This window comes from Pseudomonas sp. PA15(2017) (assembly GCF_001945395.1).
In the GTDB taxonomy this organism is placed as follows: domain Bacteria; phylum Pseudomonadota; class Gammaproteobacteria; order Pseudomonadales; family Pseudomonadaceae; genus Aquipseudomonas.
In genome coordinates this window covers 109,044-166,714 of the sequence record NZ_MSXV01000055.1, presented here as the reverse complement: position 1 = coordinate 166,714, position 57,671 = coordinate 109,044, and the positions used below count along the sequence as shown (strand labels likewise).

At 63.9% G+C, this 57,671-nt stretch carries 46 protein-coding genes, 2 tRNA genes and 2 pseudogenes (1 of these 50 only partly in view); 28 read left to right on the top strand and 22 right to left on the bottom strand.

Annotated features, from left to right (window positions below; translation table 11 throughout):
* The 11 genes and pseudogenes from BVH03_RS20490 to BVH03_RS27310 form a co-directional block, all read left to right on the top strand.
* On the top strand, positions 1-432 hold the final stretch of the coding sequence (locus tag BVH03_RS20490) for an N-acetylmuramoyl-L-alanine amidase (RefSeq protein ID WP_218189557.1). 999 nt of this gene lie to the left of the window's left edge; 432 of the gene's 1,431 nt are visible here — the last part of the coding sequence; its start codon lies off the left edge, out of view; its stop codon occupies positions 430-432.
* Complete coding sequence (gene mutL / locus BVH03_RS20485) at positions 429-2,303, top strand: DNA mismatch repair endonuclease MutL (protein ID WP_168175650.1); 1,875 nt, start codon at positions 429-431, stop codon at positions 2,301-2,303. The genes BVH03_RS20490 and mutL overlap by 4 nt, the downstream gene beginning before the upstream one ends.
* Positions 2,304-2,518: 215 nt before the next feature.
* The gene (gene miaA, locus BVH03_RS20480) at positions 2,519-3,475 is read left to right on the top strand and encodes a tRNA (adenosine(37)-N6)-dimethylallyltransferase MiaA (protein WP_075962890.1); all 957 of its coding nucleotides are present in this window, start codon (positions 2,519-2,521) and stop codon (positions 3,473-3,475) included.
* Positions 3,476-3,586: 111 nt separating this feature from the next.
* Positions 3,587-3,847: an RNA chaperone Hfq gene (hfq, locus tag BVH03_RS20475; protein WP_013793183.1), complete on the top strand. Its 261-nt coding sequence runs from the start codon at positions 3,587-3,589 to the stop codon at positions 3,845-3,847.
* 14 nt (positions 3,848-3,861) lie between these two features.
* The gene (hflX, locus tag BVH03_RS20470) at positions 3,862-5,163 is read left to right on the top strand and encodes a ribosome rescue GTPase HflX (protein ID WP_075962889.1); all 1,302 of its coding nucleotides are present in this window, start codon (positions 3,862-3,864) and stop codon (positions 5,161-5,163) included.
* Positions 5,164-5,260: 97 nt separating this feature from the next.
* Positions 5,261-6,457 carry an FtsH protease activity modulator HflK gene (hflK, locus tag BVH03_RS20465; RefSeq protein WP_075962888.1) on the top strand — a complete coding sequence of 399 codons (1,197 nt, stop codon included), beginning with the start codon at positions 5,261-5,263 and terminating at the stop codon, positions 6,455-6,457.
* The gene (gene hflC / locus BVH03_RS20460) at positions 6,457-7,326 is read left to right on the top strand and encodes a protease modulator HflC (protein ID WP_075962887.1); all 870 of its coding nucleotides are present in this window, start codon (positions 6,457-6,459) and stop codon (positions 7,324-7,326) included. Before hflK ends, hflC begins: the two co-directional genes overlap by 1 nt.
* Before the next feature lie 347 nt (positions 7,327-7,673).
* Positions 7,674-8,858, top strand: a complete 1,185-nt coding sequence (locus BVH03_RS20455; RefSeq protein WP_075962886.1) for an ATP phosphoribosyltransferase regulatory subunit — start codon at positions 7,674-7,676, stop codon at positions 8,856-8,858.
* Between the two features lie 79 nt (positions 8,859-8,937).
* The gene (locus tag BVH03_RS20450; RefSeq protein WP_075962885.1) at positions 8,938-10,230 is read left to right on the top strand and encodes an adenylosuccinate synthase; all 1,293 of its coding nucleotides are present in this window, start codon (positions 8,938-8,940) and stop codon (positions 10,228-10,230) included.
* A gap of 750 nt (positions 10,231-10,980) precedes the next feature.
* Positions 10,981-11,685 (top strand): annotated as a pseudogene (locus BVH03_RS27315) (HAMP domain-containing protein); the annotation flags it as partial.
* On the top strand, positions 11,659-12,543 hold the full coding sequence (locus tag BVH03_RS27310; protein ID WP_371915380.1) for a methyl-accepting chemotaxis protein: 885 nt from the start codon (positions 11,659-11,661) through the stop codon (positions 12,541-12,543). The pseudogene BVH03_RS27315 and the gene BVH03_RS27310, both read left to right, overlap by 27 nt.
* A gap of 95 nt (positions 12,544-12,638) precedes the next feature.
* Here the strand turns inward: BVH03_RS27310 and BVH03_RS20440 are convergent.
* Positions 12,639-12,725, bottom strand: a tRNA-Leu gene (locus BVH03_RS20440).
* Positions 12,726-12,808: 83 nt separating this feature from the next.
* Positions 12,809-12,895 (bottom strand) — tRNA-Leu (locus BVH03_RS20435).
* Between the two features lie 202 nt (positions 12,896-13,097).
* Here BVH03_RS20435 and rnr point away from each other — a divergent pair.
* The 7 genes from rnr to dnaB all read left to right on the top strand — a co-directional run bounded on the left by rnr (position 13,098) and on the right by dnaB (position 20,170).
* A complete protein-coding gene (gene rnr / locus BVH03_RS20430; protein ID WP_075962883.1) occupies positions 13,098-15,590 on the top strand; it encodes a ribonuclease R in 2,493 nt (830 codons plus the stop codon).
* A complete protein-coding gene (gene rlmB, locus BVH03_RS20425; protein ID WP_075962882.1) occupies positions 15,587-16,354 on the top strand; it encodes a 23S rRNA (guanosine(2251)-2'-O)-methyltransferase RlmB in 768 nt (255 codons plus the stop codon). The genes rnr and rlmB overlap by 4 nt, the downstream gene beginning before the upstream one ends.
* A gap of 220 nt (positions 16,355-16,574) precedes the next feature.
* Positions 16,575-16,997 (top strand): 30S ribosomal protein S6, encoded by a 423-nt coding sequence (rpsF, locus tag BVH03_RS20420; protein WP_042553836.1) that lies wholly within the window; start codon positions 16,575-16,577, stop codon positions 16,995-16,997.
* 28 nt (positions 16,998-17,025) lie between these two features.
* Entirely contained in the window at positions 17,026-17,256 is a 231-nt protein-coding gene (gene rpsR / locus BVH03_RS20415; protein WP_003246847.1) for a 30S ribosomal protein S18, read from the top strand.
* Positions 17,257-17,292: 36 nt separating this feature from the next.
* Entirely contained in the window at positions 17,293-18,186 is an 894-nt protein-coding gene (locus tag BVH03_RS20410) for a hypothetical protein (RefSeq protein ID WP_075962881.1), read from the top strand.
* A gap of 21 nt (positions 18,187-18,207) precedes the next feature.
* On the top strand, positions 18,208-18,654 hold the full coding sequence (gene rplI / locus BVH03_RS20405) for a 50S ribosomal protein L9 (RefSeq protein ID WP_075962880.1): 447 nt from the start codon (positions 18,208-18,210) through the stop codon (positions 18,652-18,654).
* Between the two features lie 121 nt (positions 18,655-18,775).
* Positions 18,776-20,170, top strand: a complete 1,395-nt coding sequence (gene dnaB / locus BVH03_RS20400; protein WP_075962879.1) for a replicative DNA helicase — start codon at positions 18,776-18,778, stop codon at positions 20,168-20,170.
* Positions 20,171-20,174: 4 nt separating this feature from the next.
* Here dnaB and BVH03_RS20395 read toward each other — a convergent pair whose 3' ends face one another.
* Entirely contained in the window at positions 20,175-22,025 is a 1,851-nt protein-coding gene (locus BVH03_RS20395) for a diguanylate cyclase domain-containing protein (RefSeq protein WP_075962878.1), read from the bottom strand.
* 198 nt (positions 22,026-22,223) lie between these two features.
* Here BVH03_RS20395 and BVH03_RS20390 point away from each other — a divergent pair, with 198 nt between their 5' ends.
* Entirely contained in the window at positions 22,224-24,542 is a 2,319-nt protein-coding gene (locus tag BVH03_RS20390) for a YgiQ family radical SAM protein (protein ID WP_075962877.1), read from the top strand.
* Positions 24,543-24,697: 155 nt separating this feature from the next.
* Here BVH03_RS20390 and BVH03_RS20385 read toward each other — a convergent pair whose 3' ends face one another.
* The 5 genes from BVH03_RS20385 to BVH03_RS20365 form a co-directional block, all read right to left on the bottom strand.
* Positions 24,698-25,423, bottom strand: a complete 726-nt coding sequence (locus BVH03_RS20385) for a bifunctional 2-polyprenyl-6-hydroxyphenol methylase/3-demethylubiquinol 3-O-methyltransferase UbiG (RefSeq protein ID WP_075962996.1) — start codon at positions 25,421-25,423, stop codon at positions 24,698-24,700.
* A gap of 80 nt (positions 25,424-25,503) precedes the next feature.
* Positions 25,504-26,769, bottom strand: a complete 1,266-nt coding sequence (locus BVH03_RS20380) for an Hsp70 family protein (protein ID WP_075962876.1) — start codon at positions 26,767-26,769, stop codon at positions 25,504-25,506.
* Positions 26,770-26,836: 67 nt separating this feature from the next.
* Positions 26,837-27,808, bottom strand: a complete 972-nt coding sequence (locus tag BVH03_RS20375; RefSeq protein ID WP_075962875.1) for a YbhN family protein — start codon at positions 27,806-27,808, stop codon at positions 26,837-26,839.
* A 189-nt stretch (positions 27,809-27,997) separates the two neighbouring features.
* Entirely contained in the window at positions 27,998-28,438 is a 441-nt protein-coding gene (locus tag BVH03_RS20370; protein WP_075962874.1) for a YqaA family protein, read from the bottom strand.
* A 12-nt stretch (positions 28,439-28,450) separates the two neighbouring features.
* The gene (locus BVH03_RS20365) at positions 28,451-29,179 is read right to left on the bottom strand and encodes a VC0807 family protein (protein WP_075962873.1); all 729 of its coding nucleotides are present in this window, start codon (positions 29,177-29,179) and stop codon (positions 28,451-28,453) included.
* Between the two features lie 265 nt (positions 29,180-29,444).
* Between BVH03_RS20365 and BVH03_RS20360 the strand changes: the two genes are divergently transcribed.
* The 3 genes from BVH03_RS20360 (at position 29,445) to BVH03_RS20350 (ending at position 31,649) form a co-directional block, all read left to right on the top strand.
* Positions 29,445-30,203, top strand: coding sequence for an ABC transporter substrate-binding protein (locus BVH03_RS20360; protein WP_075962872.1), 759 nt, complete (start codon positions 29,445-29,447; stop codon positions 30,201-30,203).
* A gap of 185 nt (positions 30,204-30,388) precedes the next feature.
* Positions 30,389-31,252: an oxaloacetate decarboxylase gene (locus BVH03_RS20355; RefSeq protein WP_075962994.1), complete on the top strand. Its 864-nt coding sequence runs from the start codon at positions 30,389-30,391 to the stop codon at positions 31,250-31,252.
* A 130-nt stretch (positions 31,253-31,382) separates the two neighbouring features.
* On the top strand, positions 31,383-31,649 hold the full coding sequence (locus BVH03_RS20350; RefSeq protein WP_075962871.1) for a DksA/TraR family C4-type zinc finger protein: 267 nt from the start codon (positions 31,383-31,385) through the stop codon (positions 31,647-31,649).
* Here BVH03_RS20350 and BVH03_RS20345 read toward each other — a convergent pair whose 3' ends face one another.
* A complete protein-coding gene (locus BVH03_RS20345) occupies positions 31,650-32,180 on the bottom strand; it encodes a GNAT family N-acetyltransferase (protein WP_075962870.1) in 531 nt (176 codons plus the stop codon). It abuts the gene before it with no gap.
* Complete coding sequence (locus tag BVH03_RS20340; protein WP_075962869.1) at positions 32,177-32,695, bottom strand: GNAT family N-acetyltransferase; 519 nt, start codon at positions 32,693-32,695, stop codon at positions 32,177-32,179. Before BVH03_RS20340 ends, BVH03_RS20345 begins: the two co-directional genes overlap by 4 nt.
* Before the next feature lie 194 nt (positions 32,696-32,889).
* Here BVH03_RS20340 and BVH03_RS27305 point away from each other — a divergent pair.
* Positions 32,890-34,032, top strand: a pseudogene (locus BVH03_RS27305) (cache and HAMP domain-containing protein); the annotation flags it as partial.
* A 12-nt stretch (positions 34,033-34,044) separates the two neighbouring features.
* Positions 34,045-34,884 (top strand): methyl-accepting chemotaxis protein, encoded by an 840-nt coding sequence (locus BVH03_RS27300; protein ID WP_371915379.1) that lies wholly within the window; start codon positions 34,045-34,047, stop codon positions 34,882-34,884.
* A gap of 24 nt (positions 34,885-34,908) precedes the next feature.
* Here BVH03_RS27300 and BVH03_RS20330 read toward each other — a convergent pair whose 3' ends face one another.
* The 10 genes from BVH03_RS20330 to yrfG form a co-directional block, all read right to left on the bottom strand.
* On the bottom strand, positions 34,909-35,670 hold the full coding sequence (locus BVH03_RS20330) for an SDR family NAD(P)-dependent oxidoreductase (protein ID WP_075962867.1): 762 nt from the start codon (positions 35,668-35,670) through the stop codon (positions 34,909-34,911).
* Between the two features lie 209 nt (positions 35,671-35,879).
* The gene (gene urtE / locus BVH03_RS20325; RefSeq protein WP_075962866.1) at positions 35,880-36,578 is read right to left on the bottom strand and encodes an urea ABC transporter ATP-binding subunit UrtE; all 699 of its coding nucleotides are present in this window, start codon (positions 36,576-36,578) and stop codon (positions 35,880-35,882) included.
* An 82-nt stretch (positions 36,579-36,660) separates the two neighbouring features.
* Complete coding sequence (gene urtD, locus BVH03_RS20320; protein ID WP_075962865.1) at positions 36,661-37,512, bottom strand: urea ABC transporter ATP-binding protein UrtD; 852 nt, start codon at positions 37,510-37,512, stop codon at positions 36,661-36,663.
* A complete protein-coding gene (urtC, locus tag BVH03_RS20315) occupies positions 37,509-38,597 on the bottom strand; it encodes an urea ABC transporter permease subunit UrtC (protein ID WP_075962864.1) in 1,089 nt (362 codons plus the stop codon). The genes urtD and urtC overlap by 4 nt, the downstream gene beginning before the upstream one ends.
* Before the next feature lie 211 nt (positions 38,598-38,808).
* Positions 38,809-40,380, bottom strand: a complete 1,572-nt coding sequence (gene urtB, locus BVH03_RS20310) for an urea ABC transporter permease subunit UrtB (RefSeq protein WP_075962863.1) — start codon at positions 40,378-40,380, stop codon at positions 38,809-38,811.
* Positions 40,381-40,448: 68 nt separating this feature from the next.
* Complete coding sequence (gene urtA, locus BVH03_RS20305) at positions 40,449-41,714, bottom strand: urea ABC transporter substrate-binding protein (RefSeq protein WP_075962862.1); 1,266 nt, start codon at positions 41,712-41,714, stop codon at positions 40,449-40,451.
* Positions 41,715-41,775: 61 nt separating this feature from the next.
* Positions 41,776-42,498 (bottom strand): GntR family transcriptional regulator, encoded by a 723-nt coding sequence (locus tag BVH03_RS20300; protein WP_075962861.1) that lies wholly within the window; start codon positions 42,496-42,498, stop codon positions 41,776-41,778.
* A gap of 1 nt (position 42,499) precedes the next feature.
* The gene (uca, locus tag BVH03_RS20295; protein ID WP_075962860.1) at positions 42,500-46,129 is read right to left on the bottom strand and encodes an urea carboxylase; all 3,630 of its coding nucleotides are present in this window, start codon (positions 46,127-46,129) and stop codon (positions 42,500-42,502) included.
* Between the two features lie 72 nt (positions 46,130-46,201).
* On the bottom strand, positions 46,202-47,998 hold the full coding sequence (gene atzF, locus BVH03_RS20290) for an allophanate hydrolase (protein ID WP_256574768.1): 1,797 nt from the start codon (positions 47,996-47,998) through the stop codon (positions 46,202-46,204).
* 286 nt (positions 47,999-48,284) lie between these two features.
* Positions 48,285-48,944, bottom strand: coding sequence for a GMP/IMP nucleotidase (gene yrfG, locus BVH03_RS20285; RefSeq protein ID WP_075962858.1), 660 nt, complete (start codon positions 48,942-48,944; stop codon positions 48,285-48,287).
* A 134-nt stretch (positions 48,945-49,078) separates the two neighbouring features.
* Between yrfG and nudE the strand changes: the two genes are divergently transcribed.
* Both nudE and cysQ read left to right on the top strand, forming a co-directional pair.
* Positions 49,079-49,645 (top strand): ADP compounds hydrolase NudE, encoded by a 567-nt coding sequence (gene nudE / locus BVH03_RS20280; RefSeq protein WP_075962857.1) that lies wholly within the window; start codon positions 49,079-49,081, stop codon positions 49,643-49,645.
* Positions 49,642-50,472 (top strand): 3'(2'),5'-bisphosphate nucleotidase CysQ, encoded by an 831-nt coding sequence (gene cysQ / locus BVH03_RS20275; RefSeq protein WP_075962856.1) that lies wholly within the window; start codon positions 49,642-49,644, stop codon positions 50,470-50,472. Before nudE ends, cysQ begins: the two co-directional genes overlap by 4 nt.
* An 85-nt stretch (positions 50,473-50,557) precedes the next feature.
* Here the strand turns inward: cysQ and BVH03_RS20270 are convergent, their stop codons facing one another.
* The gene (locus BVH03_RS20270; protein WP_075962855.1) at positions 50,558-53,488 is read right to left on the bottom strand and encodes a TonB-dependent receptor; all 2,931 of its coding nucleotides are present in this window, start codon (positions 53,486-53,488) and stop codon (positions 50,558-50,560) included.
* A 169-nt stretch (positions 53,489-53,657) separates the two neighbouring features.
* Between BVH03_RS20270 and BVH03_RS20265 the strand changes: the two genes are divergently transcribed.
* Both BVH03_RS20265 and BVH03_RS20260 read left to right on the top strand, forming a co-directional pair.
* The gene (locus tag BVH03_RS20265; protein WP_075962854.1) at positions 53,658-54,188 is read left to right on the top strand and encodes a sigma-70 family RNA polymerase sigma factor; all 531 of its coding nucleotides are present in this window, start codon (positions 53,658-53,660) and stop codon (positions 54,186-54,188) included.
* Positions 54,181-55,119 carry a FecR domain-containing protein gene (locus BVH03_RS20260; RefSeq protein ID WP_075962853.1) on the top strand — a complete coding sequence of 313 codons (939 nt, stop codon included), beginning with the start codon at positions 54,181-54,183 and terminating at the stop codon, positions 55,117-55,119. Before BVH03_RS20265 ends, BVH03_RS20260 begins: the two co-directional genes overlap by 8 nt.
* 298 nt (positions 55,120-55,417) lie before the next feature.
* On the opposite strand, the gene BVH03_RS20255 is transcribed toward BVH03_RS20260, so the two are convergent.
* Entirely contained in the window at positions 55,418-57,334 is a 1,917-nt protein-coding gene (locus BVH03_RS20255; protein ID WP_075962852.1) for a beta-ketoacyl synthase, read from the bottom strand.
* Positions 57,335-57,671 lie beyond the last annotated feature (337 nt).

Here is a 57,671-nt window from a genome sequence, read left to right as displayed (position 1 = left end):
GGCCAGATGGGCCAGGTCACGCCGTTGCACAAGCGTCGCGTCGAACAGGCCGGCTTCATGGTGCTGAAGTCGCCGGACATTCCTTCGATCCTGGTGGAGACCGGCTTCATCTCCAACCCCAGCGAAGCGCGCAAGCTGCATTCGGCCAGCCATCAGCAGAGCCTGTCACGCTCCATCGTCACCGGCGTGAAGCAGTTCTTCGAGCAGAACCCGCCGCCCGGCACTTACATCGCCTGGCTGCGTGACAATGGCAAGATTGCCCAGGGGCCACGCGAGCACCGGGTCGCCTCCGGAGAAAGCCTGGCGCTGATCGCCCAGCGCTACCAGGTCAGCCTGGCCGGCCTGCGTACTGCCAATTCGCTGAAGTCCGATGTCATCAAGGTCGGCCAGACGCTGCACATCCCGGCGACCTCGCTGGCTGCCCAGCCATGAGTGAAATGGCACGTATCCAGCTGCTCAGCCCGCGGCTGGCGAACCAGATTGCCGCCGGTGAGGTGGTCGAGCGCCCGGCCTCGGTGGCCAAGGAGTTGCTGGAGAACAGCCTGGACTCCGGCGCCAAACGTATCGAGGTGGATGTCGAGCAAGGCGGCGTAAAGCTCCTACGCGTGCGTGACGACGGCCGCGGCATTGCCGCCGATGACCTGCCTCTGGCCCTGGCGCGCCACGCCACCAGCAAGATTCGCGAGCTCGAAGACCTCGAGCAGGTGATGAGCATGGGCTTCAGGGGTGAGGCGTTGGCATCGATCAGTTCGGTGGCCCGGTTGACGCTGACCTCGCGCACCGCCGATGCCGAGCAGGCCTGGCAGGTTGAAACCGAAGGCCGCGACATGCAGCCGCGCGTGCAGCCGGCTGCTCACCCGGTCGGCACTTCGGTGGAAGTACGCGACCTGTTCTTCAATACGCCGGCGCGACGCAAGTTCCTCAAGGCCGAGAAGACCGAATTCGACCACCTGCAGGAAGTCATCAGGCGCCTGGCGCTGGCGCGTTTCGACGTGGCCTTTCATCTGCGTCACAACGGTAAGAGCGTGCTGACCCTGCACGAAGCCAACGATGACGTCAGTCGCGCCCGGCGTGTCGCCTCCGTGTGCAGTGCCGGGTTTCTGGAGCAGGCGCTGCCGATCGATATTGAGCGCAACGGTCTGCACCTGTGGGGCTGGGTGGGCTTGCCGACCTTCTCGCGCAGCCAGGCGGATCTGCAGTATTTCTACGTGAACGGCCGCATGGTGCGCGACAAACTGGTCGCCCACGCGGTACGCCAGGCGTATCGCGACGTGCTGTTCAACGGTCGCCACCCGACCTTCGTGCTGTTCCTGGAAATCGACCCGACCGCCGTCGACGTCAACGTGCACCCGACCAAGCATGAAGTGCGCTTCCGCGAGGGGCGCACGGTGCATGACTTCCTGTATGGCACCCTGCATCGCGCGCTTGGTGAGGTACGTCCCGAGGACCAACTGGCCACCCCGGCTGCCGCCGAGACGGTGCTGCGGCCTACCGGCCTGGCTGCTGGCGAGTTCGGCCCCCAGGGCGAGATGGGCCTTTCCGCCAGTGTGCTGGAGCGCCCGGCGGAATCCGTCTGGCGGTCGCCGGGCGCCGGTTACCAGGCGCCGCGCAGTGAGTCCCAGCTGCCGGCCGCCGAGGCGCAGGGCGTGTATCGCGAGTTCTACGCGCCGCTGGCCATGGGCGGCACACCTGCCGCGCTGCCCCAGACTCAGGGCGATATCCCGCCGCTGGGTTACGCCATCGCCCAGCTCAAGGGCATCTACATTCTTGCCGAGAGTGCTCACGGGCTGGTGGTCGTGGACATGCACGCAGCCCATGAGCGCATCACCTACGAGCGCCTCAAGGTGGCGATGGCCAGTGAAGGCCTGCGTGGCCAGCCCCTGCTGGTGCCCGAGTCCATCGCCGTGAGCCAGCGCGAAGCGGATTGCGCCGAAGAGCATGGCCAGTGGTTCCAGAAGCTCGGCTTCGAGCTGCAGCGCCTGGGGCCGGAAACCCTGGCGATCCGCCAGATTCCGGCGCTGCTCAAGCAGGCCGAGGCGACGCGCCTGGTCGGTGACGTGCTCTCGGACCTGCTCGAGTACGGCACCAGCGACCGTATCCAGGCGCACCTCAACGAGTTGCTGGCGACCATGGCTTGCCATGGCGCCGTGCGCGCGAACCGCCGTCTGACCCTGCCGGAAATGAACGCCCTGCTGCGTGATATGGAGCAGACCGAGCGCAGTGGCCAGTGCAACCATGGTCGGCCGACCTGGACGCAGATGAGTCTCGACCAACTGGATAAGTTGTTCCTGCGTGGCCAGTAACAGATCGTGAAAAACTATCTGCGTTGGCATACAGGGTTAAAACCGGCCCAAAGAAGCTATTTACAACGCGTAAACTGCGCTTTTTCGGCCGTTTTTGCCTTATCTTGTCTTGCCCGCCTCGCCTAGGTTTTCCGATGGCCTGCTAACCCGGCACCGCGCTTGCAGCATGCGGCCCTTGTCCGGAAAATGGGCCGCCGTTCATTCGAGTCGTGCCGATGTCCTCCTTTCCTCCCGCCATCTTTCTGATGGGCCCGACCGCGTCCGGCAAGACCGACCTGGCCCTGGCCCTGGCACGTGTGCTGCCCTGCGAGTTGATCAGCGTGGATTCGGCGCTGGTCTATCGCGGCATGGACATCGGCACGGCCAAGCCGGACCGCGCCACCCTCGAAGCCTTTCCCCATCACCTGGTGGATATTCGCGACCCAGCCGAAGCCTACTCGGCGGCCGATTTCCGCCGTGATGCCCTGACGGCCATGGCGGATATCACCGCGCGCGGGCGTATTCCGCTACTGGTGGGCGGCACCATGCTGTATTACAAGGCGCTGCTCGAGGGGCTGGCCGATATGCCCGGCGCCGATGCCGAGGTACGCGCCGAGCTCGAAGCGCGCGCCGAGCGCGACGGCCTGGCGGCGCTGCACGCCGAACTGCAGGCGGTGGATCCGCAGTCGGCTGCGCGCATCCACCCGAATGATCCCCAGCGTCTGGTTCGGGCCCTGGAGGTGTTTCGGGTCAGTGGCGTGACCATGACGCAATTGCGTGTGCAGCAGAGCGAAACGGCCTCTCAGGACGGCAGCTTGCCCTATACTGTCGTGCAATTGGCGATAGCGCCGGCGCAGCGGCAGGTTCTCCACGAGCGAATTGCCAAACGTTTTGATCTGATGCTGGAACAGGGCTTCGTCGCCGAGGTCGAACGCCTGCATCGGCGAGGTGACTTGCATGGCGAAATGCCGTCTATTAGGGCGGTGGGGTACCGGCAAGTGTGGGATCATCTGGAGGGGCGACTCAACGCTGCGCAGATGCGCGAGCGCGGCATCATCGCCACTCGCCAGTTGGCCAAGCGGCAATTCACCTGGCTGCGCAGTTGGGAAAATGTGCACTGGCTCGATAGTCTCGATTGCGACAATCTGCCACGTGCCTTGAAATACATGGCGACGGTCTCCATATTGAGCTGAGACCTTGCCGCGGGCCGTCTATCCTAGGGGAAAGGCGTGCCAAAGCCGTTCACAGGCTTAGCAAATCGTTCAAAAACTATTCAATTATCGATTCATTTAGGAGTGCGGCACATGTCAAAAGGGCATTCGCTACAAGACCCTTACCTCAATACCCTGCGTAAGGAGCGCGTCCCGGTTTCCATCTACCTGGTCAACGGCATCAAGTTGCAGGGCCAGATCGAATCCTTCGACCAGTTCGTCATCCTGCTGAAGAACACCGTCAGCCAGATGGTCTACAAGCACGCGATCTCCACTGTAGTGCCGAGCCGTCCGGTTCGCCTGCCAAGCGCGTCCGAGTCCGATCAGGCTGAATCCGAGCCCGGCAACGTCTAAACCAGGGGGTCGCATTGTTCTTCGAGCGCCATGAAGGAGGTGAACGGGCCATCCTGGTTCATCTGGATAGCCAGAACACCGAGGCGAGCGAGGATCCCCAGGAGTTTCAGGAGCTGGCACTTTCCGCCGGTGCCGATACCGTGGCGTTTTTCAGTGTGCCCAATAGCCGGCCCACGGCGAAATTCCTCATCGGCAGCGGCAAGGTGGAAGAGCTGCGTGACCAGGTCAAGGCTCACGAGGCCGACCTGGTCATTTTCAATCACGTCCTCACGCCCAGTCAGGAGCGTAACCTCGAGCGCATGTTCGAGTGTCGCGTCCTGGATCGTACCGGGCTGATTCTCGATATCTTCGCCCAGCGCGCCCGTACTCACGAAGGCAAGTTGCAGGTCGAGCTGGCTCAGCTCGATCACATGAGCACGCGCCTGGTGCGTGGCTGGACTCACCTCGAACGGCAGAAAGGCGGTATCGGTCTGCGCGGGCCGGGTGAAACCCAGCTGGAAACCGATCGCCGCCTGTTGCGCGTGCGCATTCGCCAGATCAAGCAGAAGCTGGAAAAGGTGCGTAGCCAGCGTGAGCAGGCGCGCCGTGGTCGAAAGCGTGCGGATATCCCGTCCGTGTCGCTGGTCGGCTACACCAACGCCGGCAAATCCACGTTGTTCAATGCCCTGACCGAATCCGAGGTCTATGCGGCGGATCAACTGTTCGCCACCCTCGATCCGACCTTGCGCCGTCTGCAGCTGGACGACCTGGGGCCGGTGGTATTGGCCGACACCGTGGGGTTCATCCGTCACCTGCCGCACAAGCTGGTCGAGGCGTTTCGTGCCACCCTCGAGGAATCGAGCAATTCTGACCTGCTGCTGCACGTGATCGACTCCCACGAGCCGGAGCGTGACGCACAGATCGAACAGGTGCTCGAGGTGCTTGGCGAAATCGGCGCTCAGGATCTGCCGGTGCTCGAGGTCTACAACAAGCTCGACCTGCTCGAAGGCGTAGAACCGCAGATTCAGCGCAATGCCGATGGACGCCCCGAGCGAGTCTGGTTGTCGGCGCGCGATGGTCGTGGCTTGCCCCTGCTCAAACAGGCGGTTGCCGAGCTGCTCGGTGACGACCTGTTCGTCGCCACGCTGCAGTTGCCGCAGCGCCTGGCGCGCTTGCGGGCGCAATTCTTTGAACTGGGTGCCGTATTGCAGGAGTCCTACACGGAGGACGGCAGCAGCCTGTTGCAGGTGCGCATTCCGCGGGTCGAGCTCAACCGTCTGGTAAGCCGCGAAGGCCTGCAGCCACTCGAGTTCATCGAGCAACACACTTTGCAATAAAGCCCGCAACGGTGATTTTGCCGCTGGAAGCAGGCATTCTGTAGCATTGGTGGGCGCGCCGTTGGCGCGTCTTTGCTTTATCAGTATGGAGAGCGCTATGGCTTGGAATGAGCCGGGTGGCAACTCGAATAATCAGGATCCCTGGGGTGGCGGCGGCCGTCGTGGTAACGGCGGCGGTGGCGGCGGCGACCGCAAGGGACCACCGGATCTTGACGAAGCCTTCCGCAAGCTGCAGGACAACCTCAATGGGTTGTTCGGTGGCAAGAAACGCGGCAGTGATGGTAGCGGCTCCAATAGCGGCAAGGGCGGCGGTTTCGGCCTGCTGTTCGTTGCGCTGGCCGTGGTCGGCGCCTTTTGGCTCTACAACGCCATTTACGTGGTGGACGAGCAGGAGCAGGCCGTCGTGCTGCGTTTCGGCAAGTACCACGAGACGGTCGGGCCGGGCCTGAACATCTACTTCCCGCCGATCGATCGCAAGTTTCAGGAAAACGTCACCCGCGAGCGTGCTTACAGCAAGCAGGGACAGATGTTGACCGAAGACGAGAACATCATCGAAGTACCACTGACCGTTCAGTACAAGATCAGCAACCTGCAGGACTTCGTACTCAACGTCGACATGCCTGAAACCAGCCTGCAGCATGCCACCGATAGCGCTGTGCGCCACGTGGTGGGCTCCACCGAGATGGACCAGGTGCTGACCGAAGGTCGTGAGCAGATGGCTGGCGATGTGCGTGAGCGTCTGCAGCGTTTCCTCGACACCTATCGCACCGGTATCACCGTGACCCAGGTGAACCTGCAGAGCGCTGCGGCGCCGCGTGAAGTGCAGGAAGCGTTCGATGACGTGATTCGTGCCCGTGAAGACGAGCAGCGTGAGAAGAACCAGGCGGAAACCTACGCCAACGGCGTGGTACCGGAAGCTCGTGGTCAGGCCCAGCGCCTGATCGAGGATGCCAGCGGTTACCGCGACGAGGTGATCTCGCGCGCCCAGGGTGAGGCGGATCGTTTCACCGCGCTGGTGGCCGAGTACCGCAAGGCTCCGGAAGTCACTCGTGAGCGTCTGTATCTGGACACCATGCAGCAGATGATGAGCAACACCAGCAAGGTGCTGGTCACCGGCGACAAGGGGCAGAACAACCTGCTCTATCTGCCGCTGGACAAGATGATCGATAGCCGTGGCGGCAGCAGCAACACGTCTTCGGGCATTGGCGCTGCCGGTGCCGGCGCGGCCGATCTCGGCGCACGCGTTGGTAACAACGTCGGGCAGTCCGATGTGCGTACAAGGGAGAGCCGTTGATGAGCAATAAATCACTGGTGACCCTGATCGCGGGCGTCGTGCTGGCCCTGGTGGTCTGGAGCAGCTTCTACATCGTGGCGCAGACCGAACGGGCGGTATTGCTGCAGTTCGGTCGTATTGTCGAGGCGGACGTGCAGCCGGGTCTTCATATGAAGATTCCTTACGTCAACCAGGTGCGCAAGTTCGATGCTCGCCTGCTGACGCTGGATACCGTCAACTCGCGCTTCCTGACCCTCGAGAAGAAAGCGCTGATGGTCGACGCCTACGCCAAGTGGCGTGTGCTGGATGCCGAGCGTTACTACACCGCGACTTCGGGCGTGAAGCAGATCGCCGACGAGCGTCTGTCGCGTCGTCTCGAAGCATCGCTGCGTGACCAGTTCGGTAAGCGCACCCTGCACGAGTCGGTGTCCGGCGAGCGCGATGCGCTGATGGCTGACGTGACGGCTTCGCTCAACCGTGCGGCGCAGCGTGAGCTGGGTATCGAGGTGGTGGACGTTCGCGTCAAGGCCATCGACCTGCCCAAGGAGGTCAACCGCAGCGTTTTCGACCGCATGAGTTCGGAGCGTGAGCGCGAGGCCCGTGAGCACCGTGCCAAAGGTAAGGAGCTTGCAGAAGGTATTCGTGCCGACGCCGATCGTCAGCAGCGCGTGATTCTCGCCGAGGCTTATCGCCAGGCCGAGGAACTGCGTGGTGAGGGTGACGCCCAGGCCGCTGCCATCTACTCCAAGGCTTATGGTCAGGACCAGGAGTTCTACTCGTTCTATCGCAGCCTGAACGCTTATCGCGAGAGCTTCGCCGACAAGCGTGACGTGCTGGTGCTGGATCCGAGCAGCGATTTTTTCCGCTACCTGGAAAAGTCCAAGCCATAACTGCGGCCCTGAGCCGCAGGCCAAACGCTACAAGCCGATGCCGTGTGCTCGCTTGTCGCGTGAAGCTTGCGGCTTGAGGCTTTCGACGTGGTATGATGCGGCAGCCGGGAAAATCCCGGCTTTTTTACGCCTGTGGGAATCATGCGGCACGAACTGAGCGTTACGTTCTGTCTTCCAAGGTCCCTGACCTTGCCCCTTTCCGCGCCGCTGGCGTGGGGGCTTCGTGCAATCAAATCTCTGATCGTCTCGATGCCCGTTCCTGGAGTCGACCGGCCTGTTGCCGCGCTCGGCTTTCCATCCGCTTCACTGAAGGCTTGTGCCGCCCGAATCAAGAGGGAAATGGCGAAATGGCAACGGTAGACCGCTGGCTGCTGCCAGATGGGATCGAAGAAGTATTGCCCCCGGAAGCGGCGCGCATCGAAATCGCGCGCCGCCAGGTGCTGGATCTGTTCCAGCGCTGGGGTTACGAATTCGTGGTTACGCCCCACATCGAATATCTGGAGTCGCTGCTCACCGGCGCGGGCCAGGACCTGGATCTGCGTACCTTCAAGGTGACCGATCCACTGTCCGGCCGGCAGATGGGCTTTCGTGCCGACATCACCCCGCAGGTGGCGCGCATCGATGCGCATGCCTTGCGCCGTGAAGGCCCGAGCCGCCTGTGCTACGCCGGCAGCGTGCTACATGCGCAGCCACGGGCGCTCACCACGTCGCGCAGCCCGATTCAATTGGGCGCCGAGCTGTATGGTGACGCCAGCCCGGCCAGCGATGTCGAGGTGATCAGCCTGCTGGTCGATACCCTGGAGTTGGCCGAGGTGCCAGACGTGCACATGGATCTGGGCCACGTCGGTATCTACCGCGGCCTGGTACGCGCCGCCGAACTCTCCGGCGAGGCCGAGCAGCAGTTGTTCGACGCCCTGCAGCGCAAGGCCATGGACGAGATCGATGCGCTGACCGAGGCGCTGCCCGACTCGCTGCGCCGCATGCTGCGAGCCCTGGCCGAGCTGTGCGGAAGTCGCGACGTGCTGGATCTGGCTCAGGCGTGCCTGGTCGATGCGCCGGATGACGTGCATGCCGCTCTCGATGAGCTGGTGGCCATCGCCGATGCGCTGGAGCTGCGCTATCCGGAGTTGCCGTTGTATTTCGATCTGGGCGAGCTGCGTGGTTATCACTATCACACCGGCGTGGTGTTCGCCGCGTTCGTACCGTCCGTGGGGCAGGCCATTGCCCAGGGCGGCCGTTACGACGACATCGGTGCCGACTTCGGTCGTGCCCGGCCGGCTACTGGCTTCTCCACCGACCTGAAAACCCTGGTGACGCTCGGCCATATGCCGCTGGGCGAGGAGCCGGCTGGTATCTGGGCGCCGGACAGCCACGACGTTTACCTGTGGCAGACGGTTCGCCGCCTGCGTGCCGATGGCGAGCGCGTGGTACAGGCGCTGCCCGGTCAGCAGTTGGGCGAGGCGGCGCAGGCGCGCTGCGATCGCCAGTTGGTATTGCGTGACGGTCGCTGGCAGGTGCTGGCGCTGGACTGAGCGGCCCGCGAGGTCGTCTATTCTGATTTACTTTCGCCGGCCGTGACCGGCTCAAGCTTGCGCGAAGAGGACAAGTATCATGGGTAAGAATGTCGTCGTCCTGGGCACCCAGTGGGGTGATGAGGGCAAGGGCAAGATCGTCGATCTGCTGACCGAACATGCCGCCGCTGTCGTGCGTTACCAGGGCGGTCACAATGCCGGCCACACGCTGGTGATCGACGGTGAGAAAACCGTACTGCACCTGATTCCGTCGGGCGTGCTGCGCGAAGGCGTGCAGTGCCTGATCGGCAACGGCGTGGTGGTCGCTCCCGACGCCCTGCTGCGCGAGATCAACAAGCTGGAAGAGAAGGGTGTACCGGTGCGCGAGCGCCTGCGCATCAGCCCGTCCTGCCCGCTGATCCTGTCCTACCACGTGGCCCTGGACCAGGCGCGTGAGAAGGCCCGTGGCGAGCTGAAGATTGGCACCACCGGTCGTGGCATCGGCCCTGCCTACGAAGACAAGGTCGCCCGTCGCGGCCTGCGCATCGGTGACCTGTTCCACCGCGAGCGTTTCGCTGCCAAGCTTGGCGAGCTGCTGGATTACCACAACTTCCAGCTGGTGAATTACTACAAGGAGCCGGCCATCGACTTCCAGGAAACCCTGGATCAGTGCATGGAGTACGCCGAGCAGCTCAAGCCGATGATGCTCGACGTCACCGCCGAGCTGCACAACCTGCGTCGCGCCGGCAAGGACATAATGTTCGAGGGCGCCCAGGGCTCGCTGCTGGACATCGACCACGGCACCTACCCGTACGTCACCAGCTCCAACACCACTGCCGGCGGTATCGCCACCGGTTCCGGCGTCGGCCCGATGTACATCGACTACATCCTCGGTATCACCAAGGCCTACACCACGCGCGTCGGTTCCGGCCCGTTCCCCACCGAGCTGTTCGATGACGTCGGTGCCTTCCTGGCCAAGCGCGGCCACGAGTTCGGCGCCACCACCGGCCGTGCCCGCCGTTGCGGCTGGTTCGACGCGGTAATCCTGCGTCGCGCCATCGACGTCAACAGCATCTCGGGCCTGTGCCTGACCAAGCTGGACGTACTCGACGGCCTGGAAACCATCCGCATTTGCGTGGGTTACAAGAACGAGAACGGTGCGGTCATCGATGCGCCGACCGATGCCGACAGCTACATCGGCCTGGAGCCGGTGTACGAGGAGATACCGGGTTGGAGCGAGTCGACCCTGGGTGCCAAGACCCTGGACGAGCTGCCGGCCAATGCCCGCGCCTACATCTCGCGTCTGGAAGAGCTGGTCGGTGCGCCGATCGACATCATCTCCACGGGGCCGGATCGCAACGAGACCATCGTGCTGCGTCATCCATTCGCCTGAGTGCTAAGAGCCTGTTCATAAGCCCAGGTTCGTCGAGGTTGGCGGCTAAGTGGCGGGAACGGACTCTCGGCAGTCAATTGTGGGAGCGGGCCATGCCCGCGATTTTTCGCGCGTATGGCGCGCTCCCACAGTGGCTCGGCGAATCGCTGCTTCTGCCTTGTAGTTGCCGCCTACAAGACTTTGAACAGGCGCTAAGAGGCTGCCGCGGCAGCCGCAGGTCGGTAAAGGAAACGGGTCGCCCTTGGGCGGCCCGTTTTCGTTTGACGAGCCACGAGACTTGGGCGCAATCTGGCGATGTGCCGCTACTCGGCACGCGCCTTGCTTTGATTTGAGCCTACCCTGAAGTTGCCGCTCCTCTGGCGGTCGGAGGATTTGCCCGTGATCGCTGTCTTGTCGCTGTTGCGTAGTCGCCTGCTGCTGCCCGTGTTCATCGCGCTGGGTGTGGCTCTGCTCGTGCAGGTGCTGCTGGTACTGGCCCTGACCCGCAGTACCGTGGATGGCCTGGTGACCGACCTGGAGCACCAGCTGGGCAGTGATTCCCAGCGTCTGGCGGACGAGCTGGAGCAGGCCAATCAGGACGTTTCGGCGAGCCTGGGCAGTCTTTCCGTGCGCACCCGCGAGAGCCTGTCGGCGGGGCTATCGAGCCGCCTCAGTGAGGAGCGCGTACAGATCCGCGCCAGCCTCGAACGTAGCCTTCGCGACTCCGCCAATGATCTGGCGCAGTTGCTCGCCGCCGTAGCGCCGCGCGCCATGTGGGACTCCGATATCCCCGCGCTGTCGGAGTTCGCCCGTCGCGCGCAGCGTAACCCCAACGTGTTGTTCGTGATCTACGACGATGCCGAGGGTAACCATCTGACCCGTTATCTCAATCGCCAGAACGAGCAGATCAAGAACATGCTCGACAAGGGTGAGGGCGAGCGTGCGCTGGACAAGGTGATCAATGCGGCCAAGACCGACCCGACCGTGTATTTCGTCGAGGCCAGTATCAGCCCCAATGAAGTGGAAATCGGCAAGGTGCTGATGGGTGTGTCCACGGCCGCCATCGATGCCGAGCTGGCGGCTGTGGACAAGCGTTTCGAAGCCTTGCTGACCAGTGGTGGGCAGCTCGTCGCCGATAGCCTGGCTGGTGCCTCGACGGACAGCGCCAAGGCGCTCTCGCAGCGCCTGGCTTCGGCGCAGCAGGCGGCCCAGGGCATGGCCACCAATACCGGTGCGGCGGTCGACGCTGCTGCCTCGAACCTGCGTTGGCGCATTGGGCTGGGCCTCGCGGTGGTCGGTTTCGGCGTTTTGCTGGCGCTGGCCATCGTGCTGGGGCGCCGTGTGGTGGTGCGCCTGCGCACTTTGATAGCAGCACTCGATGACCTTGCTGCCGGTGAGGGCGACTTGACTCGCCGTATCGAGATCGACAGCCGCGACGAGGTCGGGGAGATGGCCTCGGCGGTCAACCGTTTTGTCGCCAAGCTGCAGCCTATCGTTCGCGAAGCGGGTGAAGTGGCGGTGCGAACCGGGCAGGAAATCAGCGCCCTGAGCGCTCGCAGTGCGGCGGCGGAGTCGGCCGCCGAGCGCCAGCGTGACGAAGTGGCGGCCAGCCTGCAGGCGCTGGCCGCCATGGCCGACGAGGCCCAGGCCGAGAGCCGGGCCATGCAGGAGGCGCTGCAACGGGTCGAGGCCATTCGCCAATCGACCCAGGAGAATGCCGCGATCGCCAATCGGGTCGGCGGCTCCATCGAAGAGCTGGTGCAGCGGGTCGACGCCGGTTCTGCGGTCATCGAGCGGCTGGCCAAGCAGAGCGAGCAGATCGAGGTGGTGCTCACGGTGATTCGCTCGATCGCCGAGCAGACCAACCTGCTGGCCCTCAACGCGGCCATCGAGGCGGCGCGGGCTGGCGAGAGCGGTCGTGGTTTCGCCGTGGTGGCGGACGAGGTGCGTGCGCTGGCCAGCAAGACCCAGCAATCGACCGGCGATATCCAGTCGCATATCGTCGCCTTGCAGCAAGGCGCGCGCGAGGCGGTCGGGGCGATCGGTCAGGCAGGCCAGCAGGCGGATCAGGGATTGGCGGCGCTTCGTGAAAGTGCGCGGATACAGCAGGCGGTGCAGCGCTCGGTCGAGGACGTGCACGGCGCCATCAATGCCGCCACTCAGGCGGCGGCTCATCAGGCCGAGGGTGCCGATGCGGTGCGCGGTCGGGTCGAGGTGATCCATGCGGAGGCCCAGCGTGCCGCCGAGGCGGTGGCGGCGACGGCCAATAGCGGTCGGGTACTCGATGGCCTGGCGGCGCAGCTCAAGGGCAGCCTGGGTCAGTTCAAGGTGTGAGGAGGGCGGCGCGGGCCTGGTGATTGCCAGGCCTGGCGGGCCACTTTTTTGCAGGCAATAAAAAACCGAGCCATTGGCTCGGTTTTTTTTGAATGTGGTGCCCAGGAGAAGACTCGAACTTCCACGATCTTGCGATCACTGATACCTGAAACCAGCGCGTCTACCAATTCCGCCACCTGGGCACTGCAGTAATGTTCGTCGTTGCCGACACGGATCATTACGTCCGTTATTTGCAAAGCAGGTTATCAAGCTGCTTCACGAAATTTGGTGCCCAGGAGAAGACTCGAACTTCCACGACCTTGCGGTCACTGATACCTGAAACCAGCGCGTCTACCAATTCCGCCACCTGGGCACTGAAACTGATGATTGCTCATCTGTTCCGTGTTACAACGTCTGCTCGACGCTGTGGGCGCGAACTATACGGTCGTGCTTTTACCTTGTAAACCCCTGACGCCGAAAAATTATTCTCGGCGAAAGCTGACCCGGAGGGCGCTTTCGCGCTTCAATACACACATGGCAAAAACCGACTCTATAGATAAGGTGAACAGTTTCTAATGGCCGATTGGCAATCCCTCGATCCAGAGGCCGCTCGAGAAGCGGAAAAGTACGACAACCCCATTCCCAGCCGCGAGCTGATTCTTCAGCAGCTGGCTGATCGCGGCTCGCCCGCCAGTCGTGAAGAGCTGGTCGACGAATTTGGGCTGACCACCGACGAGCAGATCGAAGCCCTGCGCCGCCGCCTGCGCGCCATGGAGCGCGACGGCCAACTGATTTATACCCGCCGCGGCACCTATGCTCCGGTGGACAAGCTGGATCTGATCCTCGGTCGCGTCAGTGGCCACCGCGACGGCTTCGGTTTCCTGGTGCCCGATGACGGCAGCGACGACCTGTTCCTCAGCCCGGCGCAGATGCGTCTGGTGTTCGATGGTGACCGCGCGCTGGCGCGGGTTTCCGGCTTTGATCGTCGTGGTCGTCGCGAAGGCGCCATCGTCGAAGTGATCTCCCGTGGTCATGAGACCATCGTCGGCCGTTATTACGAAGAGAGCGGCATCGGCTTCGTGATCCCCGACAATCCGAAGATCCAGCAGGAAGTGCTGGTCACCGCTGGCCGTAACGGTGGCGCCAAGCAGGGTCAGTTCGTCGAAGTGACGATCACCCACTGGCCGACGCCACGCTTCCAGCCCCAGGGCGACGTGACCGAAGTGGTCGGCAACTACATGGCGCCGGGCATGGAAATCGATGTGGCGTTGCGCAGTTACGACATTCCCCACGTCTGGCCCGAGGCGGTGCTCAAGGAAGCCCGTAAGCTCAAGCCGGAAGTGGAAGAAAAGGACAAGGAAAACCGCGTCGACATGCGGCACATCCCCTTCGTCACCATCGATGGCGAGGACGCCCGCGACTTCGACGACGCGGTGTATTGCGAGAAGAATGGCGGCAACTGGCGCCTGTTCTCCGGCGGCTGGAAGCTTTACGTAGCCATCGCCGACGTTTCCCACTACGTGAAGGTTGGCTCGGCGCTGGATGCCGAAGCCCAGGTGCGCGGCAACTCGGTGTATTTCCCGGAGCGGGTCATTCCCATGCTGCCGGAAGAATTGTCCAACGGCCTGTGCTCGCTGAACCCCAAGGTCGATCGCCTGGCCATGGTCTGCGAGATCTCGATCTCCAAGACCGGCAAGATGACCGACTACAAGTTCTACGAGGCGGTGATCCACTCCCATGCGCGGCTGACCTACAACAAGGTCAGTGCCATGCTCGAACAGCCCAAGAGCAGCGAAGGCAAGGCCCTGCGCAGCGAGTACAAGGACGTGCTGCCGCACCTCAAGCAACTGTATTCGCTCTATCAGGTGCTGCTCACCGCGCGCCACGAGCGCGGCGCGATCGACTTCGAAACCCAGGAAACGCGCATCATCTTCGGCTCGGGTCGCAAGATCGCCGAGATTCGCCCGACTCAGCGCAACGATGCCCACAAGCTGATCGAGGAATGCATGCTGGCTGCCAACGTGGCCACCGCCGCGTTCATGCAGAAACACGGCATTCCGGCCCTGTACCGCGTGCACGATGGTCCGCCACCGGAGCGCCTGGAAAAGCTCAAGGCGTTTCTCGGCGAGTTGGGTCTTTCTTTGCACCGTGGCAAGTCCAAGGACGGTCCGTCGCCCAAGGACTACCAGGCGCTGTTGGAAAGCATCCGCGGTCGCGAGGATTACCACCTGATCCAGACGGTGATGCTGCGCTCGCTCAGCCAGGCAGTGTACAGCGCCGACAATCAGGGGCACTTCGGCCTCAATTACGACGCCTATGCGCACTTCACCTCGCCGATTCGCCGCTACCCAGATCTGCTGATCCATCGCGCGATTCGTAGTGTGATCCGCTCCAAGCAGGACACGCCGCACGTCGAGCGTGCCGGCGCCGTGAGCATGCCCAAGGCGCGCATCTATCCGTACGACGAGCCGATGCTCGAGCAGCTCGGCGAGCAGTGCTCGATGTCCGAGCGGCGTGCCGACGAGGCCACCCGTGACGTGGTCAACTGGCTCAAGTGCGAGTTCATGAAGGATCGCGTCGGTGAAACCTTCCCGGGCGTGATTACCGCCGTGACCGGTTTCGGCCTGTTCGTCGAACTCAAGGATATCTACGTCGAAGGCCTGGTACACGTCACTGCGCTGCCGGCGGATTACTACCACTTCGACCCCGTGCATCACCGCCTGGCCGGTGAGCGCAGCGGCCGCAACTATCGCCTGGGCGACAGCGTGTCGGTGAAGGTCATGCGTGTCGACCTGGACGAGCGCAAGATCGATTTCGAAATGGCTCAAGGCGTCGAGCAGGCGTCTGCTGCCCGCAAGCGTCGCGAAACCGGTAGCGACAGCCGCGGTGGTCGGGGCTCGCGCAATGCGCCGGCTGGCAACGCCGACGTGCAGAAAAGCCGTGACGTGAAGAAGGCACTGCTCGCCGAGTCCAAGACTTCCGGCAAGAGCGGCGGCAAGACGGCGGACAAGGGCGGCAAGCCGAGCCGCCATCGCAAGGGCCCGTCGAAAGGCAAGACCAAGTCATGAGTCAGCTGGAAAAGATCTACGGCGTACACGCCGTCGAGGCGTTGCTGCGTCATCATCCCAAGCGCGTCAAGCAGATCTGGCTGGCCGATGGTCGTAGTGACCCGCGCATGCAGCCGCTGCTCGAGTTGGCCGGCCAGGCGCGAGTCGCCGTCGGCCAGTGCGAACGTCGCGAGATGGACGCCTGGGTCGAAGGCGTGCATCAGGGTGTGGTCGCCGAGGTCAGCCCGAGCCAGGTGTGGGGCGAGGCGATGCTCGAAGAGTTGCTCGACCGTTGCGAGGGCCCGCCGCTGCTGCTGGTACTCGACGGCGTGACCGATCCGCACAACCTCGGCGCCTGCCTGCGCACCGCCGATGCGGCGGGCGCGCTGGCGGTGATCGTGCCAAAGGACAAGTCAGCCACGCTCACGCCGGTGGTGCGCAAGGTCGCCTGCGGTGCTGCCGAGGTGATTCCGCTGGTGGCGGTGACCAACCTGGCGCGCAGCCTGGAAAAACTCCAGCAGCGCGGCTTGTGGGTCGTCGGTACGGCTGGTGAGGCCGAGCAGGAGCTGTTCCAGCAGGACATGACCGGCCCGACGGTGCTGATCATGGGTGCCGAGGGCAAAGGCATGCGCCGCCTGACCCGCGAACATTGCGATTACCTGGTCAAGCTGCCGATGGCCGGTAGTGTCAGCAGCCTCAACGTGTCGGTTGCCACCGGCATCTGCCTGTTCGAGGCGCTGCGCCAGAGAAGCGGCGGCAAGCCACAGGCTGCAGGTCGCAGGTAAAACGATTTTTCGTGCTGGCACCGGGGATGCTTGGCCTGAGGTCGTCGTTGTTCAAAAAATCGCCAAATCGCCTTGCGTGCGCCTGGGGGCTTCTCTAGAATGTCGCCCCTTGCCGTCATGGCAGGCGCTTGCGCGCCTCTCCGTTTCAGCAAGTCAACAGTGTCATTCACTCCTTGCCTGACCGCATTTCGCGGCAGGCTACAACCCGTAAGGAGCATTCATGCGTCATTACGAAATCATCTTTCTGGTTCACCCGGACCAGAGCGAGCAAGTCGGCGGCATGGTTGAGCGTTACACCAAGCTGATCGAAGAAGACGGCGGCAAAATCCACCGTCTGGAAGATTGGGGCCGTCGTCAACTGGCCTACGCCATCAACAACGTTCACAAGGCTCACTACGTGATGCTGAACGTTGAGTGCAGCGGCAAGGCCCTGGCCGAGCTGGAAGACAACTTCCGCTACAACGATGCCGTGATCCGTAACCTGGTCATCCGTCGCGAAGAGGCCGTTACCGGCCAATCCGAGATGCTCAAGGCCGAAGAAAACCGCAGTGAGCGCCGTGAGCGTCGTGAACGTCCTGAAAACGCCGAGTCCAACGACGGCGATGACAGCGACAACAACGACAGCGACAACGCTGACGAGTAATCACCGGATCTATTGAGGAGCCAATCCCATGGCACGTTTCTTCCGTCGTCGTAAATTCTGCCGTTTCACCGCTGAAGACGTGAAAGAGATCGATTTCAAAGATCTCAACACGCTGAAAGCCTACATCTCGGAAACCGGCAAAATCGTTCCTAGCCGTATTACCGGTACCAAGGCTCGTTATCAGCGTCAGCTGGCTACCGCTATCAAGCGCGCCCGCTTCCTGGCCCTGCTGCCCTACACCGACAGCCACGGCCGTTAAGATCTGACGTTCGACAAGTAGTAAGGGATATATCGCATGCGCGCCTTGGCAGAATTCATCATGCGCGGCCGTATGCAGGCCACCCTCGTGGTGGTCGGTTCTGCAGCTTTGCCGCTGCTGTTCTGGTTGAGTGCCGCCGCGGGAAGCCTAGTGCTTCTGCGGCGTGGCCTGAGTGATGCCATCGGCATCCTTGCCTGGGCGTTGCTGCCGGCCATTGGCTGGTGGTACTTCGGCGAACCGCGCACCTTGCTGGTGTTGCTGGGCGCGCTAGGGCTGGCGTGTGTATTGCGCGCCAATCCGTCCTGGAGGCGGGTGCTGTTGTTCAGCATCGCGCTGGGCCTGGTGTATGGACTGGTTTTGGGGGCGACGTTTCGCGAGCCCATCGAAGCCATGGCGCAGGAGCTGAGCAAGCTGCTGCCGCAGATGTTCGATGGGGTTCACCAACAGATGTCGGTGGACGATCAGACCCTTCTGCAGAGTCTCATTGCACCGATCCTGACCGGATTGCTGGCAGCGTTGCTGCAGGTGGTCAGCCTGCTGAGCCTGATGCTTGGGCGGTTCTGGCAAGCGTCGTTGTACAACCCTGGAGGTTTCGGCGCGGAGTTCCGTGAGCTGAGATTTCCGCCGATGCTGGCGATGTTACTGCTGGTCGGCATGCTGCTCGGGCCCAGTCTGGGTGTCGAGATGGCCATGCTGACACCGTTGTGCAGTGTTCCGCTGGCGTTCGCGGGCATCGCCCTGTTGCACGGGCTGGTGGCCAAGGGCCGACTGTCGAAGTTCTGGCTGGTCGGTATGTACATCACGCTGCTGCTGTTCATGCAGCTGACCTTTCCCTTGCTGGTGGTGTTAGCCATCGTCGACAGTCTGTTTGATTTTCGTGGTCGTCTGGCGGACAAGCCCGGTTCGGGTTCCGCCAACGGTGAAGGTTAAAAGTTAAGAGGTAACACCCAAATGGAAGTCATCCTGCTGGAAAAAATCGCCAACCTGGGCAACCTGGGCGACAAAGTGAACGTTAAAGCCGGTTACGGCCGTAACTTCCTGCTGCCGCAAGGCAAAGCTACCGCTGCCACCGAAGCCAACGTCGCTGCTTTCGAAGCACGTCGCGCCGAGCTGGAAAAAGCCGCTGCCGAGAAGAAGGCGTCCGCCGAATCTCGCGCTGCTCAGCTGGCTGAGCTGGAAGTCACCATCACCGCTACCGCTGGTGATGAAGGCAAGCTGTTCGGTTCCATCGGCACCCACGACATCGCTGACGCCCTGACCGCCTCCGGCGTTGAAGTGGCCAAGGCCGAAGTTCGTCTGCCGAACGGCACCATTCGCCAGGTTGGCGAATACGACGTAGCCGTGCACCTGCACAGCGATGTCGAAGCAACCGTCAAGGTTGTCGTAGTCGCTGCCTAAGTCACAGCGAACTGCTTAGCGGGTTTGCACTCAGGTGCCTACCCGCTAACATCGGGCACGGTATTGCGAAAGCGGTACCGTGCCCTTTGTTTTTCACCGCAAGCATTCTCTCCAGGCGCCCATGAACGACATCAGCATCCCCGAACAGTACGACCTGCAAACCGCAGCCCTGAAGGTGCCTCCGCACTCGATCGAGGCCGAGCAGGCGGTGCTCGGTGGTTTGATGCTCGACAACAACGCCTGGGAGCGCGTGCTGGATCAGGTGTCCGATGGCGACTTCTATCGCCATGACCATCGCCTGGTCTTTCGCGCCATCTTCAAGCTCGCCGAGCGCAACCAGCCGTTCGACGTGGTTACCCTGTCCGAGCAGCTCGACAAGGAAGGGCAGTTGTCGCAGGTCGGCGGCCTGGCGTACCTGGGCGAGCTGGCCAAGAACACGCCGTCGGTGGCCAACATCAAGGCCTATGCCAGCATCATTCGCGAGCGGGCCACGCTGCGTAAGTTGATCGGTATCAGCAACGATATCGCCGACAGTGCTTACGCACCCGAAGGCCGTACCGGCGAAGAGATCCTCGATGAGGCCGAGCGGCTGATCTTCCAGATCGCCGAGGCGCGGCCGAAGACCGGTGGCCCGGTGGGCATCAATGACATCCTGGTCAAGGCCATCGATCGCATCGACGAGCTGTTCAACAACGGCGACGCGATCACCGGCCTGTCCACCGGCTTTTCCGATCTGGACAACCTGACCAGCGGCCTGCAGCCGGCCGACATGATCATCGTCGCCGGTCGTCCATCGATGGGTAAGACCACCTTCGCCATGAACCTGGTGGAAAACGCGCTGATGCGCAGCGACAAGTCGATCCTGGTGTATTCCCTGGAGATGCCTTCCGAATCCATCGTGATTCGTATGCTGGCGTCCCTCGGTCGCATCGACCAGACCAAGGTGCGTGCCGGCCGCCTGGACGATGACGACTGGCCGCGGCTGACTTCGGCGGTCAACCTGCTCAATGACCGCAAACTGTTCATCGACGACACCGCCGGTATCTCGCCCAGCGAGATGCGCGCACGCACCCGGCGCCTTGCCCGCGAGCACGGCGAGATCGGCCTGATCATGGTCGACTACCTGCAGCTGATGCAGATTCCCGGCTCCAGCGGTGATAGCCGGGTCAACGAGATTTCCGAGATCTCGCGCTCGCTCAAGGCGCTGGCCAAGGAATTCAACTGCCCGGTCATTGCCCTCTCGCAGCTCAACCGGGGCCTGGAACAGCGGCCCAACAAGCGCCCGATCAACTCCGACTTACGTGAATCCGGGGCGATCGAGCAGGACGCCGACATCATCCTTTTCGTATACCGGGACGAGGTCTACCACCCGGAGACCGAGTACAAGGGCGTCGCCGAAATCATCATCGGCAAGCAGCGTAACGGCCCCCTGGGGACCGCGCGCCTGGCCTTCCTCGGCAAGTACTCGCGCTTCGAGAACCTGGCGCCCGGCAGCTACCAGTTCGACGACGAGTGATGCCTCAGTCGGCCGGCTGGAACACCGCGTAACCTGAACGGCCGGCTGCCTTGGCCTGATAGAGCGCCTGGTCGGCTGCCTTGTAGAGGCCGGCGAACTGCTCGGCGTGTTGGGGGTAGAATGCCGCGCCGATGCTGATGCTGACGTTCAGGGCGTGGCCGGCATAGTCCACCGGACGGGCCAGTTCGGCGAGCAGGCGTTCGGCGACATCCCCCGCGTAGTGCTGGGCATCGGCGCCGCCGATCAGTACCGCGAATTCATCCCCGCCCAGGCGCGCCACCGTATCGCTGCCGCGCACATGCTCGCGCAGCCTTCGGCCGATGTGCTGCAGCAGCAGGTCGCCGGCATCGTGGCCGTGCTGGTCGTTGATCGGCTTGAAGTGATCCAGGTCGATCAGCAGCAGCGCCAGGTTCTCATCGCTCTGCCGTGCACCGCGCAAGGCGCTCTCGCACTGCTCCACCAGGTGACGACGGTTGGGCAGGTCGGTCAGCGCATCGTGAAAGGCAGCATGCCGCAGTTCCTGCTTCTGCTGGGAGAGTTGCAGGTTGGCGCTTTTCAGCTCGGCGGTACGCCGCTCCACGGCCAGTTGCAGGTCATCGGCGCTGGCTTGTACCTGGGCCAGGCGCGCACCTTTTTCCTCGTCGGCGCGCTGCAGCGCTTCGGCCCGCTGGTTCTTCAGCAGCTGAATGCGGTAGGCGAGGGCGAACGAGAACAGGATCGACTCCAGCGCCACCGCGACCGGAAACACGTAGCTGTTCCAGGCCGCCGGTTGGATGATGCCGGTGGCGCGTAGCAGCAGCAGGTTGACGCTCGCGAGGATCATGCCGTACCCGCAGAAATACAGGCAGGCCGGAAAGTAGCCCTGGCGCCAGCGCTTCAGCGAAGCCCAGATGGCGGTGGGGATGGTGGTGATCGCCAGCAGCACGAAAATCCAGGCGCCAACGGCGCGCAGGCCGAAGGCGTCGGCCACGATGGCCATCAGGTACAGGCCGCAACTGATGGTCAGCAGATGATGAGCCCAGGGCAGGAAACGGCGTGTCTGCAGCAGTTTCTGAGTGAAGCGGCAGGCGCCGAAGCCCCACAGTGCCGGCACGCTGATGCGATCGAGCCAGAAGGGCACCGCCGAGCCTGGCCACAGGTACTGGAAACCGTGGCCGGTCATGCCGAGAATCATCAATAGCGCGCCGGCGGTAGTCACCACGTACCAGAAGTAGGCGCTGTCACGTAGTGCCAGGAAGAGGAACAGGTTGTAGAGCAGCAGCGCGGTGATCACGCCGTAGATCACGCCGAGCCAGAGATTTTCCCCGGTGGCCTGGGTTTTCAGGTCGTCCAGTTGCCAGACCTTGAGCGGAAAGGAGTTGCCGGCCGGGTCGTAGCTGCGCAGGTAAAAGGTGAGTGGCTGCTCGCCCAGTGCGGGCAGGCGCAGCAACATGCGCCGGTGGGGATGGTCGCGACCCTCGGCGAAACTCACCTTCTCCCCGGACTGGCGCTTTTGCCAGCCTCCCTGGCCGTCCGGCAAGTACAGCTGCAGGTCGAGCAGGGTGACCGAGGCGATTTCCAGCCACCACTGGCTGGGCGCCGTGGCCTCGGCGCGCAGGGTCACCTTGATCCACCAGGGGTTGGCGTTCTGGCCCACGCTGGCCTTGTCGTTGGCGGGGGTGAAGCGCTGCTGGACGGCCGGATCGGCCATGTCGTCGATGCTCAGCGCGGCGCCGGGATCTTCGAGCAATTCCACCTGGCCGTTGAGACTCTGGCCGCTGCTGCTGGCCGTCAGGCTGATGACCTCGGCCTGCGCCGAAAAGCTCAGGGCCGCCAGGATCAGGATCTGCGACAGGAATGTGGCTAGGCGCTGCAAGCGGGGGCTCCTGAAGGCAGGCGGGTCTTGTTGTGTAAGCCTAAGCGTACACCGAACGCCGTGCTTTTGAATGACCAAAGCGAAGCGCGATGCCTGCTATCGGATGCCCGGTACAACCTAGCGCGGCAGTCGGGTTTGGTTAAAATTTGTGCTATATTCCGCGCCCCGTGAAATTCCTGATCAAAAACGGTTACCGCCATGCAAGCCGCCAAGCCGCTGTTCGACTATCCCAAATACTGGGCCGAGTGTTTCGGCCCGGCGCCATTCCTGCCGATGAGCAGGGAGGAGATGGATCAGCTCGGCTGGGATTCGTGCGACATCATCATCGTGACCGGTGATGCCTACGTCGACCATCCCTCGTTCGGCATGGCGATCATCGGCCGTCTGCTGGAGGCCCAGGGCTTTCGCGTGGGCATCATCGCCCAGCCGAACTGGCAGTCCAAAGACGACTTCATGAAGCTCGGCGAGCCGAACCTGTTCTTCGGCGTGGCGGCCGGCAATATGGACTCGATGATCAACCGCTACACCGCGGACAAGAAGATCCGCTCCGACGATGCCTATACACCGGGCGGGCTGGCGGGCAAGCGTCCGGATCGCGCCAGCCTGGTGTACAGCCAGCGCTGCAAGGAAGCGTACAAGCATGTGCCGATCGTGCTCGGTGGCATCGAGGCCTCGTTGCGGCGCATCGCCCATTACGACTACTGGCAGGACCGCGTGCGCAACTCGATTCTGATCGATGCAACTGCCGATATTCTCCTCTACGGCAATGCCGAGCGAGCCATCGTCGAGGTTGCCCAGCGCCTGTCCTACGGCCAGAAGATCGAAGACATCACCGATGTGCGGGGTACCGCTTTCATCCGCCGTGATACGCCGAAAGACTGGTACGAAGTCGACTCCACGCGCATTGATCGTCCGGGCAGGATCGACAAGATCATCAACCCATACGTGAATACCCAGGACACCCAGGCCTGCGCCATCGAGCAGGAGAAGGGAAATGTCGAGGATCCCAACGAAGCCAAGGTCGTGCAGATTCTCGCGAGCCCGAAGATGACCCGCGACAAGACGGTGATTCGTCTGCCGTCCATGGAAAAGGTGCGCAACGATCCGGTGCTCTACGCCCACGCCAACCGCGTGCTGCATCTGGAAACCAACCCGGGTAACGCCCGTGCGCTGGTGCAGAAGCATGGCGAAATCGACGTGTGGTTCAACCCGCCACCCATTCCGATGACCACCGAGGAAATGGACTACGTGTTCGGCATGCCCTATGCGCGCATTCCGCACCCGACGTATGGCAAGGAGAAGATTCCGGCCTACGACATGATCCGCTTCTCGGTGAACATCATGCGCGGCTGCTTCGGCGGCTGTACCTTCTGCTCGATCACCGAGCACGAAGGTCGCATCATCCAGAACCGTTCCGAAGAGTCGATCATTCGTGAGATCGAGGAAATTCGCGACAAAGTGCCTGGATTCACCGGGGTCATTTCCGACCTCGGCGGCCCCACCGCGAACATGTATCGCATCGCCTGCAAGAGTCCGGAAATCGAGTCCGCGTGCCGCAAGCCGTCTTGCGTGTTCCCTGGCATCTGTCCGAACCTGAACACCGATCACTCGTCGCTCATCCAGCTGTACCGCAGTGCCCGTGCGTTGCCGGGTGTGAAGAAGATCCTCATCGCGTCGGGCCTGCGTTACGACCTGGCCGTCGAGTCGCCGGAGTACGTCAAGGAACTGGTCACCCACCACGTCGGTGGTTATCTGAAGATCGCCCCGGAACACACCGAGGAAGGTCCGCTCAACCAGATGATGAAGCCGGGCATTGGCAGCTATGACAAGTTCAAGCGCATGTTCGAGAAGTACTCCAAGGAAGCGGGCAAGGAGCAGTACCTGATTCCTTATTTCATCGCGGCCCACCCCGGCACTACCGATGAAGACATGATGAACCTGGCCTTGTGGCTCAAGGAGCACGGCTTCCGCGCTGACCAGGTGCAGGCGTTCTACCCGTCGCCGATGGCTACGGCCACGGCCATGTACCACTCGGGCAAGAACCCGCTGCGCAAGGTCACCTACAAGAGTGACGGCGTGACCATCGTCAAGAGCGAAGAGCAGCGCCGCTTGCACAAGGCGTTTCTGCGTTACCACGATCCGAAAGGCTGGCCGATGTTGCGCGAGGCGCTGCAGCGTATGGGTCGTGCGGATCTGATCGGTGATGGCAAGCATCAGCTGATCCCGACCTATCAGCCAAAGGCCGATGAATACCAGAGTGCCCGGCGCAAGAATTCCACGCCGGCTGGTAGCAAGAAGGTCGCCGGCAATGGTGGCGGCAAACCAGCGGGTGGACGCATTCTCACCCAGCACACCGGCCTGCCGCCGCGTGGCAGTGACGGCAGCAAACCCTGGGACAAGCGCGAGCAAGCCAAAGCGGCTGCCGAGGCGCGTAACCAGCAGGCCGCCCGCAAGCGCGCAGGGGCTGGCAAGGGCAAAGGCAAGAAGCCGCTCAAGAAACCTGCGGTACCGCGTTAAAGGGCGGTTCAAGGCAAAAGCAGGCATTGTTGCTTTTGCCTGTGGGAACGGGCCATGCCCGTGACTTTTTCGCGGGCATGGACTGGGCGTCCCCGCCCGCTCCCACAAGTGGGTTAGGCACAGCTTTCGTCACTTACCTTCTTGCTCAGCCCTGACTAGTCGGCACTGAACCGGCAGGTCAGGTAGCGGTTGCTGAGGCCGTAGCGCAGGATCGAGAAGAGCCGCTTGAACAGGTACAGCGGGTGGCTGCGGTAGTAGGCCAGCACCGCATTGCCGACGCCTTCGGAGCGGTGCTCGCGAGCCGTTTTCTGCGGTTTCTTGAATAGGCCGGAAAACTCCCAGCGCTGGATCTGCTCGAAGCGTACCCCTGGTCGCAGGTCATGACGGCGAAACAGGGCGAAGAAGCTGCGCGGGCTGAAATCGTGAAGGTGGTGGGGGTTGCCATCCAGGGTCGGTGTGGTCGGTACCGAGGCGATGATCACGCCGCCTTTGGCCAGTAGCTGCACGTAATTTTCGATCAAACGCTGCGGGCTGGGCAGGTGCTCGATGGTTTCCAGGCTGACGATGCTGTCGAAGCCCGCATCGTCGGCGAATGTCTCCGCATTGGCGCACTGGTAACGCAGGTTCTCGCGCTGATAGTTGGCCTGGGCGTAAGCGATCGCTTCCGGGTCGATATCGATGCCGACCACCTGTTTGTCCGGATGCTGCTCGGCCAGCAGTGCGCTGCCGTAGCCGCAACCACAGGCCATATCCAGCACGCGCTGGCCCTGCAGGGCGCGGCTGGCGAACCCATAACGCTGCAGGTGCAGGTCAAGGGTTGCCTGGTCGGCAGCCAGGCGCTCATCCATCTTCAGCGGATAAATACGTTCGAGTGTGTGCATGGCGACCATTCCCTGGAAGTGAGTGATGGAAATATAAAGCATTCCATTCCCGGCCGGTGCCGCCACGTTGCTGACCTGTGTCAGCCGTAACGTTTCTTGGCCTCGATGGCCAGGCCGCTGCCGATGCTGCCGAACGTGTTGCCTTCCACGTGCCGGGCGTTGGGCAGCAGCGCAGCAACGCTCTGGCGCAGGGCCGGGACGCCACTCGAACCGCCGGTGAAGAACACCGTGTCGACCTGCTCCAGGCCCACGCCTGCATCGCTGAGCAGCGTGGTCACGCTAGCGCGGATGCGTTCTAGCAGTGCCGAGATGCTGTCTTCGAACAGCCCGCGGGTCAGCTCGGCGCTCAGGCCCGCCTCGATACGCTGCAGGTCGATGGGGTGTTGCTGCTGCTCGGTCAGGGCGATCTTGCTCTCTTCGATCTGCATCGCCAGCCAGTGGCCGGCGCGCTGCTCGATCAGTTTGAACAGGCGGTCGATGCCGGTCGGGTCGACGATGTCGTAGCGCATGTTCTGCAGCGCACGCTGCGAGGCGGCCGAGTAGACGACGTTGATGGTGTGCCAGGTCGCCAGATTGAGGTGGAAGCTGGTGGGCATCAGCGCATCGCTCTTCATCCGGCCGCCATAGCCGAACAACGGCATCACGCCTTGCAGGCTGAGCTGCTTGTCGAAGTCGGTACCGCCGATATGCACGCCGCCGGTGGCCAGGATGTCGCCCTGGCGCTCGGCGAGCTGACGGCGCTCCGGTGCCAGGCGCACCAGGGAGAAGTCCGAGGTACCACCGCCGATGTCGACGATCAGCACCAGCTCTTCGCGCTCGATGGTGGATTCGTAGTCGAACGCCGCGGCAATCGGTTCGTACTGGAAGGATACGTCCTTGAAGCCGAGCTTCTGCGCCACGGCGATCAGGGTGTTTTCGGCTTCCTGATCGGCCAGCGGGTCGTCATCCACGAAGAATACCGGGCGGCCCAGCACCACGGCTTCGAATGGTCGTTCGGCCACCGCTTCGGCGCGCTTCTTGAGCTCGCCGATGAAGAAACCGAGCAGATCCTTGAACGGCAGGGCGCTGCCCATCACCGCCGTCTCGCTCTTCAGCAGCTTGGAGCCGAGCAGGCTCTTGAGCGAGCGCATCAGGCGGCCCTCGTAGCCCTCCAGGTACTCGTGCAGGGCCATGCGGCCGTAGACGGGGCGACGCTCCTCGAGATTGAAGAACACTACGGAGGGCAGGGTGATCTTGCCGTCTTCCAGCGGGATCAGCGTGTCGCCGCCCGGGCGCAGCCAGCCGACGGTGGAGTTGGAGGTACCGAAGTCGATACCGCAGGCGCGGGCAGGGGTGGAAAAGGGCATGTCGCGCGGCTCCTGGAAAAACGGCCGCGCATTCTAGGCGAAATGATCGAACAGTGCTGCCGCTTCGTCAGGGCAGTGGCGGATTTTGTACTTCGCGGCGCTCGCGCCATTGGCCCCACTCGAAGCCCAGCACGACGATCAGCGACAGGGCGAAGGGCAGCAGCAGGTAAAAACCACGGAACACGATCAACGCCGCCAGCACGTCCGAGGCAGGGACCTCCGGCAGCGCCGCCAGGAAGCTGACTTCCAGCACTCCCAGGCCGCCTGGTGCGTGGGACAGCAGGGCCAGGGAGAAGGATGCCAGGAACACGCCAAGCACCACTATGTAGCCGGGGTTGTAGGCTTCTGGCAGGGCGAAGAAGATGATCGCCGCGGCGCAGGCCAGCTCCAGCGGGCCGGCCAGCAGCTGGCGGCCAACGATACGCAGGCGCGGGTATTCGACGTGCAGCTTGCCGAACGTCCAAGGCTTGAATTGCAGCCACGAGCCCAGCACGTAAAGGCCTACCAACAGCAGCAGGAACCCGCCGATGGCTATCGAGACCAACGGGGTGACGTCCAGCACGCGGTGGATCAGGTCCGGCTGCAGCACCAGCACGCAGCCGCTGGCCAGCAGAGTGCCGAGGGCGAAGGTAAAGGAGCAGAAAACGATCAGGATGCCGATTTCATGGGGCGTCAGGCCCTTGGTGCGGTAGGCGCGGTAACGCACCACCGCGCCGGAGAACACCGAGGCGCCAATATTGTGAGCCAGGGCGTAGGTGGTGAAGGAGCACAGGGTGATGAAGCGCCAGGATATCTTCTTGCCCAGGTGGGCGATGGCGATGCGGTCGTACCAGGCGAGCGCCGAGTAGGCGCCCAGAGTGGCGCCAGCGGCAAGAATCCAGTTCAGGTGCGGAATGGCCCTGAGGCTGCCGGCGATTTCGTCGAGGGAAATGTTGCGCACTTCGCGGTAGAGCAGGAAACAGGACCCGACCACGGCGCACAACCCGATCAGCGTCCAGATCAGGTCACTGCGTTTTATGGTGGGTTTTGTACCTTGCAACGGCGATCCCCTGTTTCACGTCTTTGCGAGCAGTCTATTATTCATTCGATGAGCTCTCGCACCCATCGTTCAGACCCTTTCCCCGAGGTATGACCCGGTAGGTTGTGGGCGTATAGGGTGCGCAGTATCCCGGAGGTGAGCCGGTTGCTCAACTGGCACCTTTTTTTAGCCGTTACCGAGTGTTTCTCATTACCACCCCAGGCCCAGCGTGGCCGCGGCCAACAGGGTATAACGCAGGGTTTTCGCCAGGGTGACGATCAGCGTGAAGCGCCACAGCGGTTCACGCATGATACCGGCGACCAGCGTCAGCGGATCGCCGATTACCGGCAGCCAGCTCAGCAACAGCGACCAGCGGCCGTAGCGACCATACCAGTGCTGTGCCTGTTGCAGGCGCTGTTCGCTGACCGGAAACCAGCGCCTGTTGCGGTAACGCTGCAGATAACGCCCCAGCCACCAGTTGACCAGCGAGCCCAGCACGTTGCCCAGGCTGGCGACCAGTACCAGCATCCAGGCTGGCTGCGCGCCGCCGAACAGCAGCGCCACGAGAAGTGCCTCGGACTGCAGGGGCAGCAGTGTCGCCGCACCGAAGGCGGCGGCGAACAGCCCGAGATAGGCGTAGATATCCGGCAATGCGATGGGCGGTCAGGGCTTCTTGTCTGCTTCGGCGTTGGCCATGATCTCTTCCAGCTTGAGGCCGGTGAGGTCATGGATGGTGCGCCACAGGTAGTAGAAGATGGCCATCAGCATGATCATCGATGGAATGGCGATCATCGGGTAGCTGAGCAGGGTCATGCGGCCCAGCTCGTCGTTGAACGCCTCGCTGCCGGCCGGGCTGGTGACGATCCACTTGGCCAGTACGTAGTTCATTGCCGAGGAAAAGAAAAAGGTGCCGCTGAGCAGGTAGGTGGCGCGCATCAGGCGGGCTTCGAAGCGCCCGGTATGGCCGCCCTGTTCCAGGCGGTCGTGGATCTTGTCGACGTTGAGCACGGTCTTGTTGAACAGCAGTGTGCGGATCAGCGGATAGCGGGTGCGCGTCGATACCAGGACGGCAATGCCGATCAGGCCGGGAATCGCCGCTTCCTTGATGGCCAGCCACTGGTTGTCCAGGTGCAGCAGGCCGATGCCGCCAGTGAGTATCACGCTGACCAGACCGAGTAGGGCGACGAAGTTGAATTTACGGTACTTGACCAGCTCGAACGCGCCCCAGCCCAATGGGAATGCCAGGGCCAGCACCAGTGCGCCATCCGGGCCCAGGCGGGCTTCGCCGCTGAGTTTCATGAGGATCAGCGACGGGATCACGATGCTGATCAGCAGGTCGATGAACGGGCGGGGTTTGTGCGGTGCGACGGGTGTTTGCGTGGTGTCGGTCATGTCGATGCGCGTAGATGGGCGAGCGCCGATGATCGCCTGACTGAGGCGCTGGCGCCAGCCCGATTGTCGGTGCAATCGACACAAAGTCCTTCGCCGGTCGAGCGAGGCAGTCGGCCGATCAATCGCGTGAGGGCACCGCTGCTTGCTGAAATTGGCCGGTCACTGGGGTAAAATTGCCCACTTTAGTTGCAGGTGAGCGGCGGCACGCTGGCGCAGTTTATTGCCCGGCGGCCGATTTTGTTGAAGCGTTCATGGGGATGGCCAAATGGGCCCGCTGCGTTGCCATGGTGTTCTGTTTCTCGCGTTGTTGCTGTTGTGCGCACGCGCGAACGCCGAGCTGCGCATCCTCACCGAGCCGGGCCCGCCCACGGCGTTCATGGAAGACGGCGAGCTACGCGGCTTCGGTGTCGATGTGGTGCGCGAGTTGATCGAGCGAACCGGCGCCAGCGCACAGATCGAGATGATGCCCTGGACCCGCGCCTACACCCTGGCTCAGCGCGGCCCGCACGTGGCGCTGTTCGCCATGGTGCGCACGCCCGAGCGGGAGTCGCGTTTCCAGTGGGTCGGGCCGATCCTGCACGGCAAGGTGCGCTTCTACTCGCTGAAGTCCAGGGGAATGCAGGTCGACAGCCTCGACGATGTGGCGGCCAGCGGCCCACTGGCGGTGCCCAAGCAGTGGTACAGCTACGAGGCGCTGCAGGCCAAGGGGCTGCAGAACCTGTACGGCGTGCCGACGCCGCAGACCATGGTCACGCTGTTCGCCCATGGCCGCGGTAACCTGATTCTGCTCGAGGACATCCTGCTGCGTGACATGCTTGCTCCGGCAGGGCTCGAACCGGCGGACGTGCAGCCGCAAATGGTGTTCATGGAGTCGTCGTATTACATCGCGTTTTCCCGCGATACCGACGCGGCCATCGTGGCAGCCTGGCAGGAGGCGCTGGCGGAAATGCGCCGGGATGGCAGCTTTTCGGCGATTTTCCGCCAGTGGCTGCCCGATGTAGAGCCACCTACCGCCCTGCGCTGAGTTGGCGGGAAATTTGCTGCGACGCCTGGATCAGCCGAAGGCCGACGCACCCGCGCGGCAGCCTGCGCAGTTGCCGGCACCCGGCCCATCGGTCGCAGCACGACAGAGAATTCGCTTCAGACGGCAGGCGACAAGGCCGTCGGGCACCCGATTCATTCGACGTTTGGACAATGCCTATGACCAACATGCAACGTGCTTCCCACCATGAACTGCGGCGCGCCTTCCGTACCCTGCTGGCTTCGGACGCCTGCTACCACACCGCCTCGGTCTTCGACCCGATGTCCGCGCGCATCGCCGGCGACCTCGGCTTCGAGGTCGGCATCCTCGGCGGCTCGGTCGCTTCGCTACAGGTGCTGGCCGCACCGGATTTCGCGCTGATCACGCTGAGCGAGTTCGTCGAGCAGGCTACCCGCATCCATCGTGTTTCCCGTTTGCCGGTGATCGCCGACGCCGACCACGGCTACGGCAACGCCCTGAACGTGATGCGCACCGTGGTCGAGCTGGAGCGCGCCGGCATCTCCGCGCTGACCATCGAAGACACCCTGCTGCCGGCCCAATTCAACCGCAAGTCGACCGACCTGATCAGCGTCGCCGAAGGCGTCGGCAAGGTACGTGCGGCCCTGGAGGCGCGGGTCGACCCGGATCTGGCGATCATCGCCCGTACCAACGCCGGCGTGCTCAGCGTCGATGAGGTCATCAAGCGTACCGTGGCCTATCAAAAGGCCGGTGCCGATGCCATCTGCATGGTCGGTGTCGAGGATTTCGAGCACCTGGAGAAGATCGCCGAGCACCTCAGCGTGCCGTTGATGCTGGTGACCTACGGCAACCCCAAGCTGCGCGACAACGAGCGCCTCGCCAAGCTCGGCGTGCGCATCGTGGTCAACGGCCATGCGGCGTACTTCGCGGCCATCAAGGCCACTTACGACTGCCTGCGCGAGCAGCGCAACGCCGTCGCCAGTGACCTGAGTGCCTCGGAACTCGCGCACAAGTACACCCAGCCCGAGGACTACGTGGCCTGGGCCGACGAGTTCATGAACGTCAAGGAATAACCCCGCGCTACCTGCCACGCCGGACAGCGGCCGCGCAACGCGAGCCGATTCGTCCGCCGTCGGCTGCCCCTTGCCAATCCAGCCCGCGCGCTCCTATCTTGCGATCAGCACCTTTTTTCGGGAGAGCGAAATGGCCACCGGTTGGGCGCAAGACGGCGCCGTGCAGGAACAGATCGACAGCACCATCGAAGACGCCGTGCAGCGTGCGCGCAGTCAATTGCCCAAAGGCGAAAGCCTGACCCATTGCGAAGAGTGCGATGCGCCGATTCCCGAAGCGCGACGCCAGGCCGTGCCCGGCGTGCGACTGTGCGTGAACTGCCAGGCCCAGGCCGATCAGGAACAGGCCAGGGCCGGAGGTTTCAACCGTCGCGGCAGCAAGGACAGCCAGCTGCGATAGTCAGCTGGGTCGGGAAAGGGTCTTGTAGTAGATGGCGTTGGCCCGGTATTGGCCGTCCGGCCCGCAGGCGTAATCGGGCAGGCCGCCGATGCGGGTGTAGCCCAGGGTACGATAGAGATCTTCCGCGCCGCTGCCGGCCTCGGTATCCAGGTACAGCAGGCCGCGCTGCAACTGCCCGGCACGGGCTTCGAGCTGCTGCATCAGCAACCGGGCGATACCGCGGCGGCGCGCGTTGCTCAACACCAGCAGTTTCTGTACTTCACCGCGATTCAAGCCATTGGGCTTCAGGCACAGGCTGAGCTGCACCGAGCCCAGCACTTTTTCATCCTCCTCGGCAACCCAGATGGCCAGCGCGCCGCTGCAAAGCGCGCGGCGTACGTCGTCGAAATAGGCATCCGCCTCCTGCGTATCGATATCAGCCAGGAAACCGACGGACGCGCCATTCGCCACCGCGTCGATCAACAGGGCGATCAAGCCTGGGCGGCAGCTTTCGAAGCTGCTCTCGTCGAGCGGGCGAATTCGTAGGCTCATGGCGTGCTGCGCTGCGGCGTGAGGATCAGCTGCATGAAGGTCAGGTCCAGCCAGCGGCCGAACTTGCAACCCACCTGGGGCATCTGCCCGGTGATGCTGAAACCCAGGCGCTCATGCAGGCGCACCGAGGCGGTGTTGCCGCTTTCGATGGCGGCGACCATCACGTGCTTGCCGACTTCCCGTGCCCGCTCGATCAGCGCCTGCATCAGTAGCGGGCCGAGGCCCTGGCCGCGGGTGTCGTGGCGCACGTACACGGAGTGTTCGACCGTGTTGCAGAAACCCTCGAAGGGCCGCCAGTCGCCGAACGAGGCGTAGCCCAGCACCTGTTGTGTCTCGTCGACTGCCACCAGAATCGGATAGCCCTGGGCGGTTCGCGCATCGAACCAAGCCTGGCGGTTGGCCAGGTCCACGGGGCGCTCGTTCCAGATCGCCGTGGTGTTGAGCACGGCATCGTTGTAGATGGCGAGCAGGGCGGGCAGGTCGTCTGCAACGGCGTTACGTATCGCAAGGGACATGGGCAGGCTCGGAGTGGTTTGAAATGTATGTCGTGGCGGTCAGTATCGTGCGATGAGCTCGCCGTAGGCAAACGTGAATTACCTGCGCTTGAGCGGTTCGTCGCCGAAACCACTTGCTGTAATGGCAGATCGCCTAGTACGAATAATCGTGCAGGTTGGTGAAACGCCCCGATCCGATAACGGCGGAGAACGACATGGCATTGTTTCCGGTGGCTGTAGGCAAGCGGATGACCGTAGGCGTACTGCTGTTGTTGAGCCTGACCGCCCTGGCGGTGTACTCGGTCATGGCGCTGCGTGGCAAGCCGCAGCTGATGGCGGTGGGAGTGACATCCGCCGAGCAGGCCGCCGCCGCGCTGGCGCGTCAGCTGGCACTGCAGCTCAGCGAAATCCAGGGCACCACGGCGGGCCTGGCGCATTTGGCCGAGGCGTTGCCGCGTGATGCCGAGTTGGTGCGCGGCGTGCTGCCGGGTGTGATCGACAGCCAGGGTAATGCCGCCATTGCCGGCGGCGGCCTGTGGCCCGAACCGGGTGTCTTCGAGAGCGGCGTGGCGCTGCGCAGCTTCTTCTGGGCGCGCAGCGCGAGCGGCAGCCTCGAGTACAGTGACGATTACAACGGCGCTTCCGCGACGCCCTATCAGCAGGAGTCCTGGTACGGCGCGGCGCGCTCTTCTGCAGCCGGTCGCTGCGTATGGTCCGACGGTTATCTCGACTCTGTGACCCGCGTGGCGATGACCACCTGCAGCGTTCCCTATCAGCTGGCTGGAAAGTTTGCTGGCGTGGCGACAGTGGATCTGCGCCTCGACGGCCTGGCCACTTTCCTGAGTGAGCGCGGCAACGTCACCGGTGGCTATGCCTTCGTGGTCGATCAGGCCGGCAACCTGCTGTTCTTCCCGGATGCCAATGCCACCGACGGGCTGCCGACCCTGGCCGGGCTGGTGGAGCGCGACCCGGCGATCGCACCCTTACAGGCCGCCTTGCAGGCCGCACGCGCTGGCACGCCAACCAGCATGCTCGATTTCGACGTGCGCCTGCAGGGGCGCTCCTACGTCAGCTTCGCGCCCTTGGGGGATACTGGCTGGCAGCTCGGGCTCGTGACGCCCGAGCGCCAGGTCGCCGGCCTGAGTGACCGTCTGACCGGGGAACTTCTGCTCTTCCTGCTGCCCTTGCTGGCCGTGCTGCTTGGTCTGGCATGGCTCGCCGGGCGTCGTTTGCTGGCGCAGATCGAAGAAACCACCGCGCAGATCGAGCAGCTCGGTGAGGGTGGTGGAAGCGAGTTGCCCGTCGGTCGCCGCGACGAAATCGGTGCGTTGCGCTCGGCGGTGAATCGCTACGCCGGTTCGCTGCGCGACATGCTGCTCGACATCTCGGAACAATCGCGCGTGCTCGAGCGTCAGGCTGCCGAGCTGGCGAGCCTGTCGCAGGGCATTGCCGAGCGTGCCGAAAACCAGCGCGAAGACAATGCCTTGCTGGCGACCGCCATCACCGAGATGTCGGCCAGTGCCCAGGAGGTGGCCGGCAATACCACGGATTGCGCGGATACCGCAGACCGCTCCCTGCTGTCGGCGCGTGCGGGCCAGGTGAACGTGCGCAGTAACAGCGCGTCGATTCAGGCGCTGACGCAGGAGATCGGTCAGGCCGAAGCGGCGATCGGACGCCTGGGTAGCGATATCGAGCGGGTCGGCAGCGTGCTCGACGTGATCACTTCCATTTCCCAACAGACCAACCTGCTGGCGCTCAACGCGGCGATCGAGGCGGCGCGCGCCGGGGAGCAGGGGCGCGGTTTCGCCGTGGTGGCGGATGAGGTGCGCACCCTTGCCGGTCGTACTCAGGCGTCCGCCAACGAGGTTCAGGTGATGATCGGTCAGCTACGCGATGCGTCAGGCCAGGCGGTCTCTACCATGCAGGCCGGCGTGCGCCGTACTCATGAGGCGGTCGAGCAGGCCAATGGCGTGGCAATGACCCTGGAGGGCACGGTCAATGGCTTCGAAGATATCGTCCAGCGCGCCCAGCAGATCGCCGTCGCGGCTCAGGAACAGAGCCACGTGACCCAGGAGATCAGCGAGCTGGCCGTGCGTATTCACGGCGCCAGCGAAGAGGGCGCACGCGATTCCGCAACCTTGCGCGAGCTGGGCCGAGCCATCGAAGAGTTATCCCAGCGGCTCGCGCGGATGAGTCAGGGGAGCCGGTGACGGGCAGGCGAGCCCGTCAATCGCTTACTTGTCGCGGTCGACCGCGAACGGGCCCCAGGCCTGACGGCTGGGCATGATTTCCAGGCGGTTGATGTTGATATGGGCAGGCAGGGTGGCGACGTAGAAGATCTGCTCGGCGATATCTTCCGCGCTCAGCGGCGTGGTGCTGCCGTACAGCGCATCGGAGGCGGCCTGGTTGCCTTTGGTGCGCACCAGGGTGAACTCGGTTTCCGCCATGCCCGGAGCGATGTCGGTGACGCGCACGCCGGTGGACACCAGGTCGCAGCGCAGGTTGAAACTGAACTGTTTGACGAACGCCTTGCTGGCGCCGTACACGTGGCCGCCCGGGTACGGCCACTCGCCGGCTACCGAACCGATGTTGATGATGCTGGCGCCCTTGCCGGTTTCCAGCAGCTTGGGCAGTACCGCGTGGGTGACGTTTACCAGGCCGGTGATGTTGGTGTCGATCATGGTGTGCCAGTCCTGCAGCGCCACCTTCTGCGCGGCTTCCGGGGCCAGGGCCAGGCCGGCGTTGTTGATCAGCGCGTGGATCTTGTCGAACGGCGCAGGCAGGCTATCGACCAGGGCCTGCACGGCAGTGGCATCGCGCACGTCGAGGGTGGCGATATGCACCGGCACCTTGCCTTGCAGCTCGGCCTTGAGTTCCTCCAGGCGCTCCTGGCGGCGGCCGGAAAGCACCAGCGCCCAGCCGGCCTCGGCAAAGCGGCGAGCGGTGGCGCGGCCAAAGCCGGAAGTGGCGCCGGTGATGAAAACTACCTGGGTCATGTTCTGCCTCTTGTCTGTCGTCAGTGAACACCGCCGGCCAGTGGCCTGGGCGATTGGTGCTGATCGACTGCCGGAGTGGGCTCGTCGACGCGGATCGTCGCCACCCTGGCGCCTGCGGGTTGGCCGGCAGGTGAAAGTGGGGTGGGCGGGCGGCAAGAATAACCGGCTTGGGCAGCTGCCGCGTAGGTACAGTGGCGGCCTTTTACCGCTCAGATCGCCACCAACCCGCGCACGCCGTCCGCCTCCATGGTTTCACCGCGGCCCTGCTGGACGATCTCGCCGCGGCTCATCACCAGGTATTGGTCGGCCAGTTCGGCGGCGAAGTCATAGAACTGCTCGACCAGCAGGATGGCCATGTCGCCACGGGCGGCGAGCTTCTTGATCACCGCGCCGATTTCCTTGATCACCGAAGGCTGGATGCCTTCGGTGGGCTCGTCGAGGATCAGCAAACGCGGCTGGCTGGCCAGGGCGCGGCCGATGGCCAGCTGCTGCTGCTGGCCGCCGGACAGGTCGCCGCCGCGGCGGTGCTTCATTTCCAGCAGCACCGGGAACAGCTCGTAGATGAAGGCCGGAACCTCCTTGGCTTCCTTAGCGCTGAAACGAGAGAGCCCCATCAGCAGGTTTTCTTCCACCGTCAGACGGCCGAAGATTTCCCGGCCCTGGGGCACGTAGGCGATGCCGGCGTTTACCCGCTGGTGCGGTTTGTAGCCGGTGATGGCCTTGCCTTCCCATTGCACGCTGCCCTCCTTGGCGGGCAGCAGGCCCATCAGGCACTTGAGCAGGGTGGTCTTGCCGACGCCGTTGCGGCCGAGCAGGCAGGTGACTTCGCCGACCTTCACGTCGAACGACAGGCCGCGCAGGATGTGGCTGCCGCCGTAATACTGATGCAATCTTTGGACTTGGAGCATGGTTCGATTCCTGTTTTTGGGGCTGCAGGCTTCAGGCCATGGGCGGCAGGCAAAAGCGTTCTTAGCCTGTAGCCGGGGCGCGTCAGCGCCCCAGATAAACCTCGATCACCTTCTCGTTGGCCTGCACGGCGTCGAGCGAGCCTTCGGCCAGCACGCGGCCCTGGTGCAGCACGGTGACGTGGTCGGCGATGCTGCCGACGAAGCCCATGTCGTGCTCGACCACCATCAGCGAGTGCTTGCGCGCCAGAGACTTGAACAGCTCGGCGGTGAATTCGGTTTCCGCGTCGGTCATGCCCGCCACCGGCTCGTCGAGCAGCAACAGTTGCGGGTCCTGCACCAGCAGCATGCCGATTTCCAGGAACTGCTTCTGGCCGTGGGACAGCAGGCCGGCCGGGCGCTGGCGCGAGCCGTCCAGGCGAATGGTGGTCAGCACCTCGTCGATGCGCTCGCGCTGCTCACCGTTGAGCCTGGCGCGCAGGCTGGCCCACACCGACTTGTCGGTCTTCTGCGCCAGTTCGAGGTTCTCGAACACGCTCAGCGCTTCGAACACCGTCGGCTTCTGGAACTTGCGGCCAATGCCGGCCTGGGCGATCTCGACCTCGCTCATCTGGGTCAGGTCGAGGGTTTCACCGAAGAACGCGGTGCCGCTGTTCGGCCGGGTCTTGCCGGTGATCACGTCCATCAGGGTGGTCTTGCCGGCGCCGTTGGGGCCGATGATGCAGCGCAGCTCGCCGACGCCGATGTACAGGGTCAGGTCGGTCAGCGCCTTGAAGCCGTCGAAGGCGACGTTGATGTCTTCCAGGGTGAGAATGGTGCCGTGGCGCACGTTGAGGCCACGCCCGGCACTCTGGCCCAGGCCGATGGCGTCACGGGCGCTGCCCGCTGCATCTGGAATCGGTTCGATGAGCATTTCGGGAATCGGTGCACTTCTCATGACTTGTCCCCTCGTTTGAGCAGGCCGATGACGCCCTTGGGCAGGAACAGAGTGACCACGATGAACAGTGCGCCGAGGGCGAACAGCCAGTACTCGGGAAAGGCCACGGTGAACCAGCTCTTCATGCCATTGACCAGACCGGCGCCGAGCAGCGGGCCGATCAATGTGCCACGCCCGCCGAGGGCCACCCACACGGCGGCTTCGATGGATTGCGTCGGGGCCATTTCGCTGGGGTTGATGATGCCCACTTGGGGCACGTACAACGCTCCGGCCAGGCCGCACAGCACGGCGGAAAGTACCCAGATGAACAGCTTGTAGCCGCGCGGGTCGTAGCCGCAGAACATCAGGCGGTTCTCGGCATCGCGCAGGGCGGTGAGCACCCGGCCGAACTTGCTGCGCGCCAGGCGCCAGCCCAGGTAAAGGCTACCAACCAGCAGCAGTACGGTAAGCGCGAACAGCGTGGCGCGGGTGTTCGCTGCAGTGATTTCGAAGCCGAGGATGCTGCGAAAGTTGGTGAAACCGTTGTTGCCGCCGAAGCCGGTTTCGTTGCGAAAGAACAGCAGCATGCCGGCGAAGGTCAGCGCCTGGGTCATGATCGAGAAGTACACGCCCTTGATCCGCGAGCGGAAGGCGAAGAAGCCGAATACCAGTGCCAGCAAACCAGGCGCCAGCACCACCAGGCACAGGGCCCAGAGGAAGTTGTCGGTGCCGTACCAGTACCAGGGCAGCTCGCTCCAGGCGAGAAAGCTCATGAACGCCGGCAGGCCGTCGCCGGCGGCCTCACGCATCAGGTACATGCCCATGGCATAGCCGCCGAGGGCGAAGAACAGGCCGTGGCCAAGGGACAGCAGGCCGGCGTAGCCCCAGACCAGATCCAGCGCCAGGGCGACGATGCAGTAACAGAGGATCTTGCCGACCAGGGTCAGGCTGTAGGCGGAAACGTGCAGTGCGTGCTCGGCTGGCAGCAGGTGCAGTACGGGCATGGCGACCAGCACGGCGAGTACCAGCAGGCCGACGGCCAGCGACACCTGCGGGCCGAGCCTGTGGCTGGCGCGGGCCAGCAGCGTTTGGTTAGCGGCGTTCATCGGCAAATCCCCTGTAAGCCGACCTGTGAGTGCGCGCCATGTGCGCCAACGGCGGCGGTGATGCAATCGCGGGCATGGCCCGCTCCCACAGGGTTGGCCGGTGCCTTCAAGTGCGTGCTGCCGACTTGTGGGAGCGCGCCATGCCCGCGACAGGCCGTGGTGATGCAATCGCTGGCATGGCCAGCTCCCAGGGTGCAGAAGGTCATGGTGTTCAATCGATCACCCTCCCTTTCAAGGCGAACAGGCCTTGCGGACGTTTCTGGATAAACAGAATGATCAGCGCGAGGATGAGGATCTTGCCGAGCACGGCGCCGATCTGTGGCTCCAGGATCTTGTTGGCGATGCCCAGGCCGAAGGCCGCCATGACGCTGCCGGCCAGTTGGCCGACGCCGCCGAGCACCACCACCAGGAACGAGTCGATGATGTAGCTCTGGCCGAGGTCGGGGCCGACGTTGCCGATCTGGCTCAGCGCCACGCCGCCGAGGCCGGCGATGCCCGAGCCGAGGCCGAAGGCCAGCATGTCCACACGGCCGGTGGGCACGCCGCAGCAGGCGGCCATGCTGCGGTTCTGGGTGACGGCGCGCACGTTGAGGCCCAGGCGGGTCTTGTTGAGCAGCAGCCAGGTGAGCACCACCACCGCGAGGGCGAAGCCGATGATCACGATGCGGTTGTACGGCAGCACCAGGTTGGGCAGCACCTGAATGCCGCCGGACAGCCAGTAGGGGTTGGCCACTTCGACGTTCTGCGCGCCGAACAGCACGCGCACCAGCTGGATCAGGATCAGGCTGATGCCCCAGGTGGCCAGCAGGGTTTCCAGCGGGCGGCCGTAGAGATGACGAATCACCGTGCGCTCCAGGGCCATGCCGATCACCGCCGTCACGCAGAAGGCCACCGGCAGGGCGACCAGCGGATACAGTGCCAGGGCGTCGGGCGCGAAGCGTTGGAAGAGAATCTGCACCATGTAGGTGGAGTAGGCGCCGAGCATCAGCATTTCGCCGTGGGCCATGTTGATCACCCCGAGCAGGCCGAAGGTGATGGCCAGGCCGAGGGCGGCGAGCAGCAGGATCGAGCTCAGGCTCATGCCGCTGAACGCCTGGCCGAGCAGTTCGCCGATCAGCAGCTTGCGCTTGACCTGGGCGAGGCTGGTTTCGGCGGCGGTGCGCACGCCAGCGTCGCTTTCCACGCCGGGCTCCAGCAGGTTTTCCAGGCGGGTGCGGGCCAATGGCTCACCGGTTTCGCCGAGCAGGCGCACGGCCGCCAGGCGCACCGCCGGATTGGCGTCGACCAGTTGCAGGTTGGCCAGGGCAAGGGTGAGGGCGTCGCGCACGGCGTCGTCGTCTTCCCTGGCTTGCGCCTGGGCGAGCAGCGGCAGTTGCGCCGGCTGGCCGCTCTTCTGCAATTGCTGGGCGGCGCTCAGGCGCACGGTTGCCTCACTGGCGAGCAACTGATGGCTGGCCTGGGCGTTGGCGATCAGCCCGCGCAGGCGATTGTTCAGGCGCAGTTTGCGCGGGGTGCCTTGCGGCTCGGCATCGCCTTCGGCGGCGCGGTAGCCGGCGTCGGTTTCGATGAAGGCGCGTTTGTCGCCGTCGGCGGCCACACGGCCCTGTTGTAGCGCATCGAGCAGCGGCTGGCGTGCCGGGTCGGGCTTGGCGGCCCAGCTTTCCAGCAGTTTGGCCTGCTGCGTGGCGCTGGCGGCGACGAGGTCGTCGGCTTCGCCGGCTAGCGCGGCCAATGGCAGCAGGAGCAGCAGGCTGAAGAGAATTCGGGCAAAGGCATGGGGCATGGGCGTGTCCTTGGTGTCCCGTGGCACAGGCGCCGGAGAACGACTCGGCGCCTGTGCCGCGGTGCGGATCAGTTCGACTTCACCGGGGTGTCGCCTTTGTTGTCGTTACCCTCGATGTACGGGCTCCACGGCTGGGCGCGGATCGGCCCTTCGGTTTCCCAGACCACCGAGAACTGGCCGTCTTCCTGAACCTCGCCGATCATCACCGGCTTGTGCAGGTGATGGTTCTTCTCGTCCATCTTCAGGGTGAAGCCGCTCGGTGCGGCGAATTCCTGGCCGGCCATGGCGGCGCGCACCTTGTCGACGTCGGTGGTGCCGGCCTTCTCGACGGCCTGGGCCCACATGTGGATGCCCACGTAGGTGGCTTCCATCGGGTCGTTGGTCACCACGGTGTCGGCGTTCGCCAGCTTCTTGGCCTTGGCGTAGGCCTTCCAGTCGGCGACGAACTTCTCGTTGATCGGGTTCTCCACGGACTGGAAGTAGTTCCAGGCCGCCAGGTGGCCGACCAGCGGCTTGGTGTCGATGCCGCGCAGTTCTTCCTCGCCGACCGAGAACGCCACTACCGGCACGTCGGTAGCTTCGATGCCCTGGTTGGCCAGTTCCTTGTAGAACGGCACGTTGGAGTCGCCGTTGACGGTGGACACCACCGCGGTCTTGCCGCCGGCGGAGAACTTCTTGATGTTGGCGACGATGGTTTGATAGTCGCTATGGCCGAACGGCGTGTAGACCTCTTCGATGTCCTTGTCCTGTACGCCCTTGCTGTGCAGGAAGGCGCGCAGGATCTTGTTGGTGGTGCGCGGGTAGACGTAGTCGGTGCCGAGCAGGAAGAAGCGCTTGGCACCGCCACCGTCTTCGCTGAGCAGGTATTCCACCGCCGGGATCGCCTGCTGGTTCGGCGCGGCGCCGGTGTAGAACACGTTCGGCGACATCTCTTCGCCTTCGTACTGCACCGGGTAGAACAGCAGGCCGTTGAGTTCCTCGTAGACCGGCAGCACCGATTTACGCGACACGCTGGTCCAGCAGCCGAAGGTCACCGCGACCTTGTCCTGGGTCAGCAGCTGGCGGCCTCGTTCGGCGAACAGCGGCCAGTTGGATGCCGGGTCGACCACCACCGGCTCGAGCTGCTTGCCGAGCACGCCGCCCTTGGCGTTGATCTCGTCGATGGTCATCAGCGCCATGTCTTTCAGTGACGTTTCCGAAATGGCCATGGTGCCGGACAGCGAGTGCAGGATGCCGACCTTGATGGTCTCGGCGGCCTGTACTGTCCAGGTCAGGCCCATGGCGGCGATGGACGCGGAAAGGGTGAAGGCCTTGATCAGGCTGCGACGTTGCATAGTTCGATCTCCATTCACAAACGAGTTATGTGTTGTTGGCAGTGGATCAAGGGACATCACGTCAACCCTGCGCCTGCACGGCACGCTCGCGAGCGCTGTGCAGCATGTGCAGGGTGATCTTGCGCACTTCCGCCTTGCTGACCTCGATGTGGGCCTTGAGCAACAGCTGTGCCTCTTCGCAGCGGCGCGACAGGATCGCGCCGAGAATGTGTGCGTGTTCGTCGTAGGTGGCCTTCACCCGCGGCGTCTGGGTGAAATCCAGACGGCGGATGATGCGGATCTTTTCGCTGACCTCGCCGTGCAGGCGGGCCATCTCGCGGTTGCCGGTGGCTTCCACCAGTTGGCAGTGGAAGCGCTCGTCGAGCCGGGACACTTCGCGGCCGTCTTCCAGGCGCTGTTCGGGGGCCACCATCCAGATGCGTTTCAGCTCGCTCAGCAGGGCGGGGGTTTGCTCCGCCTCGCGGTCGCACAGGCGCTTGATCGCCGCCTGCTCGAGAACGATGCGCACGTCGTAAAGCTCCTCGAAGTGGGCGAAGTCGAACGGCTTGACCTGCCAGCCGCTGCGGAAATACACCTCCAGGTAACCCTCGCGCTCCAGCCGGTACAGGGCCTGGCGCACCGGCGTGCGGCTGGCCGCCATGCGCTCGGCGATTTCGCCCTCGCTGAAGCGGTCGCCGGGCAGCAGGCGAAACTCGAAGATGTCGTCCTTGAGCTGCCCGTAGATGCGTTCGGCGAGATTCTCCGGGCGCTCCTTGCCGCGCCTGATCGGGTCGACCAGTTGCATCTCAGGCCGCCTCGCCCGGTTCGAGCACCAGCAGCGCGTCACCCGGGGTGACCGCCTTGCCCGGCTGGCAGCGCACGGCCTTGACCGTCCCGGCCAGTGGTGCGATGACCGCCAACTCCATCTTCATCGCCTCGACCACCAGCAGCGTGGCGCCGGCCTCGACGTACTGGCCGGGCTCGACCAGCACCTTCCAGACGCTGCCGCACATATCGGCGCTGACCAGGTGGCCGTCGACGGCTTCGTTTTCCTCCAGGCTGGCAGTTGGCGCGGTGTGGCTGTCGGCATCGTCGTCACGCCACAGCAGCACTTCGGCGTCGAAGGCCTGTTTCTGCTGGCGCTGGAAGTCGCTGATGCTCTGCGCGTTGTCGGCCAGGAAGCCCTGGTATTCGGCGAAATCGAAGGTGCTCTGCTCGATCTTGATCTGCGCGCGGCCTTCACGGAACGCCTCGCGGAAGTCGTCCAGCTCGGCCTCGCTGACCGGGTAGAAACGCACCTGGTCGAAGAAGTGCAGCAGCCACGGCTGGCCGCCCTCGAACTGGGCGTTCTTCACGAACTTGTTCCAGATCGGCAGGGTGCGGCCGACCAGCTGGTAACCGCCGGGCGAGTCCATGCCGTAGATGCACATGTACATGCCGCCGATGCCCACGGTGCCTTCGGCGGTGTAGGTCCGCGCCGGGTTGTACTTGGAACTGAGCAGCCGGTGACGCGGGTCGAGCGGCACGGCGCAGGGCGCGTCGAGGTAGACGTCGCCGAGGCCGAGAATCAGGTAGCTGGCGTCGAACAGGATGTCGCGTACGTCCTCGCGACTGGCCAGGCCATTGGCTCGCTGGATGAAGTCGACGTTGTTCGGCAGCCACGGCGCCTGGCTGCGCACCGTCTCGCTGTAGCGGGTGACGGCAGCGAGGGTGGCGCTGTCCTCGAAGGCCATGGGCAGGTGGACGATACGGGTCGGCACCTTAAGGCCTGCCACGTCACCCAGGCTGGCTTCCAGGCGCAGCAGGTGATCGAGCAGCGCCCGCTGATGCAGCACGCGGCTGTCATAGCGCAGTTGCAGGGAGCGCACGCCGGGCGCCAGTTCTTCCAGGCCGGCGAGCGGCTGGGCCTTGAGCGCCTCCATCAGCAGGTGCACGCGCAGGCGCAGCGCCAGGTCGAGCACGTTGTCGCCGTATTCGAGCAGGATGTAGGCATCGCCCGCCTGGCGATAGACCGCGCGCGGGCGGCTGCCATCGGCGGGCAGCTCAGCCAGTACGGTCGCGGAAACCGTATCGCCTGGCTGCAGGCTCGGCGCCGGCAATTGCACGGCGCTGACCGCGCTCAGGCTCTGCAGGCTGGCCAGTTGCGCCTGCTCCAGGGCCTGGGCCTGCTCGAAGCTGATCGGGTGAAAACGCAGGGTATCGCCTGGCTTGACCTGGCCGACCTTCCACAGCTCGGCCTTGGCGACGGTCACCGGGCAGACGAAACCGCCCAGGCTGGGGCCGTCCTTGGTGAGGATCACCGGGAAGTCGCCGGTGAAGTTGATGGCGCCGATGGCGTACTCGCAATCATGCACGTTGGACGGATGCAGGCCGGCCTCGCCGCCGTCGGCGCGGGTCCAGCTCGGCTTCGGGCCGCTCAGGCGCACGCCCAGGCGGTTGGAGTTGTAGTGCACCTGCCAGTCGGCGGCGAAGAACTGCTCGATGGCTTCGGGCGTGAAGAAGTCCGGCGCACCGTGGGGGCCGTAGAGCACACCGATGTTCCAGGTCGTGCCGTACTCGGGAATCAGGCTGGCATCCAGCGCCTGGGGCTCGCTGACCGGCACCGGCGTGGTGCAGGCCGGCAGCCCCGGTTGGGAGATGGCCAGCATGTCGGCGGTGCGCAGGGTACGCCCGGCATGGCCGCCGAACTGGCCGAGGGCGAAGGTCGAGCGGCTGCCCAGGTACACCGGCACATCGAAGCCGCCGCGTACCGCCAGGTAGGTGCGGCAGCCACTTTGCGCGCGGCCGAGCTTGAGCACCTGACCGGCCTTGATGGCGATTGGCGCCCAATAGGGTACGGCTTCGCCATCCAGTTCGGCCGGGCAGTCGGCGCCGGCGAGGGCGATCAGCGCATCGCTGTGAAAACGCAGGCTCGGGCCCTGCAGGGTGAATTCCAGGCCGGCGGCACTCTCGTGATTGCCGACGATGCGGTTGGCCAGGCGGAAGGCGTAATCGTCCATCGGCCCGGACGGCGGCACACCGATGTCCCAGTAGCCGAGGCGGCCCGGGAAGTCCTGCACGCTGCTGTAGGTGCCGGGCTCCAGCACTTCGACCATCTGGGCTGTGTAGCTGAAGGTATCGAGCAGGCGCGTCCAGATCTGCGCGCTGTGGAAGCGCGGCTCGGCCACCACCTGGCGCAGGTAGTCGAGGTTGCTGGCGATGCCGTGCAGGCGGGTTTCGCCCAGGGCTTTGCGCAACTTGGCGATGGCCTCATCGCGGCTCGGCGCGTGGACGATCAGCTTGGCGATCATCGGGTCATAGAAGGCCGACACTTCGCTGCCGGTACTCACCCAGCCATCGACGCGTGCGTCATCCGGGAAATGCACGTCGGTGAGCACGCCCGGGCTGGGCTGGAAGTTCTTCAGCGGGTCTTCGGCGTAGATGCGCACTTCGATGGCGGCGCCTTGCGGAGCGCGGCTCAGGGCGGCCCAATCCAGCTCATCGCCGGCGGCCACGCGCAGCATGCATTCGATCAGATCGAGGCCGGTGACCATCTCGGTGACCGGATGCTCGACCTGCAGGCGAGTGTTCACTTCGAGAAAGTAGAAATCGTCGCGGGCGGCGTCGTAGATGAACTCCACGGTGCCGGCGCTGCGATAGCTCACCGACTCGCCGAGCTGGATGGCCGCCGCGTGCAGGCGCTCACGGGTAGCTTGTGGCAGGTTCGGCGCCGGGGTTTCCTCGACCACCTTCTGGTTGCGCCGCTGCAGCGAACAGTCGCGCTCGCCGAGGGCGGCAACGCGGCCTTTGCCATCACCGAAGATCTGCACTTCGACGTGTCGCGCCTGATCGACGAAACGCTCGATGAAAACGCCGGCGTCACTGAAGAACTGCTCGCCCATGCGCTTGACGCTGTCGTAGGCGCTGGCCAGGGCCACGGCATCGGCGCAGCGGGTCAGGCCGATGCCGCCGCCGCCGGCGGTGGTCTTGAGCATGATCGGATAGCCGATGGTTTCCGCTGCGCCCAAGGCTTCGTCCAGGCTCTGCAGCAGCGCGGTGCCGGGCGCCATCGGCACCTGGGCGTCGGCGGCCAGTTCACGGGCGCGGTGCTTGAGGCCGAATTCGCGAATCTGCGCGGGCGTCGGGCCGACGAAGGCGATGCCGGCGTTCTCGCAGGCCTCGGCGAACTCGGCGCTCTCGGAGAGGAAGCCGTAGCCGGGATAGATGGCCTGGGCGCCGGTTTCTTTTGCGGCGGCGAGGATCTTGTCTATGCGCAGGTAGCTGTCGGCAGCCTTGTCACCGCCAAGGGCCACGGCCACGTCGGCATCACGTACGTGCTGGGCATTGCGGTCGGCATCGGAATACACCGCCACGCTCTTCACGCCCAGGCGCTTGAGGGTGCGGATGGCGCGGACGGCTATCTCGCCACGGTTGGCGATCAGTACGGTATGGAACATGGGTTGCTTCTCCAGGCAGATTCGGCGGCAGGTCTTTGGTCGCTCCCTCTCCTTTGCTGGAGAGGGCGCTGCTCACTTCCTGGTGCTGGCGATAAAGGCGCGCCAACCGCCGAAGCTGGTGATGTCGCGAGCGTCACCCAGGGCCCAGGGCTCGCAGATGAACCCCTTCACGCTGCGCCCGTCGGCCAGGGTCAGGTTGCCGATGCCCAACGGTGCGGGAATCTCGGCGACGAACTCGCCAAAGCGCGCCAGGGGGATGTCCCACAGCTCGACGATGATCGAGCTGCCGTCGGTGCTGCGCGCCAGGCCCGGTTTAGGCGGCACGGTGCCGGCCAGGGCGTAGAGGCGATAGTCCGGTGAGGTCAGGGTCTGCTCGACCAGCACTGCGTCGCGGGTGGTCAGTTGGAAGTTCAGTGGCATGCCGGTCAGGTGTGCGCCCACCACCGCGACCCGTACGCTGCCCGCCGGTATCGCCGTGGCAGCGGTTTGCGGCGGCAGGGCACGGCCGGTGGCGCCCAGCGGCAGTTCCAGGCTGGCCTGCCAGCGTTTGCCGAAGGCCGCCAGGGCGCGGTCGTGCCAGGCCGGGGCGAGCAGGGTGATGCCGGCGGGCAGGCCGTCGTCGCGCAGGCCGGCCGGCAGCGCCAGGGCGGACAGGTCGGCGAGGTTGGTGAAGTTGGTGTAGGTGCCGAACTGGCTGTTGAACAGCACCGGCTCCTGCTGCATTTCGGCAAGGCTGCGAATGGTCGGCGAAGTCGGCACCACCAGCGCATCGAAGCCGGCCAGCGCGTCGTTGATGATGCGGCTCAGTTCAGCGCGCAGGTACTCGGCCTTGTAGGCGTCGCAGGCGCTGTACTGGTGGCCGTTCTCGACGATGCCGCGCACCACCGGGTCGATATGCGCCGGGTCGACGCCTTCCACGGCAACCGTGCGCTCGGCGACCCAGGGGCCGTAATAGAGCTGCTCGGCCAACTGGCGGAACGGGCTGAAGTCGATGGTCTGGAGCGTCACGCCAAGGCTTTTCAGCTGCTCCAGCGCGTGCTCGAAAACGGCCTGGGTCTGGCTGTCGCCAAAGTACTCCAGGCTGTCCGGCACGGCGAAGGTTGGTGCGGCCTGCATGCCGACCGGTGCGCTGTTGGGGTTTTGCCTTGAGTAGGCGTCGGCGGCGTCGTAGCCACCCGCGATGCCCGCCACGGTTTCGGCATCGCCCACCGTGAGGGCGAACACCGAGATGCAGTCCACGCTGCGGCACGCCGGCACCAGGCCGGTGTTGGGCAGCCAGCCCTTGGTCGGCTTGAGCCCGACGATGTTGTTGAAGCCCGCGGGTACGCGGCCCGAGCCGGCGGTATCGGTGCCCAGGGAGAACGGCACCAGGCCGCGGGCGACCACGCTGGCCGAGCCGGAGCTGGAGCCGCCACTGACGTAATCGGCATTGAAGCTGTTGACCACGGCGCCATGGGGCGAGCGGGTGCCGACCAGGCCGGTGGCGAACTGGTCGAGGTTGGTCTTGCCGATCAGGATGGCGCCGGCAGCGCGCAGGCGGGTGACTACCGTGGCGTCGGCCTCAGCCTGGTAGGCAAATTCCGGGCAGGCGGCCGTAGTGGCCCAGCCGGCAGCGTCGATGTTGTCCTTGATGGCGAAGGGCACGCCGTACAGCGGCAGCTTGCTCTGCTGGCCTTCGGCCTGGTCGAGCAGCGCCTGCAGATGGCTCAGCTGGGCATCGAGCTGCGCTTCGGTGGCGAGGCTGATCCAGGCGTTGTCGGCCGTATCGAGGGCCGCCAGCAGACCGTGCAGCAACTCGGCGGGTTGGGCGGCGTCACGGTAAGCCTGTTGCCAGTCGGCGAGGGTAAAGGCGAAGGAGGCGTGGGACATGCGCTGAGATTCCATCTTGTATCCAAGTTGAAATCACTAGAGCAATAGCGGTGCCAATTTTTAATTGATTGATTTATATGGAATTTGTCTGATGATCATGGATTTTTAGCCGGTTTTCGCACCGCGGCGGGGCGCGAGCGAAGCCTTTTGGTGCGGCGATTGTTGGAGGCAGAAGCAAGTAAAGCGGACATCTAGCGGTCTCGTAGGACGGGCTTTAGCCCCCGAGCTTTTTATCGAGGCAAACAAAAAGCTCGCGGCTGAAGCCGCTCCTGCAAAAGCATTACGCTCACAGCCCCAGCAACAACTCCCGGTAATCGCCCACCGCTGCGAACTCCTCGGTTTCCTTCACGCCCTTGCGGCTATCGGGTTCGTACACCGCCAGCAGGTGTTTCACGCCGAAGCGCCCGGCGCTGCGCAGGATCGGGATGTTGTCGTCGATGAACAGGCTGCGCGCCGGCTCGAACGCCAGGTCCTGCTGCAGGGCTGCCCAGAACTGTTGGTCTTCCTTGGGAAAGCCATAGTCGTGGGAGCTGATCATGCGGTCGAAGTAGGGCGCCAGTTCGATGCGCTCCAGCTTCAGCGACAGTGAGTCGCGGTGGGCGTTGGTGATCATCACTACCTGTTTGCCAGCCTGACGGATGGCGGCGAGAAAGGTGTCGGCATCCGGACGCAGGGCGATCAGGTCGGCGACTTCGCGCTTGAGTTCCTTGATCGACAGCTTCAGTTCGCGGCTCCAGAAGTCCGTGCAGTACCAGTTCAGCTGGCCGGCGTGCTCGGTGAACAGCGGCTGCAATTCGGCATCGGCCAGGACGCGGCTGATGCCATGGTGCTCGGCGTAGCGCTGCGGCAGGTGTTCGAGCCAGAAGTGGTTGTCGAAATGCAGGTCCAGCAGGGTGCCGTCCATGTCCAGCAGGACGGTGTCGATGTCGGACCAGGGCAGGTTCATGGCGAGGCAACTCTCCAAACGGTAAATGGCAGTACGCTGCCTGCAGGTCGTCAAATGCTACGGCGAGGACGCAGACAATCAGGGCAGGCGCGGTATGATAACCGTTCCGGTCAGCCCAGCAGCAGGACTCACCCATGCGTCAGAAACCTACCATCACCGCCCGCGAGATCGTCGCCAGCAGCCGCCTGTTCCGTGTCGAGGAGATCCAGTTGCGCTTCAGCAACGGCGCCGAGCGCACCTATGAACGGCTGGTCGGGCGTGGCACCGGCCATGGCGCGGTGATGATCGTGGCCATGGCCGATGACGAACACGTGCTGCTGGTCGAGGAATACTGCGGCGGCACCGGCGAATACGAGCTGTCACTGCCCAAGGGCCTGATCGAGCCAAACGAAGACGTGCTCGATGCCGCCAATCGCGAATTGCAGGAAGAGGCCGGCTTCGGCGCCCGTCGCCTCGAGTACCTGACCGAGCTGAGCCTGTCGCCGGGTTACATGAGCCAGAAGATCCAGGTGGTGCTGGCCCGCGATCTTTATCCACAGAGCCTGCCAGGCGATGAGCCTGAGCCGCTGCGGGTCGACAAGGTCAGCCTGCGCGAACTGTCCGCGCTGATCCAGCACCCGCAGTTCAGCGAAGGCCGCGCCCTGGCGGCCCTTTATCTCGTGCGTGACCTCCTGGAACAGCGCGGGGAGCTGAGCCGATGAGTCATCCGTTACTGCCTGGCGTGCTGGATCTGGTGCAGCGCGCTGGCGCGGCCATCCTGCCGTTCTGGCGTCAGGGCGTGCAGGTGGTGGAAAAAGCCGATGCCTCGCCGGTCACCGCCGCCGACCTGGCCGCCCACGGCATCCTGGCCGAGGGCCTGCTGGCGCTGGAGCCGAGCATTCCCGTGTTGTCCGAGGAAGATGCCGATATTGCCCTGGGCGAGCGGGCCGGCTGGTCGCGCTGGTGGCTGGTCGACCCGCTGGACGGCACCAAGGAGTTCATCGCCGACAGCGAGGAATTCACCGTCAACGTGGCGTTGATCGAACACGGCGAAGTGGTCTTCGGCGTGGTCGGCATTCCTGCCACGGGCGTGATCTATCACGGTGGCCGCGCGTTCGGCGCCTGGCGGATCGAGCCGGGTAAGCAGCCGCAGGCGATCACCATGCGTGAAGCGCCAGCCGCTGGCCTGACGGTAGTCGCCAGCCGCCGCCATGGCAGCGCCCTCCAGGAGCAGTTGCTGGCCGCGCTGGTGGCCCGTTTCGGCGAGATCGAGCGGGTCAGCGTCGGCAGTTCCCTGAAGTTCTGCCAACTGGCCGAAGGCAGCGCCGACTTCTACCCGCGCCTGGCGCCCACCTCGCAATGGGACACCGCGGCGGCGCAGGGCGTGCTGGAAGGCGCAGGCGGCGTGGTGCTGACGCTGCAGGGCGAGCCGCTGCGCTACGAAGCTCGCGAGTCGTTGCTCAACCCGTTCTTCCTGGCGTTGCCGGCGCAGACCGAGTGGCGTGAGCTTGTGCTCGAGGAAGCAGGGCGCCTGGGTTCGGGTAGCTAGGTGTCCATTCGGGCCTGATCCTGCACAGCGCTGGGGGTGGCAACGAATGCAACATCCGTCCCTTCGGTGTTCACAGCTTTGGCGCTCAGAACCGGCTTACCACTCCTAGCCGCCAGGTCCGCCCCGGTGCCGGCATGAAGCTCTGTGCCAGCGGGTCCAGGTAGTATCGATCCGTCAGGTTCTGCACCGACACATTCAGCTCGGTGTGCTCCAGCAGGTTGTACTTGAGGAACAGGTCGAACAACGTCACCGAGCGGTAGTCGATCTGCGATGTGGTCGCGCCGGTCTGCCAGGGCTTGTCTATCTGGGCTGTTGGTCCCGAGCTGTAGGTCATGCGCCCGCCCATGGTGAGCGCCTCGTTGAAGAAGCGCATCCCGCCGAGCAGATTGGCCGAGAAGCGAGGCGGGTTCTGAGTATTGGTGTACGAGCCCATATAGCTGCCCGGTGTGCAGTCCGGGGTGTCCTGGGTGCGTTGGTAGCGATTGGCGCTGGCGCGCAGTTTGGCGGCGAAGGCCGCGTCGCAGGTCTCGGTCATCAGGTAGTAGGTGGCCGAGACGTCGGCGAACGCACGCCCGGCATCGTAGCGCGACTGCAGCTCCAGGCCGCGGGTGCGGAAGCTGTCGGTATTGCTGAAGGTCATCTGTCCCCACAGGCCCGGACTTGGGTCGTAGTAGCGGGTGATGTAGTTCTTGATGTCGTTGTCGAACCAGGCCAGCTTTGCTGACGCCTCGTCGCCTGGGGTCAACAGGTCGCTACGCAAGGCACTCACGCCCACTTCCCAACTGCGCGAGCGCTCGGGCTTGAGGTGCTTGCCAGGGGTGACCTGGTGGGTGCCCTGGCTGGTTTCGAACAGCGATGGTAGACGCAGCCCCTGCGTGTAGGAAGCATAGGCGAAGGTATCCGGCAGGAACTCGACATTGATGCCGAAGGCCGGTGAGAAGCCACCGCCGCTGCTCTTGCCCTGTGGGGTGTAGTCGTAGCCGGTGACTACGTCGATGACGTCTTCAGGATGGACCACCACGTTGGTCGCGCCGGACTCGTTAAACGGCACGCCATTGAACGGCTCGTTGCTGTCCTCGAAGACGATGCCGTTGTTCAGGCGTGGGTCGGTAGCGTCTGTGTACTGGCCGTTCTGGTCGGGCAACCACATCATGTTGCCCCAATGTCCCGGGCTGCTGGCGTTGATCCAGCGCATTTCCAGCTCCTCGAAGCGCGCCTCGGCCAGCACAGTGTGGTCCTTGGTCTGGTAGTGGGCATAGCGACCTCCGCCCCACAGCGTCACCGCGTCGGTGGGCTTGTACGCCAGGTTGCCGTTGACGCTGAATTCCTGACGCGACGCGTCGTGCAACATGCGGTTGGCGTTGATGTCGTGCTGGGTGGAGACTACTTTCTTCTGCGGTTGCAGGTCCTCGAGCTGGAAGGCACCGCCCAGGTCGAGCTTGAAACTTCCATGGGCGGTGGCGAGGCGTGAAACGTTGTTCAGGTCGCCGCCAATGCGGCGGTTGTCTTGGCGGCTCCAAGCGCGGTCTGTGCGGAACAGCTGCGATTTTGGCGCCAACCAGGCCGCGCTCAAGGTACTGGTTTTCGAGTCGGTCATCCATAGCCTGCTGGTGAGGTCCACCCATGGATTTTCCTCGGGCTGGTAGTGGTAACGCGCGGTGTAGGTGTCGATCTGGATTTCGCTGGTGGGATACTGGTAGATGCCGCCGGTACCGGAGCGGAAGATATCCGACGGCATGATCTCGCCCATGTGTCCGTCGAAGCGGCGGTAACCCAGATCCAAGGTATGCTCGTCGGCCAATCGCCAGGTGGTCTTGAGCAGGTAAGAGTCGGTCTCGAGCGACGAGTTGAGCACCTCCCCGCCGGCGTTGTAGGTATTGGCGACGCTGGGTTGCTCTTTACCGTGGCGGTCGTAGAGCCGGTAGCTGTCCAGGCCCTTCTTGCCGGAGAAATAGTTGCCCTGGTTGCGGCGCGCATAGGCCGCCACCAGGTCGAAGCGTTCATGGGCGTAGGCGAAGGCAGCGCTGCCGGACTCAGCCTTGGAGCCGAACAGGCTGCCGCGTTCGTCGCGCGGCACAGCTCTCAGGTCCTCGTCCTTGGCGTTGCGGTTGCGCTGCTCGGGCTCCGCGCCGTTGTTCCACAGGTTGCCGGTCAGGCGTACGCCGACGTCCTTGCCATCGAGCAGAATGTCATCGACGCCGATGGTCTTCATCTCCACCGAGCCGCCGATCGCTCCCGAACGGGTGCTGGGGCCCTTGGTCACGGTGACGCTGCTGATCAGGTCGGGGTCGATGTAGCTGCGCTGCTGAGTGCCGGCGTAGCCGCGGTAGACATTCAGCGCCTGCTCCGAGCCATCGACCCTGACCGCCACTCGACTCTGCCCCTGGATACCGCGGATGTTGACATCCAGCGCGCCGCCGTTGCGGCTGTCACCCACCTGGACACCGGCTACGCCCTTGAGCATGTCGCCCACCGAGACGGTGCTAAAGCGATCGAGGTCTTCGCGTGACAGGTGCACCGTCGAGCGTGGGGCGCGGTAGGCCTCTAGCTGCATGTCGAGCAGCTGGGTCGACTCGACCAGCGTTGGCGTCAGTTCGCTAGCCGTTTGCGCCGGCTGCTGCCGAGGCGTAAGCACATAGACGCCGCGTGAAGTCGGTAGTAGCTGCAAGCCGGTGTTGACCAGCAACAGCCGTGCGCCCTGCTGCTCGCTATAGCGCCCCTTGAGTGCTGCAGCGGTGCGTCCGCGGGTCAACTCGGCGTCATAGGACAGCAGGAACCCAGACTGGCGGGCGAAGTCGCTAAGCGCAGTGCCCAGCTCGCCCTGCGCAATGTTGTAGTCGTGCAGTAGGGCATCATCCCTCTGCGCTGCTGCTATGGCGTTGTTGTCTTCGGCCAGGGCGAGTGGCAGGTCCATCGCCACCAGACAGCCAAGCAATGCGCAATGCACGGCCAGGCTGATCGCAGACGGACGTTGCAAGGGGCGTGAAATTGGGTGAAGCCGATGTGGTATGGGCATGCTTATCTCAGGAGTAGGGAGTTGCGCCCGATGACTGCGGGCTTACACCCTCTCTGTCGCATGAGTGACGAAAAGGTATATCGCGGGTAGGAATTTTTTCTGGCGTATAGTCGATTTGCAGATGATAATCATTATTGATTGATTATTTGTCTTTCGAATCGTTGCTGCTATGAACTCATCCAACATAAGTGTCTCCTCTCGCTGCGTTGCAGCGTTGTATCGGGAACACCATGCCTGGTTGCGCGGTTGGCTGGCCTATCGCCTTCGATCCTGGGGGCGCGACGTGGCCGATGATCTGGCACAGGATGTCTTTGTCCGAATACTCGACAGTCGTAGCCCGCTGCAACCCGAAGCCCTACGTCAACCACGGGCCTACCTGACCTGCATTGCCAACTGCGTGCTGGTCGGTTGGCGACGGCGTCATTCACTGGAGCAGGCATGGCTTGACGCCCTGAAGCTGGTACCTGCAATGAATCATCCGTCGCCGGAACAGCAGAGCGTCATTCTCGAGACATTGCACGAGATAGATGCCCTGCTCGATGCGTTGCGACCGCGAGTCCGGCAAGCCTTCTTGATGGCGAACCTCGATGGCATGAAGCAGAAAGACATCGCTCGGGCCTTGAATATCGCCCTGCCGACGGTGAAGAAGTACGTCCGTGAGGGCTACGTGGCATGTCTGGCTCAGATGACCGATGAGTGAGGAACCTATCGCTCAGTCCGTATTGGCCCGGGCTGCCTCATGGCTGTTGCTGATGCAGGATGCGCCGTTGACCTCTGCGCAACAGGCAGAGCTGGAGAGTTGGCGTCGTAGCGACCCACAACACGAGCGGGCCTGGCGGCGTGCACAGCGCCTGCTGTCGCGGTTGGGCTCTCTTCCATCGGGATTGGCCTCCCAGACATTGTCGCGCCCTTCGCCTAGAAGCCGTCGAGACGTGTTGCGAGGTTTACTCATCCTGCTCGGTGCGGCCCCGTTGGGCTGGTGGGGCTGGCAAAGGGCCTCGGTAGGTAGCACTTACCTGACTGCCTTGGGCGAGCGACGAGAGATACAGTTGGTGGATGGCACTCAGCTATCTCTCAACAGCAATACCGTGCTGCATATTCGCTTCGCTGCCGAGCAATGCCTGCTGCATCTGGAGCAAGGAGAGATCTACCTTGCCACTGCAACCGATGCAAAACGCTCATCGCGCTCGTTGTGGGTGCGCACTGCCCAAGGCCGGATGCAGGCCCTAGGTACGGCATTCAGTGTTCGTCAGCTCTTACAAGAGACTCAGCTTGCGGTGTATGAGGGCGCGGTACGCGTTCACCTTGAAGCTGTTGAAAGCCACGTCACCGTTCGAGCCGGGCAGCTGCGTTTCACCCGCGACCGGTTCGGCGCCATCGAGGGAGTTGTGGCCGCCCAGTTGGCCTGGCGTAACGGGCTACTAGTAGCCGATGACATGTCGTTGCAGCAATGGGGTCAGGAGCTGATGCGTTACAGCGACCAAGTCCTTGACTGTGATCCGGTCATCGCTGATCTGCGTATTTCAGGCGTCTTCCCTGTCGATGATCTGCCGTTGGCCCTGAGCATGCTGGCTCAGAGTCACAACCTGCGCATGCGCAGCGACGCTGGCAGGGTATTCATCAGCCGTTGAAACGGATGGATTGCTTCCGTGAGTCGACCTCTCTGGCATTGATCGGCCAGCTATCCTCAGCACATGAAACCGAGCGGGTAGCATCAATACGACCCGGAACAGTCGGTATTGGCCGTCGATGCGGGTAGCCCGAACGACTTGCCGGAGGGTTCGTGCTTATAATCGAGTCGTCGTTCGAGCGCAGATGCGCGAAACGAGAGAGCAGGTGCAGCATGGATGATTCAAGGCGAAGGAGCCGGTTCGCGGGCAAGCGAACCTGCAGCAGGAATGCTCATCGCCCGCCAGTCGGCCGGTGCAATCAGTCCAGCATGTCGCTGTAGCGATCATCCTGTTTATAGACGAGAGGCTGGGCGAAGCCCGGCACCTTGATCTGCGCGTCATCGATGGCGATTTCGGAGTCGTCGATCAAGTCGTTGCCGAAGTTGTAGATGATCTCCAGTTGGCCCTTGGTCGCCTGCTCGTCGTAGGCCTGGGCATTGGCGCGGGTCTGTTCGCGGCGTTGCTGATAGGCGCTGAACGCCGCCTCGCCATGGCGCTTGCGCAGCATGCGCTCGACCACCTGGGGGGCGAGCACCACGGCGCTGGCGTTGTTGCCGCCGAAGCCCTTGGAGTTGATGAAGCACACGTCCATGCGCTGGTCGTGGCGGTCGACGTTGCTGATGCTCAGGTGCTGCTGGTGCACGTCGCCTGCCACTTCATCGATGGTCTTGATGCCGGGGATGATGCCGTACTTGAAGGTGCCCAGGGCGGAGATCACCTGGTCGCCACTGGCGGTGGCCAGGGAGTGGCCGACGAAGGCTTTCACCGCCGCGACCGGCCAGCTGTCGATGGCGAAGGCGGCGGCGACGCGGTCCAGCAGTTCGGATTCGGTGACCCGGTTGGCTGGGGTGCTGGAGCCGTGGGCATGCACGAAGCTGCGCTGGCGCACGGCGTCGATACCGACCAGCTGAGTGGCAGCGGCGACGGCCTTGGCGACGGTCAGGTAATTGCCCGGGCCTGGCGCGGAAATGGATTTCTTGAAGCCGTCGGCGTTGATGAACACGTCGGTGGCGGCGCCATGGATGTCGGCACCCAGCTGCAGGGCCAGCTCGTCGTCCATCAGCACCACGAACTGGCAGGCTTCGGAGAGGGTGAAGCCGCAGTTCTCGCCGAACGGCCGGCTGGCGCGGCGGAAGTCGACCTCATCCTGGGCCATATCGCTCTTGCCTTCGATCAGGCGCAGGCCGTCTTCGGTGGCCAGGGCGCCCATGGCGCCATAGCCCTCGATGCACTCGGCGTTGATCGGCGCTTCGCTGTTGCCGACGATCACCACGCGGGCCTTGCCGGCGTTGATCTGCTCGATGCCCTTCTGCAGGTTGTACAGAAAGGTGGCGCAGGCGCCGGTGACGCTGCCGGTGGTGCCGACGCTGCCCAGCACGTAGGCGTTGATGAAATCGGCCGGCATGGTGTTCAGGCCCAGGGCCAGCTGCTTGGAGCTGACGCGGTGGCCCTTGAGGCGCGACTGCATGAGGCCGCCGAAACCGTTTTCGTCGAGCTGGCTCATGATGCTGCCGGCGAACACGGCGATCTCGTCCGGCGCCACGTGGTCGACGATGGTTTGCCATGGCACGCCGGTGGCGCGCAATGCGTCGGTCACGCCGACCACGGCCATCTGCAGGCCGCGGGGGTGGAAACGCGAGTTGTACAGCTCGCCGGGTTCGAAGCCGGTGGGCAGCTGGCCGGCGGATTTCACTGGCAGCGCGCGGTAGCTGTCGACCTTGAATTCACAGTGGTCATGCAGGGTGACGCGCACGTCGTTGCCATTCAGCTCCTCGACCGACCAATTGGCCGGCAGGGGCTCGGGCAGCTGCTTGCGGCTGCTGACGAAGGTCAGGCTGCCGGCTTCGCCACCCACCGCGATGCTCTTGTGCCAGTGGGCGGCATCGGGATCCAGGTGCTGCTTTTCGATGCGGCGAACCAGGGTTGAGGCGAGAATCTGCGCACCGTAGCGGCGTTCGATGTCGGCACGGGACAGGGCTTCGCCATCCTGGCTCTGGTAACGGCCATCCACCACGCGCACCAGCTTGGTCATCACCGCCAGACCGGTAAGGGTTTCCTGGCGTGCCTGGTCGTCCAGCGATTCGATCACCGTACGGCGGAAACCGTGGTGGAAGGAGCTGCGGCCAGCGGCGTTGTAGCCACCGAAACCGACGATCACAGGCAAACGAGACTTCACGCGGACACTCCTTAAACTATTCAGATCGGCACGCAAAACAGGCGCGTGCCGGGTCAGCGGATCGAGGCGCAGCGCGCTTTCTTGATTTAAGAAGAAGGCGCCATGATGACTTTTCAGGTGCCTATGCTGACGCGATCCATGACCCATAAGTCACGACTGGATACAAGGTTACCCGTTATCGCGGGCGGCGGCACGACCCATATGTGCTACGGCCCCAACGAAGAAGCCCGGCGCTAGGCCGGGCTTGATTCTTGTTGCACTGAACAGGCTGCTCGACGGCTCGCGAGCCAGAGCCCTGCTGGTAGCGCCGCAGGGCGTGGCAGCCGCCTGGCAGGCT

Bases quoted from the DNA above. Each gene is read 5' to 3' on its own strand.
- mutL (WP_168175650.1), top strand. From the start codon at position 429: ATGAGTGAAATGGCACGTATCCAGCTGCTCAGCCCGCGGCTGGCGAAC.
- miaA (WP_075962890.1), top strand. From the start codon at position 2,519: ATGTCCTCCTTTCCTCCCGCCATCTTTCTGATGGGCCCGACCGCGTCC.
- hfq (WP_013793183.1), top strand. From the start codon at position 3,587: ATGTCAAAAGGGCATTCGCTACAAGACCCTTACCTCAATACCCTGCGT.
- hflK (WP_075962888.1), top strand. From the start codon at position 5,261: ATGGCTTGGAATGAGCCGGGTGGCAACTCGAATAATCAGGATCCCTGG.
- hflC (WP_075962887.1), top strand. From the start codon at position 6,457: ATGAGCAATAAATCACTGGTGACCCTGATCGCGGGCGTCGTGCTGGCC.
- BVH03_RS20455 (WP_075962886.1), top strand. From the start codon at position 7,674: ATGGCAACGGTAGACCGCTGGCTGCTGCCAGATGGGATCGAAGAAGTA.
- BVH03_RS20450 (WP_075962885.1), top strand. From the start codon at position 8,938: ATGGGTAAGAATGTCGTCGTCCTGGGCACCCAGTGGGGTGATGAGGGC.
- BVH03_RS27310 (WP_371915380.1), top strand. From the start codon at position 11,659: ATGGCCTCGGCGGTCAACCGTTTTGTCGCCAAGCTGCAGCCTATCGTT.
- rnr (WP_075962883.1), top strand. From the start codon at position 13,098: ATGGCCGATTGGCAATCCCTCGATCCAGAGGCCGCTCGAGAAGCGGAA.
- rlmB (WP_075962882.1), top strand. From the start codon at position 15,587: ATGAGTCAGCTGGAAAAGATCTACGGCGTACACGCCGTCGAGGCGTTG.
- rpsF (WP_042553836.1), top strand. From the start codon at position 16,575: ATGCGTCATTACGAAATCATCTTTCTGGTTCACCCGGACCAGAGCGAG.
- rpsR (WP_003246847.1), top strand. From the start codon at position 17,026: ATGGCACGTTTCTTCCGTCGTCGTAAATTCTGCCGTTTCACCGCTGAA.
- BVH03_RS20410 (WP_075962881.1), top strand. From the start codon at position 17,293: ATGCGCGCCTTGGCAGAATTCATCATGCGCGGCCGTATGCAGGCCACC.
- rplI (WP_075962880.1), top strand. From the start codon at position 18,208: ATGGAAGTCATCCTGCTGGAAAAAATCGCCAACCTGGGCAACCTGGGC.
- dnaB (WP_075962879.1), top strand. From the start codon at position 18,776: ATGAACGACATCAGCATCCCCGAACAGTACGACCTGCAAACCGCAGCC.
- BVH03_RS20390 (WP_075962877.1), top strand. From the start codon at position 22,224: ATGCAAGCCGCCAAGCCGCTGTTCGACTATCCCAAATACTGGGCCGAG.
- BVH03_RS20385 (WP_075962996.1), bottom strand. From the start codon at position 25,423: ATGCACACACTCGAACGTATTTATCCGCTGAAGATGGATGAGCGCCTG.
- BVH03_RS20380 (WP_075962876.1), bottom strand. From the start codon at position 26,769: ATGCCCTTTTCCACCCCTGCCCGCGCCTGCGGTATCGACTTCGGTACC.
- BVH03_RS20365 (WP_075962873.1), bottom strand. From the start codon at position 29,179: ATGACCGACACCACGCAAACACCCGTCGCACCGCACAAACCCCGCCCG.
- BVH03_RS20360 (WP_075962872.1), top strand. From the start codon at position 29,445: ATGGGCCCGCTGCGTTGCCATGGTGTTCTGTTTCTCGCGTTGTTGCTG.
- BVH03_RS20355 (WP_075962994.1), top strand. From the start codon at position 30,389: ATGCAACGTGCTTCCCACCATGAACTGCGGCGCGCCTTCCGTACCCTG.
- BVH03_RS20350 (WP_075962871.1), top strand. From the start codon at position 31,383: ATGGCCACCGGTTGGGCGCAAGACGGCGCCGTGCAGGAACAGATCGAC.
- BVH03_RS20345 (WP_075962870.1), bottom strand. From the start codon at position 32,180: ATGAGCCTACGAATTCGCCCGCTCGACGAGAGCAGCTTCGAAAGCTGC.
- BVH03_RS20340 (WP_075962869.1), bottom strand. From the start codon at position 32,695: ATGTCCCTTGCGATACGTAACGCCGTTGCAGACGACCTGCCCGCCCTG.
- BVH03_RS27300 (WP_371915379.1), top strand. From the start codon at position 34,045: ATGCTGCTCGACATCTCGGAACAATCGCGCGTGCTCGAGCGTCAGGCT.
- BVH03_RS20330 (WP_075962867.1), bottom strand. From the start codon at position 35,670: ATGACCCAGGTAGTTTTCATCACCGGCGCCACTTCCGGCTTTGGCCGC.
- urtE (WP_075962866.1), bottom strand. From the start codon at position 36,578: ATGCTCCAAGTCCAAAGATTGCATCAGTATTACGGCGGCAGCCACATC.
- urtD (WP_075962865.1), bottom strand. From the start codon at position 37,512: ATGAGAAGTGCACCGATTCCCGAAATGCTCATCGAACCGATTCCAGAT.
- urtC (WP_075962864.1), bottom strand. From the start codon at position 38,597: ATGAACGCCGCTAACCAAACGCTGCTGGCCCGCGCCAGCCACAGGCTC.
- urtB (WP_075962863.1), bottom strand. From the start codon at position 40,380: ATGCCCCATGCCTTTGCCCGAATTCTCTTCAGCCTGCTGCTCCTGCTG.
- urtA (WP_075962862.1), bottom strand. From the start codon at position 41,714: ATGCAACGTCGCAGCCTGATCAAGGCCTTCACCCTTTCCGCGTCCATC.
- BVH03_RS20300 (WP_075962861.1), bottom strand. From the start codon at position 42,498: ATGCAACTGGTCGACCCGATCAGGCGCGGCAAGGAGCGCCCGGAGAAT.
- uca (WP_075962860.1), bottom strand. From the start codon at position 46,129: ATGTTCCATACCGTACTGATCGCCAACCGTGGCGAGATAGCCGTCCGC.
- atzF (WP_256574768.1), bottom strand. From the start codon at position 47,998: ATGTCCCACGCCTCCTTCGCCTTTACCCTCGCCGACTGGCAACAGGCT.
- yrfG (WP_075962858.1), bottom strand. From the start codon at position 48,944: ATGAACCTGCCCTGGTCCGACATCGACACCGTCCTGCTGGACATGGAC.
- nudE (WP_075962857.1), top strand. From the start codon at position 49,079: ATGCGTCAGAAACCTACCATCACCGCCCGCGAGATCGTCGCCAGCAGC.
- cysQ (WP_075962856.1), top strand. From the start codon at position 49,642: ATGAGTCATCCGTTACTGCCTGGCGTGCTGGATCTGGTGCAGCGCGCT.
- BVH03_RS20270 (WP_075962855.1), bottom strand. From the start codon at position 53,488: ATGCCCATACCACATCGGCTTCACCCAATTTCACGCCCCTTGCAACGT.
- BVH03_RS20265 (WP_075962854.1), top strand. From the start codon at position 53,658: ATGAACTCATCCAACATAAGTGTCTCCTCTCGCTGCGTTGCAGCGTTG.
- BVH03_RS20260 (WP_075962853.1), top strand. From the start codon at position 54,181: ATGAGTGAGGAACCTATCGCTCAGTCCGTATTGGCCCGGGCTGCCTCA.